The organism is Acidiphilium multivorum AIU301 (genome assembly GCF_000202835.1).
GTDB classification, from domain to species: Bacteria; Pseudomonadota; Alphaproteobacteria; order Acetobacterales; family Acetobacteraceae; genus Acidiphilium; species Acidiphilium multivorum.
In genome coordinates this window covers 922,747-980,115 of the sequence record NC_015186.1, presented here as the reverse complement: position 1 = coordinate 980,115, position 57,369 = coordinate 922,747, and the positions used below count along the sequence as shown (strand labels likewise).

46 protein-coding genes and 1 tRNA gene (2 of these 47 cut by a window edge) are annotated in these 57,369 nt (G+C 69.8%); 25 read left to right on the top strand and 22 right to left on the bottom strand.

The window, feature by feature from the left end; genetic code table 11:
• On the top strand, positions 1–604 hold the end of the coding sequence (locus ACMV_RS21780) for an autotransporter-associated beta strand repeat-containing protein (protein WP_269447782.1). It extends 4,025 nt beyond the left edge of the window; 604 of the gene's 4,629 nt are visible here — the last part of the coding sequence; its start codon lies off the left edge, out of view; its stop codon occupies positions 602–604.
• A gap of 82 nt (positions 605–686) precedes the next feature.
• Here ACMV_RS21780 and ACMV_RS04245 read toward each other — a convergent pair.
• Positions 687–760 (bottom strand) — tRNA-Gly (locus ACMV_RS04245).
• A gap of 115 nt (positions 761–875) precedes the next feature.
• On the opposite strand from ACMV_RS04245, the gene ACMV_RS04240 reads away from it, so the two are divergent.
• From ACMV_RS04240 to recA, 3 genes are all read left to right on the top strand, one after another.
• Complete coding sequence (locus ACMV_RS04240) at positions 876–2,519, top strand: acyl-CoA dehydrogenase family protein (protein WP_013639662.1); 1,644 nt, start codon at positions 876–878, stop codon at positions 2,517–2,519.
• A gap of 14 nt (positions 2,520–2,533) precedes the next feature.
• The gene (locus tag ACMV_RS04235) at positions 2,534–3,559 is read left to right on the top strand and encodes an aldose epimerase family protein (RefSeq protein WP_013639661.1); all 1,026 of its coding nucleotides are present in this window, start codon (positions 2,534–2,536) and stop codon (positions 3,557–3,559) included.
• 156 nt (positions 3,560–3,715) lie between these two features.
• Positions 3,716–4,747: a recombinase RecA gene (gene recA / locus ACMV_RS04230; RefSeq protein ID WP_007423960.1), complete on the top strand. Its 1,032-nt coding sequence runs from the start codon at positions 3,716–3,718 to the stop codon at positions 4,745–4,747.
• 171 nt (positions 4,748–4,918) lie between these two features.
• Here recA and ACMV_RS22100 read toward each other — a convergent pair whose 3' ends face one another.
• The 3 genes from ACMV_RS22100 to ACMV_RS19655 form a co-directional block, all read right to left on the bottom strand.
• Complete coding sequence (locus tag ACMV_RS22100; RefSeq protein WP_456236365.1) at positions 4,919–5,164, bottom strand: Abi-alpha family protein; 246 nt, start codon at positions 5,162–5,164, stop codon at positions 4,919–4,921.
• A gap of 63 nt (positions 5,165–5,227) precedes the next feature.
• Positions 5,228–6,244, bottom strand: a complete 1,017-nt coding sequence (locus tag ACMV_RS04225; RefSeq protein WP_007421341.1) for an IS1595-like element ISAcr1 family transposase — start codon at positions 6,242–6,244, stop codon at positions 5,228–5,230.
• Positions 6,245–6,258: 14 nt separating this feature from the next.
• Positions 6,259–6,765, bottom strand: a complete 507-nt coding sequence (locus tag ACMV_RS19655) for an Abi-alpha family protein (RefSeq protein WP_013639660.1) — start codon at positions 6,763–6,765, stop codon at positions 6,259–6,261.
• Positions 6,766–7,139: 374 nt separating this feature from the next.
• Between ACMV_RS19655 and ACMV_RS04220 the strand changes: the two genes are divergently transcribed.
• Together ACMV_RS04220 and alaS are read left to right on the top strand one after the other, a co-directional pair.
• The gene (locus ACMV_RS04220) at positions 7,140–7,688 is read left to right on the top strand and encodes a hypothetical protein (RefSeq protein ID WP_013639659.1); all 549 of its coding nucleotides are present in this window, start codon (positions 7,140–7,142) and stop codon (positions 7,686–7,688) included.
• Between the two features lie 132 nt (positions 7,689–7,820).
• On the top strand, positions 7,821–10,457 hold the full coding sequence (alaS, locus tag ACMV_RS04215; RefSeq protein WP_013639658.1) for an alanine--tRNA ligase: 2,637 nt from the start codon (positions 7,821–7,823) through the stop codon (positions 10,455–10,457).
• Between the two features lie 21 nt (positions 10,458–10,478).
• Here alaS and putA read toward each other — a convergent pair whose 3' ends face one another.
• Entirely contained in the window at positions 10,479–14,291 is a 3,813-nt protein-coding gene (gene putA / locus ACMV_RS04210) for a trifunctional transcriptional regulator/proline dehydrogenase/L-glutamate gamma-semialdehyde dehydrogenase (protein ID WP_013639657.1), read from the bottom strand.
• A 134-nt stretch (positions 14,292–14,425) separates the two neighbouring features.
• On the opposite strand from putA, the gene ACMV_RS04205 reads away from it, so the two are divergent.
• The 7 genes from ACMV_RS04205 (at position 14,426) to ilvD (ending at position 24,460) form a co-directional block, all read left to right on the top strand.
• Positions 14,426–16,327: a polysaccharide biosynthesis protein gene (locus ACMV_RS04205; protein ID WP_013639656.1), complete on the top strand. Its 1,902-nt coding sequence runs from the start codon at positions 14,426–14,428 to the stop codon at positions 16,325–16,327.
• A 9-nt stretch (positions 16,328–16,336) separates the two neighbouring features.
• Positions 16,337–17,491 carry a DegT/DnrJ/EryC1/StrS family aminotransferase gene (locus ACMV_RS04200; RefSeq protein ID WP_013639655.1) on the top strand — a complete coding sequence of 385 codons (1,155 nt, stop codon included), beginning with the start codon at positions 16,337–16,339 and terminating at the stop codon, positions 17,489–17,491.
• Positions 17,478–18,428, top strand: coding sequence for a prolyl aminopeptidase (gene pip, locus ACMV_RS04195; RefSeq protein WP_007423576.1), 951 nt, complete (start codon positions 17,478–17,480; stop codon positions 18,426–18,428). The genes ACMV_RS04200 and pip overlap by 14 nt, the downstream gene beginning before the upstream one ends.
• Positions 18,429–18,581: 153 nt before the next feature.
• Positions 18,582–19,565, top strand: a complete 984-nt coding sequence (locus tag ACMV_RS04190; protein WP_013639654.1) for a TAXI family TRAP transporter solute-binding subunit — start codon at positions 18,582–18,584, stop codon at positions 19,563–19,565.
• Between the two features lie 200 nt (positions 19,566–19,765).
• The gene (locus ACMV_RS04185) at positions 19,766–22,342 is read left to right on the top strand and encodes an MMPL family transporter (RefSeq protein ID WP_013639653.1); all 2,577 of its coding nucleotides are present in this window, start codon (positions 19,766–19,768) and stop codon (positions 22,340–22,342) included.
• Positions 22,339–22,545: a ribbon-helix-helix domain-containing protein gene (locus tag ACMV_RS04180; RefSeq protein ID WP_011941950.1), complete on the top strand. Its 207-nt coding sequence runs from the start codon at positions 22,339–22,341 to the stop codon at positions 22,543–22,545. Before ACMV_RS04185 ends, ACMV_RS04180 begins: the two co-directional genes overlap by 4 nt.
• A 61-nt stretch (positions 22,546–22,606) precedes the next feature.
• Positions 22,607–24,460, top strand: a complete 1,854-nt coding sequence (ilvD, locus tag ACMV_RS04175; RefSeq protein WP_007422795.1) for a dihydroxy-acid dehydratase — start codon at positions 22,607–22,609, stop codon at positions 24,458–24,460.
• A gap of 234 nt (positions 24,461–24,694) precedes the next feature.
• Here the strand turns inward: ilvD and ACMV_RS04170 are convergent, their stop codons facing one another.
• From ACMV_RS04170 to ACMV_RS04120, 11 genes are all read right to left on the bottom strand, one after another.
• Positions 24,695–25,912, bottom strand: coding sequence for a YbfB/YjiJ family MFS transporter (locus ACMV_RS04170; RefSeq protein ID WP_013639652.1), 1,218 nt, complete (start codon positions 25,910–25,912; stop codon positions 24,695–24,697).
• 99 nt (positions 25,913–26,011) lie between these two features.
• The gene (locus ACMV_RS04165) at positions 26,012–26,722 is read right to left on the bottom strand and encodes an ABC transporter ATP-binding protein (RefSeq protein WP_007422797.1); all 711 of its coding nucleotides are present in this window, start codon (positions 26,720–26,722) and stop codon (positions 26,012–26,014) included.
• Positions 26,719–27,483 carry an ABC transporter ATP-binding protein gene (locus tag ACMV_RS04160; RefSeq protein WP_011941952.1) on the bottom strand — a complete coding sequence of 255 codons (765 nt, stop codon included), beginning with the start codon at positions 27,481–27,483 and terminating at the stop codon, positions 26,719–26,721. Before ACMV_RS04160 ends, ACMV_RS04165 begins: the two co-directional genes overlap by 4 nt.
• Positions 27,480–28,466, bottom strand: a complete 987-nt coding sequence (locus ACMV_RS04155; protein WP_007422799.1) for a branched-chain amino acid ABC transporter permease — start codon at positions 28,464–28,466, stop codon at positions 27,480–27,482. The genes ACMV_RS04160 and ACMV_RS04155 overlap by 4 nt, the downstream gene beginning before the upstream one ends.
• Positions 28,463–29,332 (bottom strand): branched-chain amino acid ABC transporter permease, encoded by an 870-nt coding sequence (locus ACMV_RS04150; protein ID WP_007422800.1) that lies wholly within the window; start codon positions 29,330–29,332, stop codon positions 28,463–28,465. Before ACMV_RS04150 ends, ACMV_RS04155 begins: the two co-directional genes overlap by 4 nt.
• A gap of 121 nt (positions 29,333–29,453) precedes the next feature.
• Positions 29,454–30,716: an ABC transporter substrate-binding protein gene (locus tag ACMV_RS04145; protein WP_007422801.1), complete on the bottom strand. Its 1,263-nt coding sequence runs from the start codon at positions 30,714–30,716 to the stop codon at positions 29,454–29,456.
• Between the two features lie 198 nt (positions 30,717–30,914).
• Positions 30,915–31,592 (bottom strand): tRNA (guanine(46)-N(7))-methyltransferase TrmB, encoded by a 678-nt coding sequence (trmB, locus tag ACMV_RS04140; protein WP_013639651.1) that lies wholly within the window; start codon positions 31,590–31,592, stop codon positions 30,915–30,917.
• A 16-nt stretch (positions 31,593–31,608) separates the two neighbouring features.
• The gene (metK, locus tag ACMV_RS04135) at positions 31,609–32,796 is read right to left on the bottom strand and encodes a methionine adenosyltransferase (RefSeq protein WP_007422803.1); all 1,188 of its coding nucleotides are present in this window, start codon (positions 32,794–32,796) and stop codon (positions 31,609–31,611) included.
• Between the two features lie 121 nt (positions 32,797–32,917).
• Complete coding sequence (gene dapB, locus ACMV_RS04130) at positions 32,918–33,661, bottom strand: 4-hydroxy-tetrahydrodipicolinate reductase (protein WP_013639650.1); 744 nt, start codon at positions 33,659–33,661, stop codon at positions 32,918–32,920.
• 60 nt (positions 33,662–33,721) lie between these two features.
• On the bottom strand, positions 33,722–34,195 hold the full coding sequence (locus tag ACMV_RS04125; RefSeq protein WP_007422806.1) for a GNAT family N-acetyltransferase: 474 nt from the start codon (positions 34,193–34,195) through the stop codon (positions 33,722–33,724).
• A 2-nt stretch (positions 34,196–34,197) separates the two neighbouring features.
• Positions 34,198–35,832, bottom strand: coding sequence for an electron transfer flavoprotein-ubiquinone oxidoreductase (locus tag ACMV_RS04120; protein ID WP_013639649.1), 1,635 nt, complete (start codon positions 35,830–35,832; stop codon positions 34,198–34,200).
• A 102-nt stretch (positions 35,833–35,934) separates the two neighbouring features.
• On the opposite strand from ACMV_RS04120, the gene ACMV_RS04115 reads away from it, so the two are divergent.
• From ACMV_RS04115 to ACMV_RS04105, 3 genes are all read left to right on the top strand, one after another.
• Positions 35,935–36,744 (top strand): uracil-DNA glycosylase, encoded by an 810-nt coding sequence (locus ACMV_RS04115; RefSeq protein WP_456236364.1) that lies wholly within the window; start codon positions 35,935–35,937, stop codon positions 36,742–36,744.
• Between the two features lie 189 nt (positions 36,745–36,933).
• Entirely contained in the window at positions 36,934–38,682 is a 1,749-nt protein-coding gene (locus ACMV_RS21775) for a lytic transglycosylase domain-containing protein (protein ID WP_007423168.1), read from the top strand.
• 60 nt (positions 38,683–38,742) lie between these two features.
• Positions 38,743–40,419 (top strand): tetratricopeptide repeat protein, encoded by a 1,677-nt coding sequence (locus ACMV_RS04105; RefSeq protein ID WP_013639647.1) that lies wholly within the window; start codon positions 38,743–38,745, stop codon positions 40,417–40,419.
• Positions 40,420–40,473: 54 nt separating this feature from the next.
• Here the strand turns inward: ACMV_RS04105 and ACMV_RS04100 are convergent, their stop codons facing one another.
• The 5 genes from ACMV_RS04100 to ACMV_RS04080 all read right to left on the bottom strand — a co-directional run bounded on the left by ACMV_RS04100 (position 40,474) and on the right by ACMV_RS04080 (position 45,957).
• Complete coding sequence (locus ACMV_RS04100) at positions 40,474–41,529, bottom strand: Gfo/Idh/MocA family protein (RefSeq protein ID WP_007423170.1); 1,056 nt, start codon at positions 41,527–41,529, stop codon at positions 40,474–40,476.
• Between the two features lie 84 nt (positions 41,530–41,613).
• Positions 41,614–42,600 carry a D-ribose ABC transporter substrate-binding protein gene (locus ACMV_RS04095; RefSeq protein ID WP_013639646.1) on the bottom strand — a complete coding sequence of 329 codons (987 nt, stop codon included), beginning with the start codon at positions 42,598–42,600 and terminating at the stop codon, positions 41,614–41,616.
• Positions 42,601–42,659: 59 nt separating this feature from the next.
• Complete coding sequence (locus ACMV_RS04090; protein ID WP_007423171.1) at positions 42,660–43,757, bottom strand: ABC transporter permease; 1,098 nt, start codon at positions 43,755–43,757, stop codon at positions 42,660–42,662.
• Entirely contained in the window at positions 43,754–45,268 is a 1,515-nt protein-coding gene (locus ACMV_RS04085) for a sugar ABC transporter ATP-binding protein (protein ID WP_013639645.1), read from the bottom strand. Before ACMV_RS04085 ends, ACMV_RS04090 begins: the two co-directional genes overlap by 4 nt.
• Complete coding sequence (locus ACMV_RS04080; RefSeq protein ID WP_013639644.1) at positions 45,265–45,957, bottom strand: DUF2291 domain-containing protein; 693 nt, start codon at positions 45,955–45,957, stop codon at positions 45,265–45,267. Before ACMV_RS04080 ends, ACMV_RS04085 begins: the two co-directional genes overlap by 4 nt.
• A 265-nt stretch (positions 45,958–46,222) precedes the next feature.
• On the opposite strand from ACMV_RS04080, the gene nanR reads away from it, so the two are divergent.
• From nanR to ACMV_RS04035, 9 genes are all read left to right on the top strand, one after another.
• Positions 46,223–46,978 (top strand): transcriptional regulator NanR, encoded by a 756-nt coding sequence (gene nanR, locus ACMV_RS04075; protein WP_007423175.1) that lies wholly within the window; start codon positions 46,223–46,225, stop codon positions 46,976–46,978.
• Positions 46,979–47,058: 80 nt separating this feature from the next.
• Positions 47,059–48,324: a ribulose-bisphosphate carboxylase large subunit family protein gene (locus ACMV_RS04070; RefSeq protein WP_013639643.1), complete on the top strand. Its 1,266-nt coding sequence runs from the start codon at positions 47,059–47,061 to the stop codon at positions 48,322–48,324.
• Positions 48,237–49,712: a four-carbon acid sugar kinase family protein gene (locus ACMV_RS04065; RefSeq protein ID WP_013639642.1), complete on the top strand. Its 1,476-nt coding sequence runs from the start codon at positions 48,237–48,239 to the stop codon at positions 49,710–49,712. The genes ACMV_RS04070 and ACMV_RS04065 overlap by 88 nt, the downstream gene beginning before the upstream one ends.
• On the top strand, positions 49,709–50,548 hold the full coding sequence (locus ACMV_RS04060; RefSeq protein ID WP_007423591.1) for a phosphogluconate dehydrogenase C-terminal domain-containing protein: 840 nt from the start codon (positions 49,709–49,711) through the stop codon (positions 50,546–50,548). The genes ACMV_RS04065 and ACMV_RS04060 overlap by 4 nt, the downstream gene beginning before the upstream one ends.
• A gap of 58 nt (positions 50,549–50,606) precedes the next feature.
• Positions 50,607–51,650 carry an ABC transporter substrate-binding protein gene (locus tag ACMV_RS04055; protein ID WP_013639641.1) on the top strand — a complete coding sequence of 348 codons (1,044 nt, stop codon included), beginning with the start codon at positions 50,607–50,609 and terminating at the stop codon, positions 51,648–51,650.
• Positions 51,651–51,665: 15 nt separating this feature from the next.
• On the top strand, positions 51,666–54,122 hold the full coding sequence (locus tag ACMV_RS04050) for an ATP-binding cassette domain-containing protein (protein WP_013639640.1): 2,457 nt from the start codon (positions 51,666–51,668) through the stop codon (positions 54,120–54,122).
• A complete protein-coding gene (locus tag ACMV_RS04045) occupies positions 54,119–55,072 on the top strand; it encodes an ABC transporter permease (RefSeq protein ID WP_013639639.1) in 954 nt (317 codons plus the stop codon). The genes ACMV_RS04050 and ACMV_RS04045 overlap by 4 nt, the downstream gene beginning before the upstream one ends.
• A gap of 68 nt (positions 55,073–55,140) precedes the next feature.
• Positions 55,141–55,887 carry an arsenical resistance protein ArsH gene (arsH, locus tag ACMV_RS04040; RefSeq protein WP_013639638.1) on the top strand — a complete coding sequence of 249 codons (747 nt, stop codon included), beginning with the start codon at positions 55,141–55,143 and terminating at the stop codon, positions 55,885–55,887.
• Between the two features lie 10 nt (positions 55,888–55,897).
• Positions 55,898–56,833: an inorganic phosphate transporter gene (locus tag ACMV_RS04035; protein ID WP_041664640.1), complete on the top strand. Its 936-nt coding sequence runs from the start codon at positions 55,898–55,900 to the stop codon at positions 56,831–56,833.
• A gap of 62 nt (positions 56,834–56,895) precedes the next feature.
• On the opposite strand, the gene ACMV_RS04030 is transcribed toward ACMV_RS04035, so the two are convergent.
• Positions 56,896–57,369, bottom strand: the 3' portion of a protein-coding gene (locus ACMV_RS04030) for a hypothetical protein (RefSeq protein ID WP_013639636.1). The gene runs 63 nt beyond the window's last position; the window shows 474 of its 537 coding nt (coding positions 64–537); the start codon falls outside the window, past its right edge; its stop codon occupies positions 56,896–56,898.

The window sequence follows — 57,369 nt, the reverse complement described above, 5'->3', positions numbered from 1 at the left end:
CCTCTCCGACTACGGGATCTATCGGCACGGTCCATGGCGGATCGCGTTGACGCTGGGCCTCGGCCATCTCGGCGTGAATTCCCGCCGCAGCCTCGTGCCGAGCGGTCTGGTTGCAACGGGAACCGGCCATGGATGGTTTCTGGGTTCCGGCATCAACGCCAGTTACACCGATCATATTGACCGCGGCTTCATCACGCCTTTCGTTGCCGCACGCTATCTGCACGTGTCCCAGGAAGGTTTCGCTGAACATGGCGCCGGCTTGCTCGATCTTGCCTATGGTCGGCAAGGCAACGATCTCGGTGCGATCGGCGCGGGCGCCAGAGCCGGGTACCAGATCAGGACCTTCGGGCTCGATCTTGAGCCCTGGATCGAGGTCGGCGGCACGTCCTATCTCGGCAACCGCCTGCTCGCTTCCACCGAGACTCTCGGCACCGAGATCATGCCGGTGAGCGCGCAAGCGGCGCCAAGCGCAACCCTCGACACCGGGCTCGGACTGACCCTCCGCACCCAGCACGGCTGGAAAGGCCGGCTCGTCTATATCAGCCGCAGAGGCGACAACACCTCCCTGAATGCATTCAATTTCACGGCAACCTGCAATTGGTAGCGACAGGAACTGCCGCCCGCAGAGCGGGGCGTGGCGGCAAGCTGGCCGGCGACGATCGGCCAGAAAAACCCTGCAAAATCGATGGAGCGGGTGACGGGAATCGAACCCGCACAGCCAGCTTGGAAGGCTGGAACTCTACCATTGAGCTACACCCGCAACGCCACAGGGTATAAGCGCAGCGCGCGCCGCCATCAATAGAGCCGGGCGGGACAATGCCGGGCGGGACAATGCCGGGCGAGACAAGCCGCGCCCGCGCGGCTATGCTGCCGCCATGCCCGTCACGCACGAGGTTTTCAACCAGGCCGGCGAACCGCCGGCGCACGACGCCTTCACCGGCGATGCCGCCCTTCTCGAGGCGGTTTCCGCCTTCGGCGCCGGCTGGGCCGCCCCCCATCTCGCCGCGGTCGGCGCCCGAATCGGCTCGCCCGAACTGCGCGCCCTGGCGCGGGAGGCGAATCGCAACCCGCCCGAACTCGCCGCCTTCGACCGCTTCGGCCACCGCATCGACGAGGTCGCCTTCCACCCCGCCTGGCACCGCCTGATGGGCATGATCCGCGCCGACCGCTTCCACAGCCTGGCCTGGACCGAACCCCGCCCCGGCGCCCATGTCGCCCGCGCCGCCGTGGCCTATCTCTGGGGCCAGGGCGAGCCCGGCGTCTGCTGCCCCGCGGCGATGACCTTCGCCGCCACCGCCGCCCTCGCCCACGCGCCCGACCTGCTCGCCCGCTTCCGCGACCGGATTCTCGCGCCCGGCTACGACCCGCGCCCGCTGCCGCCGGCGGAAAAACCGGCCCTCGGCGTCGCGATGGCGATGACCGAGAAACAGGGCGGCTCGGATCTGCGCCAGACCCGCACCACCGCGACCCGCGCGGGCGATTCGTGGCGCCTGACCGGCCACAAATGGTTCTTCTCGGTCCCCACCAGCGACCTCTTCCTCACCCTCGCCCGCACCGGCGAGACGATCTCCTGCTTCCTCGCCCAGGGCTGGCGCGACGACGGCAGCCGCAACGCGGTGCGCATCCAGCGCCTGAAGGACAAGCTCGGCAACCGCTCCAACGCCTCCTCCGAGGTCGAGTTCGACGGGCTGGAGGCGGTCATGGTCGGCGCCGAGGGCCGCGGCATCGCCACCATCATCGAGATGGCGCATCTCACCCGCCTCGAATGCGCGCTCGGCGCCGCCGCGCTGATGCGCCAGGCCACCTCCCTCGCGCTCCACCACGCCGCCCATCGCCGCGCCTTCCAGCGCGCCCTGATCGACCAGCCGCTGATGCGCGCCGTCCTCGCCGACATGGCGCTGGAGGCCGAGGCGGCGCTCTGGCTCGCCCTGCGCGCCGCCGCCGCGACCGATGCCGCCGCCCGTAACCCGGCCGAAGCCGCCCTCGCCCGGATCATCGTCCCGGTCGCGAAATACTGGACCTGCAAGCGCGCCCCCGCCCTGCTCGCCGAGGCGCTGGAATGCCACGGCGGCAACGGCTTCGTCGAGGAACACCCGATCGCCCGGCTCTACCGCGAGGCGCCGCTGAACGGCGTCTGGGAAGGGGCGGGCAACGTCATCTGCCTCGACGTGCTGCGCGCGCTGACCCGCACGCCCGAGGCCGCCGCCGCCCTCGCCGCCGAACTCGCCCCCGCCCGCGGCGCGGACACCGCGCTCGATGCGCTGATCGCCGGCGTCGAGGCGATGCTCGAACGCCCCGAATCGGCCGAGCCCGTCGCCCGCCGCCTCGTCGAGCATCTCGCCCTCGCCCTCTCGGCCGCGCTGCTGCTCCGCCACGCCCCCGCCGCCGTCGCCGAACGCTTCATCGCCGCGCGCATCGTCCACCCCGCGCTGGCCTTCGGCGCCGCCGGCGCCACCGGCGGCGACGCCGATCTCCTCGCCCGCGCCGCCGTCATCCCGGACGCCTGCCCAAACGCCTGAAGGACCGACCGCCCATGCCCGAACCCGTCATCGCCCCCTACGGCACCACGCGCGCCGGCGCGAAGGTGCGGCGGATCACCCTCGCGAACGCGGCCGGCATGTCGGTCAGCCTGCTCGACTATGGCGGCATCGTCGACGAACTCCTCGCCCCCGACCGCCGCGGCCGCCTCGCCAATGTCGTGCTGAGCTGCCCCACCCTCGCCGACTACGAGACGAAAAGCCCCTATTTCGGCGCGCTCGTCGGCCGCTACGCCAACCGCATCGCCGGCGCCGCCTTCACCCTCGACGGCGTCCGCCACACCCTGCCGGCCAACGAGGGCGCCAACACCCTGCATGGCGGCCCGGCCGACGGCCCCGCGCCCAATTTCAGCCACCGCGTGTGGGACATCGTCGCCGCCACCGGCAGCGCCCTCACCCTCCGCCTGCACAGTCCGGACGGCGAGAACGGCTTCCCCGGCGACCTCACCGTCTACGTCACCTACACGCTGACGCCGGACAACACGCTCCGCCTCGACTATGCCGCCCGCGTCGCCGGCCGCGCCACGGTGCTCAACCTGACCAACCACGCCTATTTCAACCTCGCCGGCGGCGGCACGGCGCTCGACCACGAAATCGCCGTCGCCGCCGCGCGCTACCTCGCGCCCGATGCGGCGAACATCCCGACCGGCGCCATCGCCCCCGTCGCCGGCACCTGGCTCGACCTCACCCGCCAGCAGCGAATCGGCCCCGCCCGCGCCGGCCTCGACCACTGCTTCGTGCTCGACAAGCCCGAAGGCGTCATCGGCCCCGCCGCCCTCCTGCGCGACCCCGCCTCCGGCCGCGTCCTCGCCGTCGAGACCACCGAGCCCGCCGTGCAGGTCTACGCCGCCGGCAAGCTCGACCTGCCGCCCTACGGCCCCGGCGACGGAATCGCCCTCGAAACCCAGCATTTCCCCGATTCGCCGAACCGCCCCGCCTTTCCCTCCACCAGGCTCGACCCCGGCGAGGCCTTCCGTTCCAGCACCGTCTGGCGCTTCACCACCGACCAGACGAGAACATGACGAGAACAAATGGTTAATAAATTCTTACCAAACGTGTTGCCGATATGTTCTCTTCATGCAAAACTCATCCTCGACGGGCAACCCGGCGCCCGCTAGACTAATTTCGCGCTCCGGTTGCATCACGCCGGCCCGCCCAACACGCTTCAGGAGTTACCGATGGAAAAGAACAAGGCACTCGACGCCGCCCTGGCCCAGATCGAGCGCGCCTTCGGCAAGGGCTCGATCATGCGCATGGGCTCGCGCAGCGAATCCGAGGCGATCGACGTCATTTCCACCGGCTCGCTCGGGCTCGACCTCGCCCTCGGCATCGGCGGCCTGCCCCGCGGCCGCGTGATCGAGATCTACGGCCCCGAATCCTCGGGCAAGACCACCCTCGCCCTGCACGCCGTGGCCGAGGCGCAGAAGCGCGGCGGCACCTGCGCCTTCGTCGACGCCGAGCACGCGCTCGACCCGATCTACGCCCGCAAGCTCGGCGTCGATGTCGACAACCTGCTGATCTCCCAGCCCGACACCGGCGAACAGGCGCTCGAAATCGCCGACACCCTGGTCCGCTCCGGCGCGATCGACGTCCTCGTGGTCGACTCCGTCGCCGCCCTCGTCCCCCGCGCCGAGCTCGAGGGCGAGATGGGCGACAGCCATGTCGGCCTGCACGCCCGCCTGATGAGCCAGGCGCTGCGCAAGCTCACCGGCTCGATCTCGCGCTCGAAGACCCTGGTGATCTTCCTCAACCAGATCCGCCTCAAGATCGGCGTCATGTTCGGCAACCCCGAAACCACCACCGGCGGCAACGCGCTGAAATTCTACGCCTCCATCCGCATGGACATCCGCCGCATCGGCTCGATCAAGGACCGCGAGGAAGTCACCGGCAACCAGACCCGCGTGAAGGTGGTCAAGAACAAGCTCGCCCCGCCCTTCCGCCAGGTCGAGTTCGACATCATGTACGGCGAGGGCATCTCCAAGGTCGGCGAACTGCTCGATCTCGGGGTGAAGGCCGGCATCGTCGAGAAATCCGGCGCCTGGTTCTCCTGCGACAGCCAGCGCATCGGCCAGGGCCGCGAGAACGCGAAACAGTTCCTCCGCGACAACCCCGACGTCGCCGCCTCCATCGAACAACGCATCCGCGCCCAGGCCAACCTCGTCGAAGCCGCCATGATCACCGACGAAACCGAAACCGAAGCCGCCGATTAATTTGCTCCTGCCCCGGCGGCGCCCCCAGCGCCGCCGCCCCCACTCGATCGACCTCACCGGAATAATGGCTATGGGGGGGGAAACCGGACTGGCGGGTTTGGGCGGAGAGTATCTAATAAGGAATATTATCACATATAGACGCGCCGAAGTGTGCGTGAAGCCGAACACGCTTTACGAAAAGTCGTTTGTGGCCTCTCCCGCGGTGCAGGCATGAATGAAGCGCTGCCCGAAATCGGTTAACATATATTGAGAGCGAACCCTGACACCAACTTGCTCTCGCGGTTCATTGCCAAAAATTGGCTCCTGATTCCCCTGTTGAAAAATCCCCGCTAGTCCGAGTTGATGTAGGTGGTTCATGTAGAATTGCACGTTTTCAGGGTAGGTCAGTCCGGTTCTTGGGAGCTCATCAACTTCCACTCTGCTCGCACCCGTAAATAGATTCAGCTTTCGGTCGTAGTCCCTTGCTTGCCTATCCGGTTGTTACCCACACCCACTAAATGTAGGGTGTGTCCATTCCCCGGAATAAAGCTCGTCAAAGGTTGGTGCGGCTGCCCTACCCGCGATTCCGAGCAGCGAGCGGAACGCGTTGAAGGGATAGAGGCGCCGGTTGAACCGAAACGTGAATTCATTGAGGTAGGCTTGTAGATGTTTGGCGCTGACCCCGTGATGGATGCCGTTGATCCAGGTCTTCAGGTTGGTAAAGACCAAGTGGACGATCGGCAGGAATTCTTCTGCCACCTCCGGGTCGCCGCATTCGGCGATTGCATGGTGGTCGAACCCGCGCCTTCCGAGACCGGCATAGCCGCTCCAGTCGTCGGTAACGATCAGCGATCCGGGAGCAACGGCGTTTTCGACGAATCCGCAGAGCGAATTGGCGCTACGGTCGGGGACAACAGCGAGACGAACGCGTCCCGCGTAGCGACCGTCTTTCCGATTGTCGAGCTTGGTTCCCGGTTTCCGGTGGCGCACCTCCACGGCACAGGCGACGAGAACCTTGTGATGGACACCCCGTCCATCGCCTCGGGTTCGTCCTCCAACCCACGTTTCATCCACTTCGACGTGTTCTTGCGGCGTGTCGCCAATCTTGTCGCGCTCGGGGCGCACCATCCCGGCGCGCAGCTTATGAAGGATGCCGAAGGCGGTCTCGTAGCGCGACAGGCCGAGTTGCCGCTGAAATTGGACGGCCGACATTCCGGGCGTCTGGCTGGCGATCAAGTAAGCCGCCCAGAACCAAGTCGACAGCGGCGTGTGACTGCGTTCCATAACGGTCCCAGCCATCAGGCTTACGTCTTTGCGACAGGCCCGGCAGCGCAGAACGCCCGGGCGCGCCTCGAAACGGAACGGCTCGCCAACGACGCCGCACCTTGGGCAGGCGAACCCTCCATTCCAGCGGGCGCTTTCGAGATAGGCGGCACAGGCCGCGTCGTTCGGGAAAATACGCTGGAATTCCGGCAGAGACTGCGGGAACGGCAGGTCTTCACGGGCCAGGACATCCATGCCCAACACTAGATCTAGTAGGTATGGGAGTCAACCGGATAGGCAAGGTCCCTTGTATGAACATAATCGAACCTGCGACCTTTGAGGTTCGATAGTATTTTTGCTTCATCACTGGAAATCTGTCTGATTATGATCGGGTAAGATGGGTGCGCCTCGTGCGCACGGTCACTATCTACTGACCGACTAAGCAGCTCCGAAAACAGTTCGTCGATGGGCGTCCCTTCTGGCTCGTAGCGAATACCCTCGACGATTGGGCCGAGAATCTGAGGAGCAGGGGCAATTCTCTTTTCCTCGGGCACCCGCCGCACTGCCCGATCAACAAACTGTCGGAATCGGTCTTGGTATGCGGCGAGAAGTTGAACGGGTGCCAAAGCTAAGTGCAAAACCTTTGCCAGATCGGTCAGAATTTCTCCTGTTTGCTGTGCAGCCGAGAGCGTTGCGTCCCTGATCGGAAGTTGACGGATAAGCTCCTTTGCTATCTCCGTACCTAGGTCGTTTCCCGACGAGCTATTTTCGGTCAATTTTCGCTCCTTTGCAACAAATCTGGGAATCGTCACGATTTCGACAATATAGCAGTGAGCTAGCATAGCAGTGAGCTAGCTCCTTCAACGTCTCCCCTCAGCACGGCGCTGCCTCGCTTCTGCTTACTGCTGTTGCTGGTGAACGCAGGGGTGCGCTCCATACTTTGTACTCGCGCCTTAGCCCGGCAAGCACAGAGTGGGTGCGCGCGGCGATTACCATCCTACGAATGGCAGCTTTCGGCGCTGACCTCATGACGTCCTAGCGTCCGACAAGGGTCGCAAGCCACCACCACCCCCTGATCCTCCTATGCCGCCGCCCCCACCGGCGCAAAAATCCTTGCCCACCCCCGCCCGTCCGTGTTCCTGTTCCGTTCATGGACCTCGCCGCCCGCTTCCGCGCCATCATCGACGGTTTCTGCCAGGCCGTCGCCGTGCGCGGGGCGGCGCGAAATCTGGCGCCTGACACGCGCGCCCTTTTGCTCCTCCTCTGGACCCGCCTGCGCCGCGCTGCTGCCCGCTTCGCCGTCCTCGCCGCCGGCGCGCCGCCGCCCCGGCCGCGCGCGCCGAAACCCCGTCCCGCCCGGCCCCGCGCGCCCGACCTGCCCCGCCGCCGCGGCTGGGTTCTTGCTCCCATCCCCGAGGCCGCCGGCATCGCCGGCCGCCTCCGCGCCCTGCTGGAGGATCCGGCGACCATCGCCCTGATCGGGACCGACCCGCGCTTCGGCCGCATCCTCCGCCCGCTCTGCCGCACCCTCGGCCTGCGCCCGCCGCCCTGCCTGCGCCGCGCCCCGCCCGCGCCGAAACCGCGCCCCCCGCGCCGCCCCCGCGTTCGGCACCCGTTGGCCCCGGCAAACGACCCGCCCAACCGCCTCGAACGCGCCACCCCGCTCTGGCTCGCCCGCGCCCCGCCCGCCCGTGCCTGACCCCGCCGCGCCCCCCCGCCCGCCATCGCCCGATGCGCGGATGCCTGCCCCTGCCCGCCGCTCGGATGACATTGCCGCAACCCTGCGGTATGGCTCTGCGCACAACACGTTTCAGGGATCACGGGCCTTTTCATGACCTCCAGCAACGACATCCGCGCCACCTTCCTCGACTTCTTCGCCCGCAACGGCCACGAGGTGGTGCCCTCCGCACCCCTGGTGCCGCGCAACGACCCGACGCTGATGTTCGTCAATGCCGGCATGGTGCCGTTCAAGAACGTCTTCACCGGCCACGAGCACCGGCCCTATGTCCGCGCCGCCTCCTCGCAGAAATGCGTCCGCGCCGGCGGCAAGCACAACGATCTCGACAATGTCGGCTACACCGCCCGGCACCACACCTTCTTCGAGATGCTCGGCAACTTCTCCTTCGGCGACTATTTCAAGGACGTCGCGATCGAGAACGCCTGGACCCTGCTGACCCGCGACTTCGGCCTGCCGAAGGAAAAACTCCTCGTCACCGTCTACCACGAGGACGACGAGGCCGCCTCGCTCTGGAAACGGATCGCCGGATTGCCGGATGAGAAAATCATCAGGATCGCGACCGACGACAATTTCTGGCGCATGGGCGATACCGGCCCCTGCGGCCCCTGCTCGGAAATCTTCTACGATCACGGCCCGTCCATTCCCGGCGGCCCGCCCGGCAGCCCGGACGAGGATGGCGACCGCTTCATCGAGATCTGGAACCTCGTCTTCATGCAGTTCCTCGAGGAGCCGGCCGGCGTGCGCAACCCGCTGCCCCGCCCCTCGATCGACACCGGCATGGGCCTGGAGCGCTTCGCCGCCATCCTCCAGGGCAAGCACGACAACTACGATACCGACACGCTGCGCGCCCTCATCCTCGCCTCGGCCGAGGTCTCCCACACCGATCCCGACGGCGCGCACAAGGTCAGCCACCGCGTCATCGCGGATCATCTCCGCGCCACCTCCTTCCTGATCGCCGATGGCGTGCTGCCCTCGAACGAGGGCCGCGGCTACGTGCTGCGCCGGATCATGCGCCGCGCCATGCGCCACGCCCACCGGCTCGGCATGCGCGAGCCCTTCATCTACCGCCTGGTTCCCGCCCTCACCCGCCAGATGGGCGTCGCCTTCCCCGAACTCCCCCGCGCCGAGGCCCTGATCGTCGAGACGCTGAAACTGGAAGAGCAGAAATTCGCCGTCATGCTCGAACGCGGCCTCTCGCTCCTTGAGGATGAGGTGCAGAAACTCGGCTCGGGCGAGAAACTCCCGGGCGCGGTCGCCTTCAAGCTCTACGACACCTACGGCTTCCCGCTCGACCTGACGGAAGACGCGCTGCGCGAGCAGCATCGCGGCCTCGACCATGAGGGCTTCACCGCGTCGATGGCGGAACAAAAAGCCCGCGCCCGCGCCGCCTGGGCCGGCTCCGGCGATGCCGCGACCGAAACCGTCTGGCTCGACCTGCGCGACCGTCTCGGCGGCACCGAGTTCCTCGGCTACTCGACCGAGGAGAGCGATGCCAGCATCCTCGCCGTGGTGGTGAACGGCGCGCCCGCCGGCCGCGCCGAGGCCGGGCAGGAGGTCGCCCTCATCCTCAACCAGACGCCCTTCTACGCCGAAAGCGGCGGCCAGGTCGGCGACACCGGCACGCTCACCGCCCCCGGCGTCACCATCCGCGTCACCGACACGCAGAAAAAGGCCGGCGATCTGTTCGTCCATTACGGCACGATCGAGGAAGGCGAGATCGCCCCCGGCAATTCCGTCCATGCCGAGGTCGATCACGCCCGCCGCGGCGCCATCCGCGCCCACCATTCGGCGACCCACCTGCTGCACGAGGCGCTGCGCCGCGCCCTCGGCCCGCACGTGACGCAGAAGGGCAGCCTGAACGCGCCTGACCGCCTGCGCTTCGACATCTCCCAGCCCCGCCCGGTGACGGGAGCGGAACTCCGCGCCGTCGAGCGCGAGGTCAACGCCCGCATCCGCGAGAACGCCGCGGTCGAAACAAGGCTCATGACGCCCGATGAAGCGGTCAAGCGCGGCGCGATGGCGCTATTCGGCGAGAAATACGGCGATGAGGTGCGCGTCGTCTCGATGGGCGCCGGCGATGCCGGGAAGTCCGCCTATTCGATCGAGCTGTGCGGCGGCACCCATGTCGCCCGCACCGGCGATATCGGCGCCTTCCGCATCCTCGCCGAATCAGGCGTCGCCGCCGGCATCCGCCGGATCGAGGCGGTGACCGGCGAAGCCGCCCTCGCCGCCACCGAGGCCGCGGCCGACCTGCTGGAAGAGGCCGCCGCCGCGCTCAAGGTCGCGCCCGCCGAACTCCCCGCCCGCATCGCCGCCCTGCTGGAGGAGAAAAAGCGTTTCGAGCGGCAGGTCGCCGAGCTGCAGCGCAAGCTCGCCACCGGCGGCGCCGCGTCCGAGATCGAGGAGGTGGCCGGCATCAAGTTTGCCGCCCGCAATCTCGGCGAGGTCTCGCCGCGCGACCTGAAATCGCTGGCGGATTCCATCCTGAAATCGATGGGCTCGGGCATCGCCGCCCTGGTCTCCACCGCCGAGGGCAAGGCGAGCATCGTCGTCGCCGTTTCGCCGGATCTCACCGACCGCTTCAACGCCGTCACCCTGGTCCGCGCCGCTTCGGAAGCGGTCGGCGGCAAGGGCGGCGGCGGAAGGCCGGACATGGCCCAGGCCGGCGGCCCGGATGGCGGCAAGGCCGACGAGGCGCTCGCCGCGATCCGCGCGTCCCTCGGCGGCTGACCGCCGAGGGGGGAGCAAAAATCAGCCGATCGACATCAGGCTGGCATTGCCTCCCGCCGCCGCGGTGTTGACGCTGATCGACTGCTCCTCGAGGAGGAATTCGAGCGGATAATCCCACTCGGAATGGTCCTCCGCCGGCAGGGCGTGGACCGGCACGATCGGTCCGTCCCGCTCGGCCAGCGCCATCTGCAGCGCGATCAGCGCGTCGCGATGGCCCTCGAACAGCACGGCGCGGAATTCCGCCCGCGCCACCGCATCGGCGGGCGCGATCGCCGGGCGGATCTCCGCCGGCATCCGGGCGATCTCCGCCTCGGCGCCGTCGCAGAGCACCAGCGGCGCATTGCCGGTGGCAAGGCAGGCGGCGACCTGGCGCCACATGCCCTCGGGGCTCGCGGCCCGGCAGAGCACAAGCCCCTTCGGCTTCAGCCGCAGGGTATTCTGCTCGCCCACCGGCCCCGGCAGCTCGGCGTCGCGGAACGCCGAAGCCGCCGCATAGCGGAGCGCCGGCGCGGTCTCGATCCCCTGCTCGCGCATCCAGCCGACCAGCTTCGCGAATGCCGGCGCCGGCTCGCCCTCGCCATGCGCCATCGGCCGCCGCGCCAGCAGCCGGCGCAGGTAGAACGGCCCGCCCGCCTTCGGCCCGGTGCCCGACAGCCCATGCCCGCCGAAGGGCTGCACGCCGACCACGGCGCCGACGATGTTGCGGTTGACGTAGATGTTGCCGGCCTCGGCCTTGCCCACCGCCTGCGCGATCGTCTCGTCGATCCGGCTGTGCACGCCGAAAGTGAGTGCGTAGCCCAGCGCATTCACCGCGGCGACCATCGCATTCCGCTCCTCGCGCCGGTAACGCACCACGTGCAGCACCGGCCCGAACACCTCGCGCTCCAGTGCCGAGGGATGGTCGATCTCGATCATCGTCGGCGCCACGAACCACCCGCCCTCGGTCTCTGGCGGCAGCGCCACCGAGAACACCTTATGCCCCCGCCCTTCCATCGTCTCGACATGGGCGCGGATATTGTCCCGCGCCTCCCGCGTGATCACCGGGCCCACATCGCTCGACAGCCGGTCGGTCGCCCCCACGGCGAGTTCCTCCATCGCCCCGCGCAGCATGGCGAGCAGCGGATCCGCAATGTCGTCCTGCACCAGCAGGATGCGCAGGGCCGAGCAGCGCTGCCCGGCGGAATCGAAGGCCGAGGTCACGATATCGCCCACCGCCTGCTCCAGCAACGCCGAGGAATCGACCAGCATCGCGTTCTGCCCGCCGGTCTCGGCGATCAGCGGCACCGGCATCCCATCGGCATCGAGGCGCCGGGCGAGCGTGGCCTGGATCAGCCGGGCGACGGCGGTCGAACCGGTGAACACCACGCCGCCGACCCTGGCATCCTCCACCAGCGCGGCGCCCGTCCGCCCGTCGCCCGGCAGCAGCTGCAACGCATCCGCCGGCACGCCGGCCTCGTGCATTATCCGCACGCCCTGGGCCGCGATCAGCGGGGTTTCCTCCGCCGGCTTGGCGAGCACCACATTGCCGGCGGCGAGTGCGGCGACCACCTGGCCGGTGAAGATGGCGAGCGGGAAATTCCACGGGCTGATCGCCGCCACCACGCCGAGCGGGCGGTGCGTCTCGTTGTCGAACCCGTCCTGCAGCTGGCCCGCGTAATAGCGCATGAAATCGACCGCCTCGCGCACCTCGCCGATCGCCGCCGGGAGCGACTTGCCGGCCTCGCGCACGATCAGCCCGACCAGCGCCGTCATCCGGTGTTCGAGCAGGTCGGCGGCGCGAAGCAGGATCGCGGCGCGCTCGGCGGCAGGCGTCGCCTGCCAGATCGGCGCCATGGCGGCGGCGCGGGCGAGCGCGGCGCCGACCGCGCCCGCATCCGGCTCGATGACGGTGCCGACGCGGTCGGCGATATTCGCGGGGTTGACCACGGCCCGCCCCGGCGCGGCCGGATCGGCATCCGGCGGGGCGGCGCGCCAGTCCTGTTCGAGGCTTGCCAGCAGGGCCGAGCCGAGCGAGGCGAGGCGCTGCTCGCTGGTCAGATCAAATCCGGCGGAATTGCGCCGCGTGCCCAGAATCGCACCCGGCAGCGCGATCTTCGGATGCGGCGCGCCGAGTGGCTCGATCTTTCTCGCGGCGGCGACCGGGTCCTCGATCAGGGCTTCGACCGGCACGCGGCGATCGGCGAGGCGGTTGACGAAGGAGGTGTTGGCGCCGTTCTCCAGCAACCGGCGGACGAGATAGGCGAGCAGCGTCTCATGGGTGCCGACCGGCGCGTAGATCCGGCAGGGCCGGTCGAGCTTCTGCGGGCCGACGACTTCCTCGTAGAGCGGCTCGCCCATGCCGTGCAGGCACTGGAACTCGTAGTCCCCCACCTCGAAGGCGGGTCCGGCCAGGGCGTGGATGCTCGCCAGCGTCAGCGCGTTATGCGTGGCGAATTGCGGGAAGATTTCGGTGCGCGCCGCCAGCATCGCCCGCGCGCAGGCGAGATAGGACAGGTCGGTGTGGATCTTGCGGGTGAAGACCGGGAAACCTTCCAGCCCGTCGAGCTGGGCGCGCTTGATCTCGCTGTCCCAATACGCGCCCTTGACCAGCCGGACCATCAGCCGGTGGCGGCTGCGGCGGGCGAGGTCGATCAGGAACTCGATCACCGATCGCGCGCGCTTCTGGTAGGCCTGCACCACGAAGCCGATGCCGTTCCAGCCGGCGAGGCCCGGCTCGAAGCAGAGGCCTTCCAGCAGGTCGAGCGAGAGGTCGAGCCGGTCGGCTTCCTCGGCGTCGATATTGATGCCGATATCGTAGCGGCGGGCGAGCAGGGCCAGCGCCTTGAGCCGCGGCGCCAGCTCCTCCATCACCCGCGCGCGCTGGGCGCGGCAGTAGCGCGGATGCAGCGCCGAGAGCTTCACCGAAATGCCGGGGCCGCGATAGATCCCCTTGCCGCCCGCGGCGGCGCCGATCGCGTGGATCGCCTGTTCGTAGTCGCGGTAGTAGCGCGCGGCATCGGCGGCGGTGAGCGCGGCCTCGCCCAGCATGTCGTAGGAATAGGCGAAGCCCTTCGCCTCGCGCTTGCGGGCATTGGCCAGCGCCTCGCCGATGGTCCGGCCCATGACGAACTGCTCGCCCATCAGCCGCATCGCGATGTTCACGCCGCGGCGGACCACCGGCTCGCCGCCGCGGGCGAGCAGCCGGGTCAGCGCCGAGGACAGGCCGGCCTCGCTCGCGGTGGCGTTCAGCCTGCCGGTGAGCAGCAGCCCCCAGGTGGCGGCGTTGATGAAGACCGACTTGTTGCCGCCGAGATGGCTCTGCCAGTCGCCGGCGCCGATCTTGTCGCGGATCAGCGCGTCGCGCGTGGCGGCGTCGGGGATGCGGAGCAGCGCCTCGGCGAGGCACATCAGCGCGATGCCCTCGTGGCTCGACAGCGCGTATTCCTGCAGCAGCGTCTCGACCAGGCCGGCATTGCGGCGGGCGCGCAGCGCGGTGACGAGATTGGTCGCGGTCGCCCGCGCCTGTTTCGCGGCGGCGGCGGGCAGGGTCGCGCCCTCGATCAGCCCGGCGATCGCGTCGGTCTCCGGGATCCGGTAGGCGGCGGTGATCGCGGCGCGCAGCACCGTCTGCGGCTGCACGTCCTGGACGAATTCGAGGAAGGGCACGGCAGCGGGCGCATCGTCCTCGGCGGTGGCGGCGGCGTCGAGCGCCTCGCCGCGTTCGAGCCGCTCCAGCCCGGCGAGAATGAGCTGCTTGGCGAGGTGATGCGTCGTCCGCCCCTCGCGTTCGGCCAGGGCGCGGAGCCGGGCGCGGACCTGATCGTCGAGCTTGACCCCCATCGTGCTGACAGCCATCGCCGTTCCTCCTGTTGCGGTTGCACCTGCGATGCGGAGCGGGTTACACCTTTTGTGAGAAAAGGTGCAACCCAATTCGTTGCTGCGGTGCACCCTATGACGGCGGCGGCCAATTCCGCTACAGACGGAGCACCATGACGTTGCAGCGCAGCCAGATCCGCATCGCGGTCAATTTCGCCCTCGACGGTCTGCTGGCCGCGCTGGCGGTGATCGGCGCCTGCTGGCTCGCCGATCCGGCGCATCCGATGCCCTCGCCGGCGGTCCTGCCGCTGGCCGGGTCGGCGGCGATCTGGCTGGTCGGCGTGCCGTTCGGCCTCGCCCGGCAGCACTGGCGCTTCACCGCCCTGCCCGACGCGATCGCGGTGGGGGCGAGTGCGGTGTTCGCGGCGCTGCTGCTCGTGCTGCTGCTCGTCGGCGTCGGCGCCAGGCTTCCCTCGGCGAGTTTTCCGCCGCTGCTGATGATCACGCTCGGCCTCGCGCTGCTGGCGCCGCGCGTGCTCTACCGGATGGCGCGCAGCCGCCGCGAGGTGCTGTCGGACGATGCCGAGACCGCGCTGCTGCTCGGCGATGGCGAGGGCGCGGAACTGTTCCTCGCCGCCCTGTCGCGCGAGAGCCACCAACGCTACCGGGTGATCGGCGTGCTGGCGGGCTCGGCGCGGGAGACCGGCCGGCGCATCCATAACGTGCCGATCCTCGGCGAGGTGAGCGGGCTGGCGGCGGCGCTCGACCGGCTGGCCGAGGTCGGGCAGATGCCGGCCGTGCTGGTGGTGGCGAGCCGCGAGCTCGTCGGCCCGGCGCTGCGCGAGATCATGGACGAGGCCGAGCGCCGGGGCATCCGCGCCGCCCGCGCGCCGCGGCCGACCACGCTCTCGCCCACCACGCCGGGCGAGCCGGAGACCGCGCTGCGGCCGATCGCCATCGAGGACCTGCTCAACCGCCCGCAGGTCGCGCTCGACCGCGAGGGCATGGCGCGGATGATCCAGGGACGCTGCGTGCTGGTGACCGGCGCCGGCGGGTCGATCGGCTCGGAACTGGCCCGCCAGGTCGCGGGGTTCGGGCCGGCGCGGCTGATCCTGCTCGATTCGAGCGAGTTCGCGCTGTGGCGGATCGATCTCGAACTCTCGGAGCAGGTGCCGGGCCTCGCGCGCGCGGCGGTGATCGCGGATGTCCGGGACCGCGCGCGGATCGAGGCGCTCTGCGCCGAATGGCGGCCGGACCTCGTGTTCCACGCGGCGGCGCTGAAGCATGTGCCGATCGTCGAGGCCAATCCGCTGGAGGGCATCGCCACCAACGCGCTCGGCACCCGCAACGTGGCCGATGCCGCCCGCGCCGCCGGCGCCGGGCTGATGGTGCTGATCTCGACCGACAAGGCGGTGAACCCGTCCTCGGTGATGGGCGCGTCGAAGCGGCTGGCGGAGATGTATGCCCAGGGGCTCGACGTCGCGGCGCGGCGGCAGGCGGGGATGCGCATCGTCACCGTGCGGTTCGGCAACGTGCTGGGCTCGACCGGCTCGGTGGTGCCGCTGTTCCGCCGCCAGCTCGCCCGCGGCGGGCCGCTGACGGTAACGCATCCCGACATGCGGCGTTATTTCATGACGGTGCGCGAGGCGGTCTCGCTCGTGCTGCAGGCCGCCGTGGTCGGCCGCTCGGACGCGGCGCTGCCGGTCGCCCAGGGCGGGATCTTCGTGCTCGACATGGGCGAGCCGGTGAAGATCGTCGATCTCGCGCGGCAGATGATCCGCCTCGCCGGGCTCAGGCCCGATCTCGACATCCCGATCCGCTTCACCGGGCTCAGGCCGGGAGAAAAGCTGTTCGAGGAGCTGTTCCACGGCGCCGAACGGCCGATCGAGACCGGGTTTCCCGGCCTGCTGATGGCCGCCCCGCGGGTGGCCGACGCCGCCCTGGTCGGCCGGGCCTTCGACGAGCTGGCCGCCCTGATCCAGCGCGGCGAGGCGGCGGCCGCGCTCGCGGCGCTGGCAAGGCTGGTGCCGGAGTTCGGCGCGCAACCCCTCGCCGCGGCGGGCCCGACCGGCTAGAGAACGCCGATGGACACCGATCTTCCCCCGATTCCGTTTCTCGATCTCAAGGCGCAGCAGGCGCGGCTCGGCCCCGGCCTGCGGGCGCGGATCGACGCCGTGCTGGCGCATGGCCAGTTCATCCTCGGCCCCGAAGTCACCGAGCTGGAGCAGCGGCTCGCCGCGTTCTGCGGGGCGGCGCATTGCGTCAGCGTGAGTTCGGGCACCGACGCGCTGCAGATCGCGATGATGGCGGAGGGGATCGGGCCGGGCGATGCCGTGTTCCTGCCGGCCTTCACCTATACCGCGACCGCCGAGGTGCCGCTGCTGCTCGGCGCGACGCCGGTTTTCGTCGATATCGATCCGGCGACGTTCCAGATCGACCCCGCGCATCTGGAGGCGCGGATCGGCGCGGTGAACGCGGCCGGATTGCTGCGGCCGCGGGCGGTGGTCGGGGTCGATCTGTTCGGGCAGCCCGCGCCCTGGCCGGCGCTGCGCGACATCGCCGCCCGGCACGGGCTGTTCACGCTGGATGACTGCGCGCAGGCCTTCGGCGCCGCGCTCGGCGGGGAGCGGCTCGGCCGCGCCGCGGATGCGACGGCGACGAGTTTCTTCCCCTCGAAGCCGCTCGGCGCCTATGGCGATGGCGGCGCGCTGTTCACCGAGAGTGACGAGCGCGCGGCGCTGTATCGCTCGCTGCGCACCCATGGCGAGGGGACGACGCGCTACGACGTGCAGCGGATCGGCATGAACGGGCGGCTGGACACGCTGCAGGCGGCGGTGCTGCTCGCCAAGCTCGACGTGTTCGAGGCGGAACTGGCGCGGCGGGAGACGATCGCCCGGCGGTATGACGAGGCGCTGGCATCGGTGTTCGCCACCCCCGTCCGCGTGCCGGAGAGTTCGAGCGCCTGGGCGATCTATGCGGTGCTGCTGCGCGATGGCGCGGCGCGCGAGGCGATGCAGGCGCGGCTGCGCGCCCGCGGTGTTCCGAGTGCGGTGTATTATCCGAAGCCGCTGCATCACCAGCCGGCCTATCGCGCCTCGCATGACGGGACGGCGCTGCCCGTTTCGGAGGATGTGGCGACGCGGATCATGGCGCTGCCGCTGCATCCCGATCTCGACGACGCGCAGGTGGCGCGGGTGATCGAGGCCTGCCTCGAAGGGGCGGCCGATGCCGCGGGGTGACCTGTTCCCCGAGGTCGGCCCGTATCAGACGGGGTATCTGCCGGTCGGCGACGGGCATGTGATCTACTGGGAGCAGGTGGGCAACCCGCGCGGGCGGCCGGTGCTGTTCCTGCATGGTGGGCCGGGCGCCGGCGCGGGCGCGGTGCACCGGCGCTTCTTCGACCCGGCATTCTGGCGCGTGGTGATCTTCGACCAGCGCGGCGCCGGGCGCTCGACGCCGCTGGGCAGCCTCGCGCGCAACACGACGCCGGCGCTGATCGAGGATATCGAGGCGCTGCGCGAGCATCTCGGCATCAGGCAGTTCCTGCTGTTCGGCGGTTCCTGGGGATCGACCCTCGCGCTGGCCTATGCCCAGGCGCATCCCGAGCGGGTGATGGGCATGGTGCTGCGCGGCATCTTCCTCGGCCGGCCGAGCGAGGTGGAATGGTTCCTCGAAGGAATCGCCCGCTTCTTCCCCGATGCGCACGCGGCGCTGGTGAACTTCCTGCCCGAGGCGGAGCGGGGCGATCTGCTGGGGAGCTATTTCCGCCGGCTCTGCGACCCCGATCCGGCCATTCACCTGCCGGCGGCGCAGGCCTGGTCGGTCTATGAGGGATCGTGCTCGACGCTGCTGCCGAGCTACGAGACGGTGAGCGCCTTCGCGCAGGACCGCACCTCGCTCGGGCTCGCGCGGATCGAGGCGTATTACTTCCTGAACAACCTGTTCCTGCCGCCGGACGGGCTGCTGGCCGGGATGGGACGGCTGGCCGGCGTGCCGGGCGAGATCGTGCAGGGGCGCTATGACATGATCTGCCCGCCGAATTCCGCCTTCGACCTCGCCGACGCCTGGCCCGCCGCGCGGCTGACGGTGGTGCCGGACGCCGGACACTCGGCGCTGGAGCCGGGCATTCGCGCGGCCCTGCTGGCCGGGCTGGAGCGGATCCGCAACCTGACCTGAATTTGCCTTGCCGATGGTTTCGTATTTTAAGCGAACGTACCGGTTTCGTGATCACGTCGTGTCCGGTGCGACGGATCGGGCATGGCAGGAGGCTGCGCCCTGAATTCGCCCAAATCGGGCGGAACAACGCGGGACATGACGAGGAGAATGGCAATGGCGCGGGGACGGCGCGCGGTGTTGGGGGCGATGGCCGGGGCGCCTCTGGCGGCGCGGGCGGCGAGCCTGCCGGTGATGCCGGTGGCCATCACGATGGGGACCGGCCAGCCGGGCGGCGGGTTCTCGGTCTATGGCCAGGCATGGGGACAGCTGGCGCAGAAGGCCGCGCGGATTTCCGTGTCCTACCGCGCATCCGGCGGCAGCGCCGCCAACATCCTGCTGGTGGAGCAGCACGCGGCACAGCTGGGCCTCGCGGTGCTGGCCGTCGCCGAACAGGCCTGGATGGGCCAGGGCGCCTGGACCAGCGGCGTGAAGCTCCAGGGATTCCGCGCCCTGTTTCCGGTCTTCGGCGCGAGCCTGCAGATTTTCGCGCCGGCGCGGAGCGGGTTGCGCCGGCTGCGCGACCTGGACGGCAAGCGGATCGGCGTCGGCCCGGCCGGCGGTGCCGGGGCGGTGCTGGCGGCGGCGGCGCTCACCGCCGCCGGGGTGCGGCCGCAGCTGGCGATCGACGGGCTTTATCACGAGCAGATCGAACTGCTGCAAAAGGGCCGGATCGACGCCTGCGCCTTTTTCGGCGTCACGCCGCTGCCGGCGGTCCGCGCCGCGGCGGCGAGCGGCGGCTACAACCTGATCGGCTTCGAGCGGGGCGAGATCGCGGCGGCGCGGCGGGCGCTGCCCGGCATCGGGCCGACGGTGATCGGCCGCGACGCGCTGCCGCATCTGTCCGCCGCGGTGGCGACGATCGGCTCCGAGGCGATCGCCATCGGTGCGGCGAACCTGCCGGAAGGGCTGGCCCATGCGGTGACGCGGGCGGCGCTGATCCATCGCGCCGCCCTGCTGCGCACCCTGCCCGGCAGCGGGCCGGCGCGGCTGGACGCGGGCTGGATCGACCGCAGTTCGCCGGTGCCCTTCCACCCCGGCGCGGCGGCGGCGCTGCGCGAGGCGGGGCTCGCCGTGCCGGACGCGCTGGTGCGCGGCTGACGCCGCCCGGCGCGGGGCCATTGTCTTGCCGCGCCATGGCGCAGGGCCTAGTGTCCCGACACTGAAGTCCGCCGGGTTTCAGACTCAAGTGGACACTCGTAAAATCAACATATTCGTGACCTGATCGGCGCTGAAATTCACTCCGGATCTCAGCGCGGGACACCAGGGCACGGTATGCGACCACGGACCGGAACCGTTCGATGCGAAGACTGATCATGACCGCGGTCGCCCTGAGCCGCCGCCACGCGCGGGCGGTGATCGCGGCCTATCTGGCCGCGATCGTGCTCGGGCTCGCCTATACGTCGTCCCATCTCGGGATCGACACCAATACCGATCACCTCTTCGCCGCCAGCCTGCCCTGGCGGCAGGAGCAGATGAAGTTCGACCGGGCGTTCCCGCAGTTCCAGAACCTCATCGTCGCGGTGGTGCGCGCCGATGTGCCGGAGACGGCGGACGCGACGGCGAAGGCGCTGGCCGCGAAGGTGGCGGAGGACAAGACCCATTTCCACGATGCCTCGCGCCCCGGCACCGGCAGTTTCTACGACCGCGACGGCCTGCTGCTGCTGCCCGAGACGCAGCTCGCCACATTGCTGAACTCGATCGTCACCGCCCAGCCCTTTCTCGGCCAGCTCTCGGCCGATCCCTCCGCCGCCGGGCTGTTCAAGGCGCTCGACCTGATGGCGGTGGGCGTCGGCGCGGGGCAGGCCAACCTCGCCCCCTACCGCGCCCAGCTCGACACCTTCCGCAAGGCGCTGGCGGCCGCGGCGGCCGGGCATCCCGCGCCGCTCTCGTGGCAGTCGCTGCTGATGCCGGGGGTGGCCGCGGAGCAGGGCAATGTGCGCTTCGTGCTGATCCATCCGGTTCTCGATCACGGCGCGCTGGAGCCGGGCGGGGTGGCGACGGCGGCGCTGCGGCGGATCATCGCCAGGCTGCCGGAGGTGAAGGACGGCTCGGCGCGGATCAGCTACACGGGGCAGATCCCGCTTTCGGACGAGCAGTTCGCCAGCCTGACCCAGGGGATGGTGGCCGGGCTGCTCATCAGCACCGCGCTGATCACGCTCTGGCTGCTGCTCGCGGTGCGGTCGTGGCGGATGATCGTGCCGATCCTCGCCACGCTGCTCGCGGGACTTGCGCTGACGATCAGCTTCGCCGCCCTCGCCATCGGCACGCTGAACCTGATCTCGGTGGCCTTCGCGATCCTGTTCGTCGGCCTCGCGGTCGATTTCGCGATCCAGTTCTGCGTGCGGCTGCGCGACGTGCGCCGCCGGGTGGACGACCCCGCGCTGGCGCTGATCGGCGCCGCCGACGAGGCGGGGGTGCAGATCGCGCTCGCCGCCGGGGCGACGGCCTGCGGCTTTCTCGCCTTCGTGCCGACCAGCTTCGTGGGCGTCGCCGAACTGGGGCTGATCGCCGGGATCGGCATGGTGATCGCCTTCATCTGCACGATCACCTTCCTGCCCGCCCTGCTCGCCTACACGCGGCCGCGCGGCGAGGCGGAGCGGATCGGCTTTCCGCTCGGCGACTGGGGCGACAGCGCGCTGCAGCGGCACGGCCGCCCGGTGCTCGGCATTTTCGCCGCGGTGGCGATCGCCGGCATTCTCGCCGCCGCCACGCTGCAGTTCGACGCCAACCCGCTCGACACCCAGAACCCGAATACGGAGGCGATGCGGACGCTGCATTCGCTGCTCGACAAATCGGTCACGAATCCTTTCTACATCAATGTCCTGGCGAAGAATGTCGAGGATGCGCGGCAGCTTTCGGCGCGGCTTGGCAAGCTCCCCGAGGTCTCGCAGGTGATTTCCGGCGCGACCTTCGTGCCGCAGCACCAGGCGGCCAAGCTCGGCATGATCCGGCAGACGCAGGGCATCCTGGCGCCGAGCCTCGCGGCCGGCACGCCGCCCGCGGTGACGCCGCAGCGCCTGCGCGCGGCGGCGGCGAAGGCGGCGGCGGAGATCGCCGCGGTCGCGGGCAAGCTGCCGAAGGACTCCCCGCTGCTCGGCATCGGCGCCGCGCTGGAGCAGCTGAAGTCCGCTCCCGACGCGCGGGTGATGGCGATGAACGCCGCCCTCACCCGTTATCTGCCGGATGCGCTGACGAGGCTGAACCAGGCGCTCTCGGCGCAGGAGATCACGGCGGCGAACCTGCCGCAGTCGGTGAAGCGGGACTGGTTCCTGCCGGGCGGCGAGGTGCGGGTGCAGGTGATTCCGACCGCGGCGGCGCAAAGCTCGGCGGGGTTGTGGCGCTTCGTGCGGGCGGTGGAGACGGTGGTGCCGGTCGCGGCCGGGCCGGCGGCGACCACGGTGGCGACGGCGCAGACCATCCTCGGCGCCTTCCGCGAGGCCGCCGCCCTGGCCGCCGCCGCGATCGGGCTGATCCTGATGCTGTTTCTCCGCTCGGCGCGGGATTCGGCGCTGGTGGTGCTCACCCTGGCGCTGTCGGCCGTTCTCACCGCGCTGTTCGCCCATCTCGCCGGGCTGCAGCTGAACTATGCGAACATCATCGCGCTGCCGCTGCTGCTCGGCGTCGGCGTCTCGTTCAACGTGTATTTCGTGATGAACTGGCGCGACGGGATGAAGCACCTGCTGGGCTCGGCCACGGCGCGGGCCGTGCTGTTCTCGGCGCTGACCACCGGCACCGCCTTCGGCTCGCTCGCCGCCTCGCAGGACCGCGGCACGGCGAGCCTCGGCGCGCTGCTGCTGCTCAGCCTGCTGGCCGTGCTGATCGCCACCTTCGTGTTCCTGCCGGCCCTGCTCTACGTGCTGCCGCGGCGGGAATGAACCTCGAGAAGCGCAGCCTGTCGCTCTCCGGGCACCGCACCAGCGTGGCGCTGGAGCCGGAATTCTGGACGGCGCTGGAGGCGGCGGCGGCGCGGCGCGGCGTGGCGCTGGGCACGCTGGTCGGCGAGGTCGACGCCGCGCGCGACCCGGACCGCCCGCTCGCCTCGGCGCTGCGGGTGTTCGCCCTGACCGGCGCAGGGTAGCGCGGCACCGGTCCTGACCCTATAGTAACCGGCAAAATTGCCAGACTGGAAACGAGACACCATGCCCCAATACCGTTCCCGCACCTCCACCCACGGCCGCAACATGGCGGGCGCCCGCGCGCTGTGGCGCGCGACCGGCATGGGCGATGCGGATTTCGGCAAGCCGATCATCGCCATCGCCAATTCCTTCACCCAGTTCGTGCCGGGCCATGTGCACCTGAAGGATCTCGGCCAGCTCGTCGCCCGCGAGATCGAGGCGGCCGGCGGGGTGGCGAAGGAGTTCAACACCATCGCCGTCGATGACGGCATCGCCATGGGTCATGGCGGCATGCTGTATTCGCTGCCCTCGCGCGAGCTGATCGCCGATGCGGTGGAATACATGGTCAACGCCCATTGCGCCGACGCGCTGGTCTGCATTTCCAACTGCGACAAGATCACGCCGGGCATGCTGATGGCGGCGATGCGGCTGAACATCCCGACCATCTTCGTCTCGGGCGGGCCGATGGAGGCGGGCAAATACATCGCCGATGGCGAGACCAGGGCCGCCGACCTGATCACCGCCATGGTCGTCGCCGCCGACCCGACCAAGACCGACGAGCAGGCCGCGGTGATGGAGCGCTCCGCCTGCCCCACCTGCGGCTCGTGCTCGGGCATGTTCACCGCCAATTCGATGAACTGCCTGACCGAGGCGCTCGGCCTCGCCCTGCCGGGCAACGGCTCGCTGCTCGCCACCCATGCCGACCGCAAGCGGCTGTTCGTCGAGGCGGGATGGCAGATCGTCGATCTCGCCCGGCGCTATTACGAGCAGGACGACGAGGGCGTGCTGCCGCGCCGGATCGGCGGGTTCAAGGCGTTCGAGAACGCGATGTCGCTCGATATCGCGATGGGCGGGTCGACCAACACGGTGCTGCACCTGCTGGCCGCGGCACGCGAGGCGGAACTCGACTTCACCATGGCGGACATCGACCGGCTGTCGCGCCGGGTGCCCAATCTCTGCAAGGTCTCGCCCTCGGTCAGCAATGTCCACATGGAGGACGTGCACCGCGCCGGCGGCATCATGGGCATTCTCGGCGCGCTCGACCGCGCCGGGCTGATCCATCGCGACTGCGCCACGGTGCACGAGAAGACGATCGGCGAGGCGATCGACCGCTGGGACGTGATGCGCGGCGGCGAGACGGCGAAGACGCTCTACAGCGCCGCCCCCGGCGGGGTGCGGACGACGGAGGCGTTCAGCCAGAGCCGGCGCTACGAGAGCCTCGATCTCGACCGCGAGAAGGGCGTCATCCGCGACGCCGAGCACGCGTTCAGCAAGGATGGCGGGCTCGCCGTGCTGTATGGCAACATCGCGCTCGACGGCGCGATCGTGAAGACGGCCGGCGTCGATGCGTCGATCCTCGTCTTCGAGGGGCCGGCGCGGATCTTCGAGAGCCAGGAAGACGCGGTCGCCGGCATTCTCGGCGACAGGGTGAAGGCGGGCGACGTGGTGCTGATCCGCTACGAGGGGCCGAAAGGCGGGCCGGGGATGCAGGAGATGCTGTATCCGACCTCGTACCTGAAATCGAAGGGCCTCGGGAAATCCTGCGCGCTGATCACCGACGGGCGGTTCTCCGGCGGCACGGCGGGGCTGTCGATCGGGCATATCTCGCCGGAAGCGGCGCAGGGCGGGGCGATCGGGCTGGTCGAGGAGGGCGACATCATCGCCATCGACATCCCGAACCGCAAGCTCGACGTGAAGCTCGACGAGGCGACGCTGGAAGCGCGGCGCGCGGCGATGGAGGCGAAGGGCAAGGCGGCGTGGAAACCGGCCGCGCGCGAGCGCGTGGTCTCCGCCGCGCTGCAGGCCTATGCGGCGCTGACCACGAGTGCGGCCAACGGCGCGGTGCGCGACGTGACGCAGGTGCAGCGCGGGCGCTAGTGTCCCGAATCTGAAATCCATCGGATTTCAGATTCAAAGTGGACACTGGAAAAAACAATAGTTTAGTGGCCTGCTTGTCCCTGAAATTCACCCACGAATTTCAGGGGCAGGACACTAGAGCATCATCCGATCAGATGGAATCATCTGATCGGATAAAGATGCTCTGTTTATCAATGTGGTAGAGCACTACATCCGATCCGAAAGGATCGGAAAGTGCTCTAAGGATCGTATGGATCAGGCGGCGGCTTCGGCTGCCGCCTGGGTGCGCCGGCGCGGGAGCAGCAGCAGGCAGGCCATGCCGGTGACCATCACCGCGGCGGCCATCCACAGCGCGCCGTCGTAGCTGCCGGTGAGCGCGGCGATATAGCCCGAGACGGCGGGCGCGATGATCTGCGCGGCGCCGAAGCTGATCGTCATCCGCGCCATCGCCTTCGAGGGATTGCGCGGGTAGAGCCGGCCGATGATCGTCAGCGTCATGCTGGTGATGCCGTTGAACGAACATCCGTAGAGGGCGGCACCGACCAGCGAGAGGGCGACGCCGCGCGTGGTCGCGCCGATCGCGATGCTGAGGGTGAGCAGGGCGAAGGCGGCGAGCAGCGCCCTGATGTCGCCGGTGCGGCGGGCGACGCGGTCCCAGAGCGGAGCGGTCGGGATCGCGCCGAGGCCGACCACGACCCAGACCAGATTCCCCATGCCGCGCAGCGCCGGCAGATGCGCCACCAGGGCGACGATGAAGGTGGCGCTGACGACATAGCCGACGCCGGCGCAGAAATAGGCGGCGACGAACAGCGCCATCCAGCGGGCGACCGGCGGCGTGTCCGCCAGGGCGGCGGGGCCGGCGGCATCGGCTTGCGGGGGCATCGGCATCCAGATCCAGGCGGGGATCAGGAAGACGATGCCGAACAGGCCGGAGGCGATCCACTCGCCGGCCCAGTCGAGCCGGAAGGCCATCGCCATCGGCAGCAGGCCGGAGACGACGATGCCGAGGCCGAGGCCGCCGAAGGGCACGCCGAGTTCGAGCCGCCTGCCGTGATGGCGCAGCCAGGCGAGCATCAGCCCGGTGCCGAGCAGCAGCGCGCCCACCGCCGTCATTCCGGCGAGGAAGCGCAGCACCGCCCAGGCGACGAGGCTGGTGGTCAGGCCCATCGCCGCCGTGGTGATGACGGCGATGACCAGCAGGGCGCGGTAGAACAGGAAACGGGTGCGCAAGTCGCCGATCGCGGCGATCAGCAGCGTGCCCGTCATGTAGCCGGCGTAGTTGATGGTGGCGAGCCAGCCGCCGCCGGTGACGGAGAGATGCGCCTGCTCCTGCATCACCGGCAGCAGCGGCGTGTAGAGGAAGCGGGCGAGGCCGACGGTGAGGACCATGCTGGCGATGCCCGCCGCCATGACCTTCGCGGCCTCGCGGTCGGTCGCGGTCGTGGCGGTGGGAGGGGCGGCGATCGATGACATGGCAGGCCTCATGACTGACCTGCCATGCTTAGATGAACGGCGCGCAGCCGCCAATCGCCACAGCGTCAGCCCGTGTGGCTGACGCCAATCGACACAACGTCAGCCGGCGTGGCTGACGCCGGCGAGGTGTTCCATCCGTTCCGTATCCGCACCGAGTTCGGCGGCGGAGCCGTCATAGACGACCTCGCCGTCGGAGAGCACATAGGCGCGGTCGGCGAGTTGCAGGGCCAGATGCGCGTTCTGCTCGACCAGCAGGATCGACATCCCCTCCCCCTTCATCCGCCCGATCGTGCGCATGACTTCCTGCACGATGACCGGCGCGAGCCCCTGCGAGGGTTCGTCGAGGATGAGGAATTTCGGGTTGAGCAGCAGCGCGCGGGCGATGGCCAGCATTTCCTGCTCGCCGCCGGAGAGCCGGCCGCCCTTGCTCGTCTTGCGTTCCTCAAGGCGCGGGAAGAGCTTGTAGATCGTCTCGATCGTCCACGGCCCCTTGGTCTCGGGGGGAACGAGCAGGTTCTCGTGCACCGTCATGTGCCCGAAGATCTTGCGGCCCTCGGGAACATAGCCGACGCCGGCATTGGCGATGCGATGGGAAGCCGCCCTGGTCACATCCTTGCCGAAGAGCTTGATGTTGCCATCGCGGGGCGGGGTGAGGCCCATGACGCTGCGCATGGTGGTGGTCTTGCCGGCGCCGTTGCGGCCGAGCAGGGCGATCAGCTCGCCCTGGTTCACCTTCAGCGAGACGCCGTGCAGGATATGGCTCTTGCCGTAATAGGTCTGCAGGCCCTCGGCTTCGAGAACGGCACTCATGCGGCGGTCTCCTCGATGGCGGTTCCGAGATAGGCGCTCTGGACGCGCGGGTTGGCGGAGATTTCCGCCGCGGTGCCCTCGGCGAGGAAGGTACCGTTGTCGAGCACGGTGATGCGGTCGGCGATGCCGAACACGATCGCCATGTCGTGCTCGACGAACAGCATGGTGATGCCCTGGTCCTTGTTGAGCCGGCGGATCAGGTCGGTCATGTGGTGGGTTTCCTCATCCCCCATGCCGGCGGTCGGCTCGTCGAGCAGGAGCAGGCGCGGATGGCGCGACAGGGCGATGCCGATTTCCACCACGCGCTGGTCGCCATGCGACATCTCGCCGACGATGCGGTCCGCCTTGTCGGCGATGCGGGTGACCTGGAGCAGCTCGTCCACCTTTTCATCGACCTTCGCGCGCGTCGCCCGCGAGATCCAGGGACGGAGCTGCAGGCCCATCGCCGTTTCCACCGCGACGCGGACATTCTCGTAGACCGAGAGCGAAAGGAAGACCTGGGTGATCTGGAAGGTGCGGATGATGCCGCGGCGGACCAGCTCGTTCGGGCTGACCGCGGTGATCGGCTGGCCGTCGAAGATGATCTGCCCCTCGGTGGGCGGGAAGAAGCCGCTGATCAGGTTGAACAGCGTGGTCTTGCCCGCGCCGTTCGGGCCGATGACGGCGCGCAGCTCGCCCGGCTCGACCGCGAGCGAGATGTCCTTCAGCGCCTGCAGCGCGCCGAAGCGGCGGCCGACATGTTCGAGTTTCAGAAGGCTCACGACCGCGCCCTCCCCTTGATGAAGCCGAGCAGGCCCTGCGGGAAGAACAGCACCGACAGGACGAAGATCAGGCCGATATAGGTCATCCAGTTCTGGGTCACGCTGGAGAGGTAGTCCTGCGCGACGATGTAGATCACGGCGCCGAGGAACGGTCCCCAGAAGCTGCGCATCCCGCCGAGCACGCAGATGACGACGAAGGAGCCGGAGAGCTGCCATTGCAGGTCGTCCGGCGAGGCGAAGGCGGTCAGCATCGCGTTCAGGCTGCCGGCGAGTGCGGTGATGAAGGCCGAGATCGCGAAGGCGACCCAGACCTGCTTGTCCACCGCGACGCCGAGGAAGCGCAGCCGGGTGGTGTTCTCGCGGGTGGCGACGAAGGCATGGCCCATCGGCGAGCGGAGGATCTGCCAGACGACGAGCATGACCACCGCGAAAAGCGCCAGCACGACATAATAGAAGCGCGCCGGGCCGAGATTGATGGTTTCGCCGCCGAGATGCAGCGGCACGCGGGAGAAGCCGGTCAGCCCGTCCTCGCCGCCGGTGACGGTGTTCCAGCGCACGGCGAGGAAGTAGAACATCTGGCCGAAGGCGATGGTGATCATCGAGAAGTAGATGCCCTTGCGCTTCATCACCATCGGGCCGACCAGGATGCCGCCGATGCCGCCGAGCAGCGTGCCGGCGATGAGGGCGAGCGGCATCGAGGGAATGACATGGATGATGAACAGGCCGGTGCCGTAGGCGCCGAGGCCGAAATAGGCCGCATGGCCGAAGGACAGGCCGCCGGTGTAGCCGAGCAGCAGGTTTAGCCCGGTCGCGGCCATCGCGTAGATCAGCACGCGCGAGGCGAGATCGGTGAAGCCGCCGACGGCCGGCAGCCAGATCGGCACGAACAGCAGGGCGAGCCAGATGATCGCCGCGGAGATCTCGCGTCCGCCGATCGAGGGCGCGGGCCGCGTGGCCGGCTTGGTGTCGAGTGCAGTGCTCATTCGAACAGACCTTCCTGGCCGAGCAGGCCGCGGGGGCGGATGACCAGGACCACCGCCATGATGACGTAGATGACGACTTCCTGCGCGACCGGATAGAAGGCCGCGGTGAGGCCGGAGGCCATGCCGATGATGAGCCCGCCGAGCACGCTGCCCATCAGGCTGCCGACGCCACCGACGATGATGGCGACGAAGGCGGGCATGATCAGCGAATCACCGATCGTCGGCGACAGGCCGAGCTGGCCGGCGGCGAGGATGCCGGCCACGCCGGCAAGGAAGATGCCGATGCCGAAATTCGCCGCGCGCAGGAAGAAGATGTTCACCCCGAGAGAGGAGATGGTTTCGAGATCGGCATTGCCGGCGCGGATGCGGATGCCGATGCGGCTGAACCGCAGCACCGCGAACAGCGCGCCGGTGACCAGCACGGTGATCAGGATGACCACGATGCGGAAGCCGGTGAGAAAGAACATCGAGGAGCTGAGCGGCGAGTTGAGGTAGTTCGGCAGGGCGAAGGGCTGCCCGATCGAGCCCCAGATGGTGCGGATCATGTCCTGCATGATCATCGCGAGGCCGAAGGTCAGCAGCAGCGAGAACAGCGGATCGCGCCCGTAGAGCGGGCGGATCAGCACCCGTTCGGTCACGACGCCGACCACCACCGCCAGCAGCGGAGCGACGATCAGCCCGCCCCAGAAGCCGATATAGGGTTCGAGGGTGAAGGCGAGATAGCCGCCGAGCGCCATGAAGGTGCCATGGGCGAAATTGATGACGCCGTTCAGGCCGAGGATCAGCGACAGTCCCAGCGCCATGAGCGCATAGAAGATGCCGACCACCAACCCGTTGAAGGCGCTGTAGACAAGCAGAGTTTCCACGGATCTTACTTCATATCTGGCGCCCGCGGGCGCGGCTGGAGACGAGGTCGCGCGGCGGATGCGGCGAACGGGCCCACGGCTTTCGCCGTGGACCGGTCCAGTCCGCCACGCGGGCGGGGCTTCAGCTCGGGTACGTCATCTTGCAGCCGGCGGCCTCCGGCGACAGGGCGATCTTCTCGCTCGGCACCACTTCGGCCACCTTGAACAGGTTCGGGTAGCTCGCGTCCTTGGGGACGTAGCCGGGGAACATGTTCGCCATCATCTGATGGTCCCCGGCGCGGTAGTAAACCTTGCCCGGCTGCAGTGCCACATCCGGCGGCAGTTCCATGCCCTCGAGGGCCTTCACCACCTTCAGCGAGTCGAGCGACTTGGCATTGTTCGCGGCCATCGCGATGGCGTGGGCGGTGGCATAGCCGAACCAGGTTCGCGCCGTCGGCACCTTGCCGCCGGTGCGCTTCTTCACCGCCGTCACGAAATCGGCGACATGCGGAACGCCGGGCTGGTTCCAGTACCACTCGAAGGTCCACCAGCCGAGGAGAGCGGCCTTCGGCAGCGCCTGGAGCACTTCCATTTCCTGCAGCGCGCCGGCGATCGCCATCTGCTTGTCGAGGCCGAACTGCACGGCCTGCTTCAGCAGGTTCACGAGGTCGTCGCCCGCCTGCAGGCAGATCAGCACGTCCGGCTTCGCGGCGCGGGCGCGGATCAGGTAGGAGGAGAAGTCGGTGGTGCCCAGCGGCGCGAGCGCGTGGCCCGCGGCCTGGCCGCCCGCCTTCTTCAGCTGGATCATGTAGTCCTTGTAGAGGGCGTGACCGAAGGCATAGTCGGGCACGATGAAGAACCACTTCTTGCCGAACTTCTTGAAGAGCGTCTCGAAGTCGCCGGCGGTGAGCATCCAGGTGGTCGAGCAGGTGCGGAACGTGGTCCAGTGGCACTTGCTGCCGGTCACGTCATCCGCGTGGCCGCCGGTGTCGACGAACAGCATCTCGTGCTGAAGGGCGAACTGGCTGAGCGATTCGGACGCGGCCGAATTCACCGTGCCCATCAGGAAGTTCACCTTGTCCTCGGCGACGAGCTTCTGCGCCTTGCTGACGGCAGGCCCGGGCAGGCTGTTGTCGTCCTCGACGAGAAGCTGGACGGGCCGGCCGAGAATGCCGCCCTTCTTGTTGATCTCGTCGACCGCCATGGTGGCGCCGATGATCTCGTTGTGACCCGCAGGCGCGTAGACGCCGGTGCGCGGGTCGATCATGCCGATCTTGACCGGCGTTTCGCTGGCGCCCCAGCTGACTTGCGGGAGGACAAGGCTGGACACGCCGGCGGCGGCGCCAGCCTTCAGCAGCCCGCGACGCTTGAACGATGCAGAGTTCTCGAAATCCATTTGGATCATTTCCCCTTCCGTACTTGTGGCCGCTTCACACGACGCATTCGGCCCAGCGATCAGGCGCGGTCCGCATTCTACTAACACGAGGGTCTTACGATGTGCTGACCCCGGTTATATCGTGGCAACCGCACGTCACATTCCGGTTTTATCCTGCATACCTGATCTGTCAACAGCCCGGAGGTCGTAAAACGTCGAATTGACAGGCTATTTTACAACAAATGTCCAGTAGTGCGGCTGGCGCCCTGCCTTGATGGCCTTGGCTTCATATCGGGTCGGCGGCCAGTCCGGGGGGCGAATTCCGGATTTACTTAACAAAAAAAATGCCTCTGCGTTAGAAAATACTTCCTCAACCCATTGTTGATAGGTCGGGTCGTCGCTGGCGATCCGCCACAGCCCGCCCGGCCGGAGCACGCGGGCGACCTCGGCGAGGATCGCCGGATGGACGAACCGCCGCTTCGCGTGGCGCGCCTTCGGCCAGGGATCGGGGAACATCAGGAACAGGCGCGAGACCGATCCCGCCGGCAGGGTGCGCAGCAGGGCGCGGGCGTCGTCGTCGTGCACGCGCAGGTTGGGCGGGATTGTCGGCTCGACACCCTCGGGGGCGAGGCGCGAGAGCAGCGAGGCGATGCAGTTGACGAACACCTCGCAGGCGACAAGGCCGATTTCGGGATTGGCCGCGGCGATCGCCTCGGCATGCTCAAACCCGCCGGCGCCGACCTCGAGCCAGAGTTCCTTCGGCGCGATGGCGAAGTTCCGCTCCGGCCAGCGCAGGCGCGGCAGCAACGTCTCGATCAGCTCCTCCTGGCGGGCCCGCAGCGCGTGGCCGCGGGCGCGGCCATAGAGCCGGTCGGGCGGCGGCTTCAGCGCCTTGCCGCCCGCCATCTCCTCAACCGTCTCCTCAGCGGCCAAACGCGGCCTTCAGCGCCGGCGCGAGGTCGGTCTTCTCCCAGGTGAAGGTGCCCAGCCGGTCGTCCGGCTCGCGGCCGAAATGGCCGTAGGCGGAGGTCGGCACGTAGATCGGCCGGTTGAGGTGCAGATGCTCGCGGATGCCGCGCGGGGTGAGGTTCACCAGTTCGCGCAGCACGGTTTCGAGCCTGGCGTGATCGACGTCCCGCTCGGTGCCGTGCATGTCGACATAGACCGAAAGCGGGTGCGACACGCCGATCGCGTAGCTGACCTGGATGGTGCAGCGGGTGGCGAGGCCGGCGGCGACCACGTTCTTCGCGAGGTAGCGGCACATGTAGGCGGCGGAACGGTCGACCTTGGTCGGGTCCTTGCCGGAGAAGGCGCCGCCGCCATGCGGGGCCGCGCCGCCATAGGTGTCGACGATGATCTTGCGCCCGGTCAGGCCGCAATCGCCGTCCGGCCCGCCGATGACGAACTTGCCGGTCGGGTTCACGTAAAACTGATCGTCCGGGCACATCCAGCCATCGGGCAGCAGCTCGGTGACGAGCGGGCGGAGCATCGCCTTGATCTCGTCCTGGCTCATCCCGTCCTCGTGCTGGGTCGAGACCACGATCGAGGTGGTGCCGACCGGCTTGCCATCGGCATAGCGCAGGGTGACCTGGCTCTTGGCGTCCGGCAGCAGGCCGGCGGCGCGGGCATCGCCGATCTTGCGCAGCTCGGTCATGCGGCGGAGGATCAGGTGGGCGTAATAGATCGGCGCCGGCATCAGCGCGTCGGTCTCGGAGCAGGCATAGCCGAACATGATGCCCTGGTCGCCCGCGCCCTCGTCCTTGTTGCCGGCGGCGTCGACGCCGGCGGCGATGTCGGCCGACTGCTCGTGCAGCAGCACGTCGATCTTGGCGTCGCGCCAGGAGAAGCCTTCCTGCTCGTAGCCGATGTCATGCACGGCGAGGCGGGCGAGATGGGCGAGATATTCGCGGGTGATGGTCGAGGGGCCGCGGGTTTCGCCGGCGAGCACGATGCGGTTGGTCGTCACCAGCGTTTCGCAGGCGACGCGCGCATAGGGATCCGCCGCCAGGAAGGCGTCGAGCACCGTGTCCGAAATCCGGTCGGCAACCTTGTCGGGGTGGCCCTCGGAGACCGATTCCGAGGTGAACAGGTAGTCACCTTTGTCGCGCATGGATTTCTCCTCTTGTCGCGAAGACGTCGTGCCCGGGCCGGGCGGCGGCGCCGGCGGAATGCCGGAGCGTGCCGGGGCATGGCGCAATCGCGCCCGGGGGTCAAGACAAGGGGCGGCGCGGCTACAGGCCGAGCAGGTCGCGCATGCCGTAGCGCCCGGGCGCGCGGCCGGCCAGCCACAGCGCGGCGCGGACCGCGCCTTCGGCGAAAATCCGCCGGTCGAGCGCGTGGTGGGTGAGCGTGATCTGCTCGACGGCGCTGGTGAAGATCGCGCTGTGGCTGCCGACGATCTGCCCGCCGCGCAGGGCGGCAAAGCCGATGGCGCCGGTCTCGCGCTTGCCGGTATGGCCATCGCGCCCGGAGTCCTTCACCGCCGCAAGGTCGACGCCCCTGCCCCGCGCCACCGCAGCACCGATCGCCAGCGCGGTGCCCGAGGGCGCGTCGATCTTCTGGCGGTGGTGCATCTCGAGGATTTCGGCATCGTGGGTCTCGGCGGCGAGCGTGGCGCCGAGGCGCTCGGCCAGCGCGATCACCAGGTTCACGCCCGGCGCGAAATTCGCCGCCTGAAAGACCGGAATCCGCGCGGCCGCATCGGCGATGTCGGCCTCGGCGGCCGGATCGAATCCGGTGGTGCCGAGCACCCAGGGCGTGCCGGCTCCGGCGAGGATGCCGGCATGGCGGCTGACCGTGGCGGCCACGGTGAAGTCGATCACCACATCGCTCTCGCGCGCGAGCGCGGCGAGGTCACCGTCGCGGCCGATGCCGCCGGCCAGCGTGGCGCCGGCCAGCGGCACGGCGTCGGCCAGCAGCTTGCCCATCCGGCCGGTGATGCCGGCAATGCCGATCCGCAGGTCTGCTCCGTTCATGGCGTCTGCCTATCGGGCCAATGGCGGGATTTTGCAAATCGGCGGCACGGGTCGGGCCGGTCAGGGACGATCGAGGGTCTTGGCCATGTCCACCAGCGTCCAGCCGGCGCGGTGCGGGTGCGGGCGGCGGCCGGTCTCGCGAAACCCGTGCGCCAGGTAGATGGCGATGTTCCGCGTCATGCGGGCGTTGGTATAGAGCCGGAGTTCGCGCCGCCCCGCGCCGCGCGCGCGGGTCTCGGCAAAGCGCAGCAGCGCGCCGGCAAGGCCCCTGCCCTGCGACGGCGGATCGACCGCGACGCTGAACACCAGCGCATGGTCATCGTGCAGTTCGAGGCTGACGAGGCCGACCGGATCATGCGCGATCTCGGCGAGGAAGGTTTCGCCACGGGCGATCCTGGCGGCGTGATCGTCGGTCATCGGCACGGGCGGCGCGCCGAATTCGGCGACATACGGCCCGTAGGCCGCCGCGGTGATCCGCGCCACGGCGGCAAGGTCGGCCTCGCCGGCGGCGCGGATGGAGCACGCCGCCTCCATGCTCACATCCCGCCCGGATAGGCCGGGCCGCCGGCGCCCTCGGGCACCACCCAGTTGATGTTCTGCGTCGGGTCCTTGATGTCGCAGGTCTTGCAGTGCACGCAGTTCTGCGCGTTGATCTGCAGCTTCGGATCGCCCGCCTCGGCGCCGACGATCTCGTAGACGCCGGCCGGGCAGTAGCGCGTCTCCGGGCTGCGGTATTCGGCCCAGTTCACCGAAATCGCCTTCGCCGGGTCGAGCAGCGTGAGATGCGCCGGCTGGTTTTCCTCGTGATTGGTGTTGGAGATGAAGACCGAACTCAGCCGGTCGAAGGTGAGCGCGCCATCGGGCTTCGGATAGGCGATGGGGGTTGCATCGCGGGCGGGCTTCAGCGCGGTGTTGTCGGCGTGGTTGCGCAGCGTCCAGGGCGACTTGCCGCGGGTGACGTAGGTTTCGAACGCGGCGTTGATCAGCCCGCCCCACATGCCGAATTTCGCGAAGCCGGGGCGGATGTTGCGCACCGCCTGAAGCTCGGGCCAGAGCCAGGAGGCGCGCACCTTCTCGGGGAAGGCGTCGAGTGTCGCGGGGCGGCTGCCGGACAGCGCCTCGGCGATCGCCTCGGCGGCGAGCATGCCGGATTTCATCGCGGTGTGGGTGCCCTTGATCTTGGGCACGTTGAGGAACCCCGCCTCGCAGCCGACCAGCACGCCGCCGGGAAAGGCGAGCCGGGGGATCGACTGGAAGCCGCCCTCGTTCAGCGCCCGAGCGCCGTAGGAGATGCGCTTCGCGCCCTCGAAATAGGGGCGGATCGCCTTGTGGGTCTTGAAGCGCTGCATCTCCTCGAAGGGCGAGAGATAGGGGTTCTCGTAGTCGAGCCCGATGACGAACCCGTAGGCCATCAGGTTGCCGCCCAGATGGTAGAGGAACGAGCCGCCATAGGTTTTGGTATCGAGCGGCCAGCCGATCGTGTGCATGACCATGCCGGGATTGTGGCGCTCCGCCGGCACCTCCCAGAGTTCCTTGATGCCGATGCCGTAGGTCTGCGGATCGACCCCGTCGCGCAGGCCGAAGCGGGACATCAGCTGCTTGCCGAGCGAGCCGCGGCAGCCCTCGGCGAACACCGTATATGTTGCGCGCAGTTCCATCCCGCGCTGGTATTGCGCGGTGGGCTGGCCGTCCTTGCCGATCCCCATGTCGCCGGTGGCGATGCCGGCGACGCGGCCCTCCTCGACCAGCAGCTCCGCCGCGGCGAAGCCGGGATAGATCTCGACGCCGAGCTCCTCCGCCTTCGCGCCCAGGAAGCGGACCACATTGCCGAGGCTGACGACGAAATTGCCGTGATTGTTCATCTGCGGCGGCGTCGGCATGCGGTGGCTGCCGGTTTCGGTGAGGAACAGGAAACGGTCCTCGCCCGCCTTCGCCGAGAACTCGATCGCGCCGATATCGGCGTCGGGCAGCAGTTCGGTCATCGCGCGCGGTTCCAGCACGCAGCCGGAGAGAATATGCGCGCCGACCTCGCCGCCTTTTTCGACGACGCAGACCGAAAGCTCGGCGTTGATCTGTTTCAGCCTGATCGCCGCCGACAGGCCGGCCGGGCCGGCGCCGACCACGACGACGTCGAATTCCATGGATTCCCGGGGCGGCACTGTGTCTGACATGCGATTCCTCCTGCGCTTCGATTAACGTATAGGGAAGCTCGCGGCATTGCGCAAAACCCGGCCTCGGGCGCAAATCGGACCATGAACGCTCAAGGCGGAGAGATGACGGGAGACAGCCGCGCCGCCCTGCTCGCCGCCCTGGCGCTGCAGGCCGAATGGGGCGCGGACGAGGCGCTGCTGGAAACGCCGCCCGACCGCGCGGCGGCATCGCGCCCGGCCTCGCCCGCTCCGGCCGCCCCGTCCGCGCCGGGCACCGTCGTGCGGCTTCCCACCGCCCCGTCCGCGCCCGGCGCCGCCTCGTTCGCCGAGTTGCGCGCCGCCCTCGAGGCTTTCGACCAGTGCGCGCTCAAGCGGACGGCGACGCAGCTCGTCTTCGCGGACGGCGCCGAGGATGCGCGGATCATGATCATCGGCGAGGCGCCGGGCGGCGAGGAAGACCGCATCGGCCGGCCCTTCGTCGGCCCCGCCGGCCAGTTGCTCGACAAGATGCTCGGCAGCATCGGCCTCGACCGCGGCACCGTGCGCATCGTCAACGTAGTGCCCTGGCGGCCGCCGGGAAACCGCACGCCGTCGGATACCGAAATCGCGCAATGCCTGCCGTTTCTGCACCGCCACATCGCCCTGGTGCGGCCGGAACGGCTGGTGCTGCTCGGCGCCGTCGCGGTGCGCGCGCTGATCGGCGGCAAGGACGGCATCACCCGGCTGCGCGGCAAGTGGCGGGAGGTGACCATCGAGGGGCTCGACCAGACGCTGCGCGCCCTGCCGACCTACCATCCCGCCTACCTGCTGCGGCAGCCCGCCGCGAAGCGCCTCGCCTGGGCGGACCTTCTGGAATTGCGGCGCGAATGTGTCGAATCCCGCATCCTGCGCGATGCTGACATGCGAAATTCACAAGACATCACGAAAAGTTGAAAATTATTCGGCCGCAAGTCCTGCGGTTTTCCTTGTTTTGTATATTTTTTTAGAATTTTGCCCTCTTGGAGAGCTTGCCCAGCCGGGAATTTGGCGTGTAGCCGAACGGTCATGCGAGGGGCCGTTAAAAAGCTCTCCCGCCTAAGCGTCGCCCGGGCGTGCATCGTCACGGCGGCGTTGTCCGTCGGTATGCCCGCGATCGCACATGCGGCGCCGGCCGGACTCAGGGGGCCTTCGACCGACAAGCAGGGCGCTGCATCGCGCCCGGAATCCGTAGCGTATGCGATCCCGCGCTCGACGCCGGCGAACGGCGCCGAGGTGGTGCTCGCCCGCCCGCTCGCGCCGAGCGACGTGACGCTGTATCGCCGGATCTTCGCCGATCAGGCCGCGGGGCGCGTGGCCGAGGCGGCGGCGCTGATCCACCGGCTCGACAACGACATGCTGATGGGCCAGGTGCAGGCGCAGCTCTATCTCGGCCCCTATCACCATTCGACGCCGCATGAACTCGAGGCCTGGCTCAAGGCCTATGGCGGCCAGCCCGGCACGAACCGCATCCGCGCGCTGCTGGCCAAGCGGTTGCCGCGCGGGGGCCACATGCCGCCCGCAACGGTCGACTACCTGCCGGAGCCCGAAATCGTCCCCACCGGCGCGGCGACGCCGCCGGCCGGAGGAGTCCGGGTGCCGATGCGCCTTGCCGGATATGTGCAGCGCCTGAGCGGCAGCGGCGAGAGCGGCCGCGCCATCGGCCTGATCCGGAACGACAATCATATCTCCTTCGCCCAAGGCGCGGCGCTGCGCGCGATCGTCGCCCGTCAGGTCTTCGACCGCGGCGATTACGAACAGGCCCTTTCGATCGCCGCCGCCGCGGCCAAGGAAGGCGGCAACCGGGTGTGGGACCCGGATTTCGTCGCCGGCCTCGCCGCCTGGCGGCTGGGCCGGATGTCCGAGGCGCTGCCCTTCTTCGAGCACGCCGCCGAATCGCCCGATTGCGGGCCCGACCGGCACGCCGCCGGCGCCTTCTGGGCCGCGCGCGCGGCACTCCGCCTTGGGCAGGCGGACGCCTATCTCGCCTGGCTCGGCAAGGCGGCGAACAATTCGGGCACGTTCTACGGCATGCTCGCCGGACGGCTGCTCGGCCGGGATCTCGGCGGCAGCAGCCTTGCCGCCAGCCTGTCCGAAGCCGATGTCGAGGCGGTCGCGGCGCAGCCGGAAGGCGCCCTCGCCTTCGCGCTGCTGCAGGTCGGCCGCGACAGCGATGCGGCGCTCGCCCTGCGCAGCCTGTGGCCGCAGATCAAGTCCGATCCCAATCTCGGCCGCGCGGCACTTCGCGTCGCCGCCCGCGCCGGGCTGATCGATGTCGCGGTGGCGCTCACCCGCGTCCTGCCGGGCAACGAAATTGCCGGGGTGAAGCTGCCCCTGCCCGCCCTGCACCCGGCCGGCGGATTCAGCGTCGATCCCGCGCTGGTCTATGCGCTCGCCCGCACCGAATCCGGCTTCAACCCGCGCGCCGTTTCCGTGGTCGGCGCGCGCGGGCTGATGCAGCTGATGCCGGCGACCGCGCTCGCGATGGCGCACCGCTACGGCATCGCCGACCGGCTGGACGATCCGGCGGCCAACCTCGCGCTCGGCCAGTCCTATCTGCGCTACCTGGCGGCCCAGCCCGACGTGAAGCGCAACCTGCTCGACATTCTGGCCAGCTACAATGCCGGCCCGGTCGCCGCGTCGAAATGGGTCGACACGATCAAGGACGGCGGCGATCCGCTGATCTTCATCGAATCGATCCCGAACGCGGCCACCCGCCGCTTCGTCCAGCAGGTGCTGGCCGACAGCTGGATCTATGCCGAGCAGATCGGCGACGTGCCGGCGAGCCTCACCGCCTTGGCCGAAGGACACGCGCCGCAGCTGCAGGATTACGGCACCGCGGTCGCCGACCGCTGAACCGCGCCGGCGGGTGGCGCCCGTAAGGTTTCGTTAAGCTCATCTCTTTAAGCTGCGGGCATGGATCAGAATGTGCTCGCGTCCTCCGCCTCGCCCGAACAGCTTTTCGCCGGAGGGCTCGCGGCCCATGGGAGCGGCAATTACGCCGAAGCGGCGGCATGCTTCACCGGCGTGCTCGAGGTCCTGCCCGGCTTTCCCGCGGCGCTCGCCAACCGGGCGCTGGCGCTCTGGTCGCTCGGCGCGCTCGATGCCGCGGAACGCGACGCCTCTGCCGCCTGCGCCGCCATGCCGAACCTGGCGGAGGGATGGATGGTTGCCGGCGCGGTGCGGATCGACCGCGGCGATGCGGCAGGCGCGGTCACAGCCTATGCCGAGGCGGTAAGGCTGCGGCCGGGCTTCGCGCCGGCGCAGGCCGGACTGGCCGCGGCCCATCTGGCGGCCGGCGCCAACGCCGAGGCGGCGCGCTGCGCGGCCCTGGCCCTGGCGCTGGATCCGGGCTGCGACCACGCACGGTTCACCCTTGGCTCAGCACTCTCGGCGCTCGGCAAGCCGGGCCCCGCCATCGACCTCTTCAATCTGGTGCTCGCCGCGCAGCCCGGCCATGCGGGGGCCTTGCTCAACCGCGGCAACGCGCTGATCGGGCTCGACCGGATCGATGAGGGCGAGGCCGACCTGCGCGCGGCACTCGAGATCAATCCCGACCTGCGGGAGGCGCTGGCCAGCCTGGCCGTGCTGCGCACCATCCGTGGCGATACGGCGGAAGCCATCGCATTGTGCGACCGGGCCATCGCGCTCGATCCCGATTTCGCCGTGGCGCAATGGAACCGCGGCGTCGCCGCCCTGCTGTCCGGCGATTTCGCGACCGGGTTCGAGGCGTATGAATGGCGCAAGCGTCATCCGATCTATGGCCCGCATTTCGACCGCCTGCCCGCACCCGTCTGGCGCGGCGAATCGCTGGCCGGCCGCCACCTGCTCGTCCGCGCGGAACAGGGCCTGGGCGATACGATCATGTTCGCGCGCTTCCTGCCCGCGCTGGCCGCGCAGGCGCGCCGCGTCACCCTCGCCTGCCATGCGCCACTGTTCCCGCTGTTCGCGCATCTCGGCATCGGCCTTTGCCGGCTCGATGATCCGGCGCCCGCCGATGTCGACTGCGCGATCGACCAGATGAGCCTGCCTCATGTCCTTCGCCTCACGCCGTCCGCGATCCCGGCGTCCGGCGGTTATCTCGCGGCGCCGGAGGCCGAGATCGCGCGCTTCGCCGATCTCGCGCCGCGCCGTGGCGAACGGGTCTTCGGACTGGTCTGGGCCGGCAATCCCGGCCACAACAACGACCGGCGACGCTCGTTGCCGCCCGGCGCTCTCTCCAGCCTGTTCGATCTCCCCGGAGTGCACTTCGTCGCGCTACAGCTTGGCGCGCGATGCGCGGACTACGAGATCGACAGCCTGGCATCCCGGATCACCGACTTCGGCGCCACCGCCGGCATCCTTCACCATCTCGACGGCCTCGTGACCGTCGACACGTCGATCGCCCATCTGGCCGGCGCGATGGGCAAGCCGTGTCACGTTCTGCTTTCGGCTTCGTGCGACTGGCGCTGGCTGCTCGGCCGGACCGATACGCCATGGTACGACTCGATCACCCTTCATCGCCAGGAGCATCTCGGCGACTGGTCCGGGCCGGTTCGTTCGGTATTCGCCGCGTTGAGCCGCATGGGAGAGGCGCCGCTCGCCACCGGCTGACAACCTCCGCGGCAGCCGGCGACCGCGCCCGAGCCAGTCTCCTCCCCTTTCGGGTCAGCCCCCGGCCTCGTCCCGCGCCGCCGCCACGAGCGCGGCGGGATCGACCGGCGCGCCGCCGCGCTGCGCCGACAGATAGGCCGCCTCGACCAGCGCGAGGGTGCGGAGATTGTCCGCCCCCGAGGTTTCCGGTTCGCGCCCGCCGCGCAGGCACGCGATGAAATGCTCCTGGATGTCGAACACGCTGTGCTGAATGCCGTGCCAGGGCGCCGGTCCCCAGCGCGCCTCGTCGGGGGCGACGGTCTCGCGCCGCGTCGCGCCATCGGCGTGCACGACGAGTTCGTAATCGGCGCCGAGCCGCAGCGTGCCGCGCGCCCCGTCGATCTCGATCAGGCTCTGCGGAAACAGCTCGCGCTCCTGCGCGCTGGCGTAGCTGCAATCGACGACCGTCGTCACCCCCGCCGCGTGGCCGAGCATCATCGTCGCCACGTCCTCGCCGGCGATGCGGGGATTCACCCGCTGGGTCCGCGCCGCCAGGGTCGTCACCTCGCCAAACAGAAACCGCGCGACATCGAGCAGGTGTATGCCGAGATCCTGGATGATGAAGCGCGATCCCTCGGCCAGATAGGGCTGTCCGGCATACACGTCATAGGCCGAGCGGAAGGCGATGCGCGCCCAGAACGGCTGGCCGATCTCGCCTTCATCGAGCACGCGGCGCACCGCGCGGATCGGCGCCTGCCAGCGGAAATTCTCGTGCACCATCAGCTTCACGCCCGCCCGCCGGCAGGTCTCGACCAGCTCCGCCGCCTCGGGGAGCGTTTCGGTGAACGGCTTCTGGCAGATCACCGGCACGCCGGCGCGCGCCGCCAGCGTCACCAGCGGCACGTGGGAGGCCACCGTGGTCGCGATGTCGACGAAGTCGGGCCGCTCGCGGGCAAGCATCTCCGCCGCGTCGTCATAGGTGCGGGCGATGCCGAAGCGCGCCGCGGTTGCCGCAAGCCGCGCCGCATCCCGGTCGCACAGGGCGACGATGCCGGCATCGCCGGCCTCCGCCCAGGCCCGAAGCTGGTTCTGCGCGAAGAAGCCGCAGCCGATCAGCGCCCCGTTGAGCATTCGCCGCCCCGTTCCGTCGGTGTTCAGATCGATTTTTGCCGGCGGCCCCGCGAAGGGCCGCCGGGTGGTTGCCGAGCCGCCAGCTCAGGATTTCGATTTCATCGCCCAGTTGGTGTAGTCGCCGACATTCGCCTTGGTGATCAGCGTGCAGTTCAGCTCCTGCTTCTCAGGCTTGCCGGTCTTGCCGGTGCGGATGTATTTGTCCGCCTCGATCACCGCCTCGCGCGAGAAGGTCGCGATCGGCTGCAGCACGTCGGCCTTGATCTGGCCCTTGCGAATCGAATTGATCACGTCCGGACTGCCATCGAAGCCGGTGACGATCACGTTCGGCTTGTGGGCCGCGAGCAGCGCCGCTTCAGCACCCATCGCCATCGTGTCGTTGTCGGCGACCAGGCCCTTGATGTGCGGATGCGCCTCGAGCAGCGTCTGCGTCACCTGGAAGCCCTTCGACTGCGACCAGTCGGCGGTCTGCACGGCGACCATCTTCATGCCGGAGAAATGCTTGAGCACGCTGGCGACACCCTGCGAGCGGACCTTGGCGTTGGTGTCCGACGGCAGACCGGTCAGCTCGACATAGGTGCCCTTGTAGCCCATCAGCTTCGCGAACTCCGTCCCCTCCAGCTGCGCGCCCTGGAAGTTGTTGGAGACGATCTGCGCCTTGGCGATGCCCTTGGCGTTGATCTCGCGGTCGATCAGGAAGACCGGAACGCCCGCCTTGGTCGCGAGCTTCACCGCCGAGATCGAGGAATCCGCGCCCGCATTGTCGAGAATGATCGCGGCGACGTGGCGCGCGATCGCGGTCTTGATCAGGTTGAGCTGGGTATAGGCATTGCCGTTATGGCTCGCGACCATCGTGCCGTAGCCGAGCTTCGTCGCTTCCTCGGCGGCGAATTTTTCCTCCGCCACGAAGAACGGATTGCTGAGCGAGGGGACGAAGATGGCGATCGTCTTGCCGTTGCTGCCCTTCTGCGAATGGATCGCCGGCTGGGTCGCGGCATGGGCCGGCAGCGCCGCCGATGCGGCAAGCACGGCGCCGAGGCAGGCCGGGCCGAGCAGTGTCTTCAGTTTCATGGTCAGTTCCTCCGCTTGCTGTTGAACTCGTTGATTGTTCGCAACCTCCTGAACGCTGTTCAGGGCGTTACCTCCTTGCCGCGGCGCCGGCCCCAGGGCATGCGCACGCCGCGGAATTGCACCTGATCGATCGCCACCGCCAGCACGATCACGAAACCCGTAATGATCATCTGCCAGAAATCCGACACGCCGAGCAGGATCAGCCCGTCGACCAGCACGGCGATCACCAGCGCGCCGATCACGCTGCCGCCGATCGTTCCCTTGCCGCCCATCAGCGACGTGCCGCCGAGCACCGCCGCGGCGATGGCGTTCAGCTCGTAGCCGGTGCCGGCCGCCGCCCCCGCGGAGTCGAGCTGCGCGGCGATGACGATGCCCGCCAGCGCCGCCAGCACGCCGGAAATCACATAGACCCGCGCGCGCACCGCGAGCACCCGCACGCCGGAGAGCGCGGCCGCGCGCTCGTTGCCGCCGATCGCGTAGACATGGCGGCCGAACTTCGTGCGCTCGGCGATGCCCGTGGCCACCACGCTCGCGATCACCAGCAGCCAGATCGGCACCGGGATGTGCAGCAGCAGCCCGTTGCCGAGCCAGGGAAAGCCCCGGTTGCCGAGCGCCTTGTGCCCGTCGAGGAAGGGAAAGGTCGAACCGTTGTTGCTGAGCAGGGCGATGCCGCGCGCGATGTAGAGCATGCCGAGTGTCGCGATGAAGGGGGCGACCTTCATCCTGGTGATGACGAAGCCGTTGATCGCGCCGATCAGCGCGCCGGCGGCCAGCGCGATGGCGACCGCCGCCCAGGCATGCGGGTAGATCACCACGCCCAGGAACGGCACCGGCAGCCCGACATCGATCAGCGCGCCGACGATCATGCCGCAAAGCCCGGCGATGGAGCCCACCGAAAGGTCGATCCCGCCGGAGACGATGACGAATGTCATGCCGATCGCGAGCAGGCCGTTGATCGAGGACTGCACCAGCACGGTGATGATGTTCGACCAGGTGAGAAACGCCGGCGAGAGAAAGGCGAACAGCGCCATGATCACGATCAGCGCGACGAAGGCGCGGAAGCGCAGCAGCAGGGCCGCGAGCGCCGGGGCCGAGGCGGGTGCAGAGGTTTCGACTGTCTCGCTCATTCTCTCGACCTGTTCCGATTGTCCGCTCATGCGGCCTCCCGCGCGCGGGCGGCGGCGCGCATGAGGTCCTGTTCGTCATAGGCGCCGCGCGCGAATTCCGCCGTGATGCGCCCTTCGGACATCACGATCGTCCGGTCCGCGAGGGCGACGATCTCCTTCACCTCGGACGAGACGAAGAGAATGCCGATGCCCTCGGCGGCGAGACGGTTCATGATGGTGAAGATCTCCGCCTTCGCCTTCACGTCGATGCCACGGCCGGGCTCGTCCATCAGCAGCAGCTGCGGGCGGATGAGCAGCGCCTTGCCGACGATCGCCTTCTGCTGGTTGCCGCCGGAGAGCGTGGTGATCATCTGCGTCGGCGAGAACGCCGTGATCGCGAGGTTGCGGATCGTCGCGGCAATGTCGGACGCGCCGAAATTCCGTTGCAGCCAGCCGAAGTTTTCGTACTGCCCGAGATTGGCGAGGGTGATGTTCTCGCCCAGCGTCATCGTCTGCACGATGCCCGCGGCCTGCCGGTCCTCCGGGATCAGCATCATGCCGCGGGCGATCCGCTGGTCGAGGCCGAGGCGCGGATCGAGCGTCTCGCCGGCGAGCGCGACCTCGCCGGTCGATTCCGGGTGCAGCCCCATCAGGCATTCGAGCAGTTCCGTCCGCCCCGCGCCCATCAGCCCGAACAGGCCGACGATCTCGCCGCGCCTCACCTCGAGCGACACGCCCTCGACCGACACGCCGTTCTCCGTGCGCGGGCAGCGCAGCCCGGCCACCGCGAGGATCGGCGCCCCGGTCGCGACATTGCCGTGATGCGGCACGTCGAGCGTGGTGTCGCCGAGCATCCGATGCAGGATCCAGCCCATGTCGATGCCCTGCATCGGCGCATGCGCGGCGACCCGGCCGTCGCGAAGCACCGTGATGTAGTCGCCGATCTCGAGAAGCTCCTCCATCCGGTGCGAGATGTAGATGATCGCGACGCCCTGCGCCTTGAGGTCGCGGATCAGCTTGAACAGCGTGCGCACCTCGCCGGCGGAGAGCGCCGAGGTCGGCTCGTCCATGATCAGCACCCGCACCTCGTGGCGCAGCGCCTTGGCGATGGCGACGATCTGCTGCAGGCTCACGCTCAGGTCGCCGACCAGGCGGTTCGGGTCGATGTCGTGATCGAGGCGGCGCAGGATCTGCCGCGCCACCTCGATCTGCCGCTTGCGGTCGACCAGCGCGCCCTTGCCGGCCTCATGGCCGAGGAAGATGTTCTCCGCCACCGAAAGATTCGGGCAGAGATCGAGTTCCTGGTAGATGATGCCGATGCCTTTCGCCGTCGCCTCCGAGGGCGTGCCGAAGCTGACCGGCTCGCCGTCGAGCAGCAGGCGGCCGCCGGTCGGCCGCTCGGCGCCGGCGATGATCTTCATCAGCGTCGACTTTCCGGCGCCGTTCTCGCCGACCAGGATGTTCACGGCACCGGCATGGGCCGCGAAATCGACGCGATCCAGCGCCAGCGTGCCGGGAAACGCCTTGGTCACGCTCTCGGCCTGGAAGACCGGCGCGCTCATCCGCCCGCCTTTCCGGCCTCGATGATCACCGGCGTCACCGTGATGTCGGACGGATCGCCGTCGTCATAGGTCCAGGCGCCGTAGACGGTCACGCTCCGCCCCTTCAGCTTCGCGAGGTCGAGCGGCGCGACGACCGTCTTCACCACGCGGCTGTTGAGCGCGTCGGCGACGTCGCCGTACTGGATCTGGTTGAGGAACTCGCCGAAGCTGATGAACTTCAGCGCGTCGCGCAGCGTGGTGCCGAGAATCACCGGCCCGGTCGCGACCTTCACGGCCACCGGGCTCGCTCCCGCCACGGTCACCCGCATCGTCCCGATCGGCGACGAGGTATCCACCTTGCCCACCGTGCCGGTGAAGCGCACCAGAATGTTGTAGGTGCTGGCGACCTTGTGGCCGTACCGCGCCAGGGCCGCGCCCTTGTCCTTCGCCAGCGCGGCGAGCACGGTGGCGAGATTGGCGCTTTCGCGCCGCGCGTCCGGCACCACGCGCGTTCCCCAGATCCGCGCGACATAGGCGTCCGGCTTGAAGGCCAGTCCGGCGGAGGGATGGCTGTCGCCGGCGGCGGACCCGCCGATCGGCCGGACGGTGGCGACCAGCCCGCCGGCCCAGAGGGCGGCGAAGACCACGCAGAAGCCGAGGAAACCCACGAGCCTTGGATACCGCAGGCCGGCGGCAATCGACCTGCTCATGGGCCCGTCGCGGCGTCGCGGGGCGGAATTCGGTCTGATGTCACGAAACGTTCCTCCGTCCGCTGCCGTTATGAATGGCATTTACGGTGCCGGGAAGATGTCACATAGTCATCATACCATCAAGAGGGGCCCGGCTGCATTCCGTCCGCCGACCTGCCTGCGCCTTCGGGACGACGGGGATATGGACGGATGATGAACGGGGCCCATCTCGAAGGGCATCGTCACTCGGCGCGCGGCGCCCGGAAGCAGGTGGAATGGCTGGATCATGAAAAGGCTCGAACCAAGGCCGGTGGAACGGCGGAAACTGTCGCACGAGGTGCTCGACCGGCTGATCGCCGCGATCGAGGCGCGGCAGTTCCCGCCCGGCTCGCAACTGCCGGCGGAGCGCGAACTGATGCAGATGCTCGGCGTCGGCCGCCCCGCGATCCGCGAGGCGATGCAGAGCCTGCAGCAGATGGGGCTGATCCGGATTTCCCACGGCGAGCGGGCGCGGGTGATCCAGCCCTCGGCGGAGACGATCATCGAACAGATTTCCGGCGCGATGCTGCAACTCCTCGCCAACAGCCCGCGTGGTCTCGATGAGTTGAAGGAGGCGCGCCTGCTGTTCGAGGTCGGGCTCGCGCGGGTGGCGACGATGCGCGCCACCCGCGAAGGCCTCGCGGCGCTGCGCGAGGCGCTCGCCGCCTGCCACGATTCGCGCGGCGACGCGCCGCGCTTCATCGCCGCCGACATGGAATTCCACCGCCGCATCGCCGAGATGACCGGCAACTCCCTGATCACCGCGGTCTGCCAGGGCCTCGCCTCGTGGATGATGCGCTTCAAGCGCGACCTGGTCTCGGCCCGCGGCGCGGAACGCCTGACGCTCGCCGAGCACGACAGGATCTACCGCGCCATCGCCGCCGGCGACGCCGATGCCGCGGCCGTCGCGATGACCGAGCATCTCAGCCGGGCGAACGCCCTCTATTCGGCCCTGATGAACGAGGCCGCCACCCCCGAGACCGAGCAGCCTTCCCTCGCCTGATCCCCTTGCGCGACCCCGCTGACTGAACTACTCATCATACCAGTTGCGCCCGGCAAGCGGCGCGAAGGGAAGGATGTCCAGTGAGTGGCGCGGAACGCATCGAAGCCGATTACCTGATCGAGACCGCGTTCGACCCCGGCCACGCCGCCGCGGCGATGGCCGGCGAGCAGTCGAGCGGCACCTTCGTGCCGGTGCCCGGCGAAACCCCCGAACTCAAGGCGCGCGCCGCGGCACGGGTCGAGCGGCTCGATGTCCTGGAAACGGTCGGCTCGCCCTCCCTGCCCGGCGCCGGAACCCCGCGCGGCGCGTCGCCGCCGGTCATCCGCCGCGCCGCCGTCACCCTTTCCTGGCCGGTGGACAATCTCGGCCCGTCGCTGCCCAATCTCGTCGCGACCGTCGCCGGCAATCTCTTCGAACTGCGCCAGTTCTCCGGCCTGCGCCTGCTCGACCTGCGGCTGCCCGCGAGCTTCGCCGCCGCCAATCCCGGCGTGCGCTTCGGCATCCCCGGCACGCGGCGGCTTGCCGGCGTCGAGGGGCGGCCGCTGATCGGCACCATCGTCAAGCCCAGCGTCGGCTTCGATGCCGGGCAGACCGCGGCGCTGGTCGCCACCCTCTGCGAGGCCGGCATCGACTTCATCAAGGACGACGAGTTGCAGGCCGACGGCCCCGCCTGCCCGTTCGAGGCCCGCGCCCGCGCGGTGATGCGCGTCGTCAACGATCATGCCGAGCGAACCGGAAAGAAGGTGATGTTCGCCTTCAACCTGACCGGCGAGGTCGACGAGATGCGCCGCCGGCACGACCTCGTGCGCGAGCTCGGCGGCACCTGCGTGATGGCGAGCCTCAATTCCGTGGGCGTCAGCGGCTTCCTCGCGCTGTCGCGCCACGCCGCGCTGCCGGTCCACGCGCATCGCAACGGCTGGGGCGCGCTGTCGCGGCACCCGCTGCTGGGCTGGTCCTATGTCGCCTGGCAGAAGATCTGGCGCCTCGCCGGCGCCGACCACATGCATGTGAACGGCCTGCGCAACAAGTTCTCCGAGGATGACGACAGCGTCATCGCCTCCGCGCGCGCCTGTCTCACCCCGATGTCCGACGCGGCGCCGAACGTCGTCATGCCGGTCTTCTCCTCCGGCCAGTCGGTCCGCCAGGCGGGCGACACCTACGCGGCGCTCGGCTCGGCCGACCTGATCTACGCCGCCGGCGGCGGCATCATGGGCCATCCCGGCGGGCCGGCCGAAGGCGTGGCGGCCTTGCGCGCGGCGTGGGACGCGGCGATGGCGGGCATTCCCGCCGCCGAGCACGCGAAGACGCACCCGGCGCTGGCCCGGGCGCTGGAGGGCGCGTCCTGACCCCGCGCGGCGACAGGCTGATCGGCTTCTACGGCGACGATTATACCGGTTCGTCGGCGGTGATGGAGGTGCTCGGCTTCGCTGGCGTGCCCACCGTGCTGTTCCTCGAAACGCCCGACGAGGCCGCCCTCGCCCGCTTCGCCGATTGCCGCGCCGTCGGCATCGCCGGCATCGCCCGCTCGCAGACGCCGGCCTGGATGGACGCGAACCTTCCCGGCATCTTCGACACCCTCGCCCGCATCGGCGCGCCGGTCACCCATTACAAGGTCTGCTCGACCTTCGACTCCGCGCCGCAGGTCGGCTCGATCGGCCGGGCGATCGAACTCGGCGTCCCGCGCCTCGGCGGCGCCTGGCACCCGCTGCTCGTCGCCGCCCCCGCGCTCGGCCGCTACCAGGCCTTCGGCAATCTTTTCGCCGTCGCCGGCGGCGCGGTCCACCGGCTCGACCGGCACCCGACCATGTCCCGCCATCCCGTCACCCCGATGGACGAGGCCGATCTCCGCCGTCACCTCGCCCGCCAGATCGCGGCGCCGATGGGGCTGGTCGACCTCGTCGCCCTGCAAGGCGGACGAGCCGACGCGGCGCTGGCCGCCTGCCTCGACGCCGGCGAGCGGATCGTCTCGCTCGATGCCATCGACGAGGCCACGATCGCGGAAGCCGGCCGGCTGATCTGGGAGCATCGGGGCGAGCGCCTCTTCGCGATCGGCTCGCAGGGCGTCGAATACGCCCTCGTCGCGCACTGGCGGCGGATCGGCCTGCTGACGCCGGAGGCCGAGCCCGCATCCGCCCCGCCGGTCAAGCGCATCGCCGTCGTCTCCGCCTCCTGCGCGCCGGTCACCGCCGCGCAGATCGCGCAGGCGCGGCGCGACGGCTTCACTACCTTCGCGGTCGATGCCGCCGCCGCCGCCGACCCCGCCCTCTGGGCGCGGGAACTCGACCGCGCCGAGCGGGACGGCCTCGCCGCCCTGCGCGAGGGGCGCAGCGTCGTGCTGCACACCGCCGAGGGGCCGGACGATCCGGCCATCATCCGCACCCGTGCGGCCATCGCCGCGGCGGGCCAACCCGTCGAAACCATCCATGCCCGGATCGGCGCCGGGCTCGGCCGGCTGCTCGGCCGCCTCGCCGCGCAATCGGGCCTCACCCGCGGCGTGATCGCGGGCGGCGATACGTCGGGTCACGCGGCGCAGGCGCTGGGCATCGGCGCGCTGACCGCCCTCGCCCCGCTCGCGCCGGGCGCGCCGCTCTGCCGCCTGCACGGCAGCGCGCGGGCCGGCGGCCTCGCGGAAATCGTGCTCAAGGGCGGCCAGATGGGCGGCCCCGACTTCTTTCAAACGGTCCTGCGCGGCGGTCATGCCGCGACGGGCGAGATCAGGAGACAAGACGCATGACGAGAATCGCCCTGCTCGGCGCCGGCGGCAAGATGGGGGTCCGGCTCGCCGCCAACCTGAAAGGCTCCGCCTACGACGTCGATCACGTCGAGATCTCCGCGGACGGGCGCGCCCGGCTGCGCGAGGCCGTCGGCGTCGATTGCGTGACGCGCGACGAGGCGCTCGCCCGCGCCGACGTGGTGCTGATGGCGGTGCCCGACCGGCTGATCGGCCGGATCGCGCACGAGATCGTCGCAACCCTCCGCCCCGGCACGATCGTCATCATGCTCGACGCCGCCGCCCCCCATGCCGGCGAACTGCCGGAGCGCGCCGACATCAGCTATTTCGTCACCCATCCCTGCCACCCGCCGATCTTCAACGACGAGACCGATCCCGCGGCGAAGCGCGACTTCTTCGGCGGCGTCCACGCCAGGCAGCACATCGTCTGCGCGCTGATGCAGGGGCCGGAAGAGCATTACGCGCTCGGCGAGGCCATCGCGCGGACGATCTACAAGCCGGTGATGCGCTCGCATCGCTGCACCGTCGAGCATATCGCGATCCTCGAGCCGGCGCTGTCGGAAACCGTCGGCGCCACGCTCAGCCTCGCCCTGCGCGAGGCGACCGACGAGGCCGTGCGCCGCGGCGTGCCGCGCCAGGCCGCCGAGGACTTCATCCTCGGCCATCTCACCATCGAACTCGCCATCGCCTTCGGCATCTTCCCCGAAGGGAAGTTTTCCGACGGCGCGCTGAAGGCGATCGACGAGGCGCGGCCGGTGATCTTCCGCGACAACTGGCTCGAAACCGTCTTCTCGCCCGAGGAGGTCAAGCGGTCGGTCCGCGCCATCTGCCACCCATAGCACCGCAAGCGTGCAGCGCCGGCGGCGGAACCGCCGGCCCTTAGGAAGGAGGACGTCCATGAAAACGATGCAGAAACCTGCGGGACTGAAATACGCGCTGCTCGGCCTCGCCGCCGCGGCAACCCTCGCCGCCGCGCCGGCGGCGCAGGCGAAGGGGCCGGTCATCGCGCTGTCCAACGCCTATTATGGCAATACCTGGCGCCACCAGATGGTCGAGGCCTTCCGCGCCGCCGCGACCGAGGCGCGGAAGAAGGGCGAGATCTCGAAGTTCATCATCGTCAACGGCAACGGCACGGTGAACGAGCAGATGTCGCAGGTGAGCGACCTGATCCTGCGCCATGTCAACGTCATCGCGATCGACGCCGCATCCGACACCGCGCTGAACGGCATCATCGCCAAGGCCTGCGCCGCCGGGATCAAGGTCGTCGCCTTCGATTCCATCGTCAGCGCGCCCTGCGCCTACAAGCTTGACTTCGACTTCAAGCGCTACCAGGCCGCGCAGGCGCGCTGGATCGTCCGCAAGCTGCACGGCAAGGGCAATGTCATCGTCGTCCGCGGCGTGAAGGGCTCGGCGCCGGACCATGACATGTACACGGCGCAGATGGGCGTGCTGAAGCAGCATCCGGGGATCAAGGTCGTGGCGACGGTCTATGGCCAGGCGACCGGCCCGGTCGCGCAGGCGGCGGTGAGCAACGTGCTGCCGAGCCTGCCGCATGTCGACGCCGTGCTCGACCAGGGCGGCGGCGACGATTACGGCATCGCCCAGGCGTTCGAGCAGTATGGCGGCAGCTACGCCAGGCACCCGCCGATCATCGCCGGCGGCGGCAGCGCCAATTTCATCCACTGGTGGGCCGAACAGGCGAAGAAGACCGGCTACCAGACGATCTCGATGAACACGACGCCGGGCATCGGCGGCGCCGCGTTCTGGCTCTCGCTCGACATCGCCGGCGGTGCGAAGGCGCCGAAATTCATGACCATGCCGGTCGCGACGGTGACGCAGAAGAACCTCGCGCAGTATGCCGACTTGAAACCCGGCACGATCGTCAGCCCGAGCTATTCGCGGGACTGGGTGAAGACGCATCTGCTCAGCCAGAAGCCCTAGGCCGGGGCGCGCCGCATGACCGTGGGCGTCGCCGCGTCCCCGCCCGGGCGGGATGTGTCCGGAGCCGCCGGCGAGGCGCTTGCCCTCGCCGGCATCACCAAGCGCTACGGGCCGACCCTCGCGAACGAGGACGTCTCGTTCCGCATCGCCGCCGGCGAGGTCGTCGGGCTGATCGGCGCCAACGGCGCGGGCAAAAGCACGCTGATGCGAATTCTCGCCGGCGTCACCGAGCCCGATGCGGGGGAACTCGCGATCGCCGGGCGGCGCATCGCGCTCGCGCGCTATACGCCGCACGGCGCGCGGGCGGCGGGCATCCGCATCGTGCACCAGGAACTCTCGCTCTGCGGCAGCCTGACCGTGGCCGAGAACTTCTTCGTCGAGCAGCCGCGCAGCGGCGGGTCCGGCCCGGCCTGGCGGCGCGCCTGCGAGCGCCTCGCGCGCGCGCATATCGACGCCATCTTCCCGGCGAGCGGCATCGATCCGCGGGCGCGGGCCGGCACGCTGCCGATCGCCCAGCGCCAGATGGTCGAGATCGCGCGGGCGGTGGCGAGCCCCGACCTCGGGGTGCTGATCCTCGACGAGCCGACCTCTTCCCTCGACTCCCGCCGCAGCGACGACCTGCAGCGCTTCATCGGCCGGCTTGCGGCGCGCGGGGTCGCGGTGATCTTCATCAGCCACAAGCTGCATGAGATCGCGGCGGTGACGCGGCGCGTTCTCGTCATGCGCAACGGGCGGCTGGTGCGCGATGAAGCAACCGGCGCGATCGGCGTGCCGCAGATGATCGAGGCGATGGCGGGCGAGGCCGCCGCGGCGCTGTCCGCCGCGCGGCCGCCGGCCCCCGCCGCCAGTGCGGCGGCGCTGGCCACGATCGGCGCGCCGTTCGGCACCTCCACCCTCACCCTGCACGCCGGCGAGATCGTCGGGCTGGCCGGGCTCGAGGGCGGCGGGCAGCCGGAGCTGCTGCACGCGATCCGCCGGGCCGCGCGCGGCCGCCGCATCGCCGGCATCACCTGCGGCGCGAAGGCGGCGTTCGTCTCGGGCGACCGGCGCGGCGAGGGCGTGTTTCCGCTCTGGAGCGCGGTCGCCAACGCGACGATCGCGCGCATCGCCGCCGGGCCGGCTACCGCCTGGCTGCGCCCGGCCGGCGAACGCGCCGAGGCGGCGCGCTGGCTCGAGGCGGTGCGCCTGCCGGCCGACCGCGCCGGGGCGCCGATCCTCGACCTCTCCGGCGGCAACCAGCAGAAGGTGCTGATGGCGCGCGCCCTGATGGCCGAAGCCGACATCATCCTGCTCGACGATCCGACCCGCGGCGTCGACGTCGCGGTGAAGCGGGAGTTCTACCGCCTGATCCGCGATGCGGCGGCGCGGGGCAAGCTGATCGTCTGGCACAGTTCCGAGACGATCGAGTTCCTCGAATGCGACCGGGTCTGCGTGCTGCATGACGGCGCGATCCGCCGGGTGCTCGCGGGCGACGGGATCTCGGAGGATGCGATCGTCTCCACCGCCTTCGCCGAGCAGATCGGCGGCGACGGCCGGGCCGCCGGCGGCGAGCGGCGGTTCCGGCGCGACTGGAGCGCCGCCGCGCCGGTGCTGATCCTGGCCGCGATCTTCGGGATCATCGTCGCGCTGAACCGCAGCGTGGCCTCGCTGTTCGGGATCGGCCTGCTGTCGGGCGCGGCGGTGCCGCTGGTGCTGGTCACCCTGGCGCAGATGGTCGTGATCGGCGGCAGCGAGATCGATCTCGGCGTCGGCGCCTGCGCCGGCCTCGCCAACGTGCTGAGTGCCACGATCCTGGTGCGGGCACCCTGGGCCGGCGCGCTGGCGCTGCTGCTGCTGCTCGGCGCCTACGCGCTGCTCGGCTGGCTGATCCAGGTCCGCGCGATGCCGGCGATCGTCGTCACGCTCGGCGCCTCGTTCATCTGGGCGGGGATCGGCTACGCGCTGCAGCCGACGCCGGGCGGCAGCGCGCCGGGCTGGCTCGCCGCCGCGTCGGCCTGGAGCCCGGCGGGCGTGTCGTCGTCGGTGGTGTTCATCGTCGCCGCCCTGCTCGGCGGGCTGGCGCTGAATGCGTCGCGGATCGGCGTGGTGCTGCGCGGCTTCGGCGCCAATCCGCGCGCGATGGCGCAGAGCGGCTGGCCGGCGGCGCGGATCGCCATGCTGCGCTACGCGATCGCCGGCGGGTTCGCGGTGCTGGCCGGGCTGTCGATGACGGCGATCAACACCTCGTCCGACATCAATGCCGGCGGATCGTACACGTTGCTCAGCATCGCCGCGGCGGTGATCGGCGGCTGTTCGCTGCTCGGCGGCGAGATCACGGCGCTCGGCGCGGTCTGCGGCGCGCTGAGCCTGTCGCTGATCGGCAGCCTGCTCGGGTTCCTCGGCGTCTCGACCGACTACAACGCCGCCGTGCAGGGGGGGATGCTGATCGCGATCCTCGCGGCGCGCGAGATATTGCGATGGAGGCGGGCATGACGGTGCTCCCCTGGCTGCGGCGCAACCGCTGGAGCTTCGCGGCGATCGGCGTGCTGGTGCTCTGGGCCGCGCTCGACCTCGCGACGAGCCGGTTCAGCCTGCAGAACCTCTCGGGGGTGGCGAGCTCGGCCTCGTTCCTCGCCGTGGTGGCGCTCGGGCAGATGTTCGCGGTCGCGACCGGCGGGGGCAATATCGACCTGTCGGTGCCGAGCGTGATCACGCTCTCGGCCTTCGTCACCATGATCCTCTCCGGCGGCACCGATGCCGGGCTGGCGCTGGCGCTGCCCGCCGTCGTGCTGGTCGGGCTCGCGGTCGGCGCGGTGAATGCGTACCTGATCCTGCGGGTGCGCATCCCGGCGATCATCGCGACGCTCGCGGTCGGCTACGTGCTCGATACCGCGGTGCTGATCACCAATCGCGGCTTCACCACCTTCGGCGTCAGCCCGGCGCTGCACCTCGTCGCGGCGGGGCGGGTGCTCGGCGTGCCGCTGATCCTGGTGGCGGCCGTGCTGCTCGCCGGGGCGGCGTCGGCCGTCATTCATCGCACCGGCTACGGGCGCAGCCTGATGGCGGTCGGCCAGAACGCGGTCGCCGCGGATCTGGCCGGGGCGCGGGTGGGGCGGATCACCACCGCGGCGTTCATGATCAGCGGGGTGCTCGCCGCGCTCGACGGCGCGCTGCTCTCGGCCCATGCCGGCGGCGCCTTTCTCGGCATGGGCAAGCCATACCTGCTGGAATCGGTCGGCGCCGTCGTCGTCGGCGGCACGCTGATCTTCGGCGGCAGCGCGACGCCGCTGGGCACGCTGCTCGGCTCGGTGCTGCTGGTGCTGATCGTGACGACGATGCAGATCGCCGGCCTTGCCGGCGGGGTGCAGGACGTGATGCAGGGCGGCGTGATCATCGCCGTGCTGCTCGCCGCCGGCGCCGGGGCCAGCCGGCGGACGGCGTGACGGCCGGGCCGCTTGACCGGCCGCGACGCCGCGTTGGATAACCCCGCGCATCCGGAGGGAGAGCGGGAATGAGTTCGACGATCGACCATGATCCGGCCGGCGCGGCCACGGGCGGCGCGGAGACGTTTCCCGCGCTCGAGCGCGGGCTGCTCGCCGCCCCCGACCCCGCGCGGCTGGAGCCCGCCGCGCGGGCGACGCACCGGCCGCGGGTGCTGCTGCTCTACGGCTCGCTGCGCGAACGTTCCTATTCGCGGTTCCTCACCGAGGAGGCGGCGCGGCTGCTCGGGCTGATGGGCGCCGAGGCGCGCATCTTCGATCCGCGCGGCCTGCCGGTGGCGCAGAGCGTTTCGCCCGACCATCCGAAGGTGCAGGAGCTGCGGGAGCTTTCCCTGTGGTCGGAGGCGCAGGTCTGGTGCAGCCCGGAGATGCACGGCGCCATCACCGGGGTGATGAAGAACCAGATCGACTGGATTCCGCTGGAGATCGGCGCGATGCGGCCGACCCAGGGACGGGTGCTGGCGGTGATGCAGGTCTCCGGCGGATCGCAGAGTTTCAACGCGGTGAACACGCTGCGCCTGCTCGGGCGGTGGATGCGGATGTTCACCATCCCCAACCAGTCGAGTGTCGCCAAGGCCTACGAGCAGTTCGACGAGGCCGGGCGGATGCTGCCCTCGTCCTATTACGACCGGCTGGTGGACGTGATGGAGGAGCTGGTCCGCTTCACCTGGCTGCTGCGCGACCGCGCGGAGTACCTGGTCGACCGCTACAGCGAGCGGCGGCAGGCGCTGGCGAGCGTGGCGACAGACCGGCTGTAGCTCCGGCGTGATGATCCTTCTCCCCCTCGTCGCGTTCGCCTTCGCCTGGAGCATGGGGGCGCATTATACCGGCGCCTGCATGGGGATGCCCTATGCCACCGGCAGCATCAGGCTGCGGCCGGCGCTGGCGCTGATGGCGGCGATGACGTTCGTCGGCGCGCTGCTGTTCAGCCATCGCGTGCTGGTCCATGTCGGCCACGGGATCGTCGGCGGCGGGCTCGGCGCCGGGGCGGCGACCGCGGTGATCGGCGTCGCCTTCCTGCTGACCACGATCTTCACGCAGCTGCGGATTCCGACCTCGACCATCCAGATCCTGGTGTTCTGCCTGATCGGCGCCGCCGCGCGGCTGGGGCTGGCGGTGAACTGGCATGCCGTCTTGGGCCTCGCGGCGCTGTGGGTCGCCGCACCGGCGATCGCCTGCGGGCTCGGCTACGCGCTGACGCGGGGGCTCGACCTGGTGCCGGCGCTGCGCGAGGGCGGCGGGCTGAAACTGGTGGCGCGGGGGCTGGTGGCGGTCGGCGCCGCGGCCTCGCTGGCGATGGGGGCGAACGACGTTTCGAACGCGACGGCGGTGTTTCTCGCCGTGCATCTGACCGGCCCGCTGCTGGCCGGCGGGCTCGGCGGGCTGGGGCTCGCGCTCGGCGTGCTGACCTGGGGGCGGCCGCTGCTCGAACGCGTCGCCTTCGACGTGGTGCGGATGGACCGGACGATGGCGACGGCCGCGCAGCTGGCGCAGGCTTGCGTGGTGCTCGCGGCGGTCGGGTTCGGCGATTTCACCTCGATGAACCAGGCGCTGATCGGCGCGATGGCCGGCGCCGGGCTGGCGCGGGGGCGGCAGACGATCCAGGCGCGGACCATCGCCGGCATCCTGCGCGGCTGGGCGATCGGCCCGGCGGCGGGGTTTCTCGCCACCTATCTCGCGGTCTGGCTGCTGGGCGGCGGATAGCGGACGCGCGCGGGCGGCCGCTGCCCGGGGCGGGCGCGGCGGCGGTGCGGCGCGGTGGCGGATCACGCGATCGCGGGCGGCGGGTGGAACAGCGGCGGCGTCGCCGGCGGCGCGGCGGCGGCGTGCGGCGCGGCGGTGGCCGGCACCGCTCGATGGCGGGGCGCGGCCGGGCGCGCCGGCGCGGGCGGCGCCGGGATCGCCGGCGGGCGGCGGAACAGGGCGCGGCAGAGCGGGCGGAGCAGGCGGGCGAAGCGCGGATCGGCGGCGATCAGGGCGCGGGCCTGCGGATCGTCGAGCAAAGCGCGGAGCTGGGACGCGGCGGCGGTGGCCTCGGGCACCGGGGCGAGCAGCCAGGCGCGGCGGCGCGGCAGGTCGGGGCCGCGGACACGCTTGCGCGGGCCGGCGCGGCGGGCGCGGGGACGCGGCTTCGGCGCGCCCTCGGCGAGGATGGCGAAACGCGCGGCCATGCGGCGCAGGCGGGACCAGAGCAGGATGACGAGCGGCTGCGACGCCGGGCCGAACGCGCCCTTCGCGCC

What these genes read in the sequence shown, in the direction of transcription:
- ACMV_RS04085 (WP_013639645.1), bottom strand. Translation starts at nt 45,268, where the DNA reads ATGAGCGCGCCGGTCTTCCAGGCCGAGAGCGTGACCAAGGCGTTTCCC.
- ACMV_RS04240 (WP_013639662.1), top strand. Translation starts at nt 876, where the DNA reads ATGCCCGTCACGCACGAGGTTTTCAACCAGGCCGGCGAACCGCCGGCG.
- arsH (WP_013639638.1), top strand. Translation starts at nt 55,141, where the DNA reads ATGAGTTCGACGATCGACCATGATCCGGCCGGCGCGGCCACGGGCGGC.
- metK (WP_007422803.1), bottom strand. Translation starts at nt 32,796, where the DNA reads ATGCGCGACAAAGGTGACTACCTGTTCACCTCGGAATCGGTCTCCGAG.
- putA (WP_013639657.1), bottom strand. Translation starts at nt 14,291, where the DNA reads ATGGCTGTCAGCACGATGGGGGTCAAGCTCGACGATCAGGTCCGCGCC.
- trmB (WP_013639651.1), bottom strand. Translation starts at nt 31,592, where the DNA reads ATGGCGGGCGGCAAGGCGCTGAAGCCGCCGCCCGACCGGCTCTATGGC.
- ACMV_RS04105 (WP_013639647.1), top strand. Translation starts at nt 38,743, where the DNA reads ATGGATCAGAATGTGCTCGCGTCCTCCGCCTCGCCCGAACAGCTTTTC.
- recA (WP_007423960.1), top strand. Translation starts at nt 3,716, where the DNA reads ATGGAAAAGAACAAGGCACTCGACGCCGCCCTGGCCCAGATCGAGCGC.
- ACMV_RS04050 (WP_013639640.1), top strand. Translation starts at nt 51,666, where the DNA reads ATGACCGTGGGCGTCGCCGCGTCCCCGCCCGGGCGGGATGTGTCCGGA.
- ACMV_RS04080 (WP_013639644.1), bottom strand. Translation starts at nt 45,957, where the DNA reads ATGAGCAGGTCGATTGCCGCCGGCCTGCGGTATCCAAGGCTCGTGGGT.
- ACMV_RS04165 (WP_007422797.1), bottom strand. Translation starts at nt 26,722, where the DNA reads ATGAGTGCCGTTCTCGAAGCCGAGGGCCTGCAGACCTATTACGGCAAG.
- ilvD (WP_007422795.1), top strand. Translation starts at nt 22,607, where the DNA reads ATGCCCCAATACCGTTCCCGCACCTCCACCCACGGCCGCAACATGGCG.
- ACMV_RS04095 (WP_013639646.1), bottom strand. Translation starts at nt 42,600, where the DNA reads ATGAAACTGAAGACACTGCTCGGCCCGGCCTGCCTCGGCGCCGTGCTT.
- ACMV_RS21775 (WP_007423168.1), top strand. Translation starts at nt 36,934, where the DNA reads ATGCCCGCGATCGCACATGCGGCGCCGGCCGGACTCAGGGGGCCTTCG.
- ACMV_RS04235 (WP_013639661.1), top strand. Translation starts at nt 2,534, where the DNA reads ATGCCCGAACCCGTCATCGCCCCCTACGGCACCACGCGCGCCGGCGCG.
- ACMV_RS04060 (WP_007423591.1), top strand. Translation starts at nt 49,709, where the DNA reads ATGACGAGAATCGCCCTGCTCGGCGCCGGCGGCAAGATGGGGGTCCGG.
- ACMV_RS04200 (WP_013639655.1), top strand. Translation starts at nt 16,337, where the DNA reads ATGGACACCGATCTTCCCCCGATTCCGTTTCTCGATCTCAAGGCGCAG.
- ACMV_RS04180 (WP_011941950.1), top strand. Translation starts at nt 22,339, where the DNA reads ATGAACCTCGAGAAGCGCAGCCTGTCGCTCTCCGGGCACCGCACCAGC.
- ACMV_RS04170 (WP_013639652.1), bottom strand. Translation starts at nt 25,912, where the DNA reads ATGTCATCGATCGCCGCCCCTCCCACCGCCACGACCGCGACCGACCGC.
- ACMV_RS04100 (WP_007423170.1), bottom strand. Translation starts at nt 41,529, where the DNA reads ATGCTCAACGGGGCGCTGATCGGCTGCGGCTTCTTCGCGCAGAACCAG.
- ACMV_RS04185 (WP_013639653.1), top strand. Translation starts at nt 19,766, where the DNA reads ATGCGAAGACTGATCATGACCGCGGTCGCCCTGAGCCGCCGCCACGCG.
- ACMV_RS04090 (WP_007423171.1), bottom strand. Translation starts at nt 43,757, where the DNA reads ATGAGCGGACAATCGGAACAGGTCGAGAGAATGAGCGAGACAGTCGAA.
- ACMV_RS04120 (WP_013639649.1), bottom strand. Translation starts at nt 35,832, where the DNA reads ATGTCAGACACAGTGCCGCCCCGGGAATCCATGGAATTCGACGTCGTC.
- ACMV_RS04115 (WP_456236364.1), top strand. Translation starts at nt 35,935, where the DNA reads ATGACGGGAGACAGCCGCGCCGCCCTGCTCGCCGCCCTGGCGCTGCAG.
- pip (WP_007423576.1), top strand. Translation starts at nt 17,478, where the DNA reads ATGCCGCGGGGTGACCTGTTCCCCGAGGTCGGCCCGTATCAGACGGGG.
- alaS (WP_013639658.1), top strand. Translation starts at nt 7,821, where the DNA reads ATGACCTCCAGCAACGACATCCGCGCCACCTTCCTCGACTTCTTCGCC.
- ACMV_RS04225 (WP_007421341.1), bottom strand. Translation starts at nt 6,244, where the DNA reads ATGGATGTCCTGGCCCGTGAAGACCTGCCGTTCCCGCAGTCTCTGCCG.
- nanR (WP_007423175.1), top strand. Translation starts at nt 46,223, where the DNA reads ATGAAAAGGCTCGAACCAAGGCCGGTGGAACGGCGGAAACTGTCGCAC.
- ACMV_RS04220 (WP_013639659.1), top strand. Translation starts at nt 7,140, where the DNA reads ATGGACCTCGCCGCCCGCTTCCGCGCCATCATCGACGGTTTCTGCCAG.
- ACMV_RS04125 (WP_007422806.1), bottom strand. Translation starts at nt 34,195, where the DNA reads ATGGAGGCGGCGTGCTCCATCCGCGCCGCCGGCGAGGCCGACCTTGCC.
- ACMV_RS04205 (WP_013639656.1), top strand. Translation starts at nt 14,426, where the DNA reads ATGACGTTGCAGCGCAGCCAGATCCGCATCGCGGTCAATTTCGCCCTC.
- ACMV_RS04155 (WP_007422799.1), bottom strand. Translation starts at nt 28,466, where the DNA reads ATGAGCACTGCACTCGACACCAAGCCGGCCACGCGGCCCGCGCCCTCG.
- dapB (WP_013639650.1), bottom strand. Translation starts at nt 33,661, where the DNA reads ATGAACGGAGCAGACCTGCGGATCGGCATTGCCGGCATCACCGGCCGG.
- ACMV_RS04145 (WP_007422801.1), bottom strand. Translation starts at nt 30,716, where the DNA reads ATGATCCAAATGGATTTCGAGAACTCTGCATCGTTCAAGCGTCGCGGG.
- ACMV_RS04190 (WP_013639654.1), top strand. Translation starts at nt 18,582, where the DNA reads ATGGCGCGGGGACGGCGCGCGGTGTTGGGGGCGATGGCCGGGGCGCCT.
- ACMV_RS04045 (WP_013639639.1), top strand. Translation starts at nt 54,119, where the DNA reads ATGACGGTGCTCCCCTGGCTGCGGCGCAACCGCTGGAGCTTCGCGGCG.
- ACMV_RS04035 (WP_041664640.1), top strand. Translation starts at nt 55,898, where the DNA reads ATGATCCTTCTCCCCCTCGTCGCGTTCGCCTTCGCCTGGAGCATGGGG.
- ACMV_RS04055 (WP_013639641.1), top strand. Translation starts at nt 50,607, where the DNA reads ATGAAAACGATGCAGAAACCTGCGGGACTGAAATACGCGCTGCTCGGC.